This is a genomic window from Mesorhizobium sp. M2A.F.Ca.ET.043.02.1.1 (assembly GCF_003952405.1).
In the GTDB taxonomy this organism is placed as follows: domain Bacteria; phylum Pseudomonadota; class Alphaproteobacteria; order Rhizobiales; family Rhizobiaceae; genus Mesorhizobium.
The window spans coordinates 1,804,331-1,861,117 of sequence record NZ_CP034445.1 but is presented as its reverse complement, the minus strand read 5'-3'; the positions used below and the strand labels follow the sequence as shown (position 1 = coordinate 1,861,117).

The following is a 56,787-nucleotide window of genomic DNA, read 5'->3' as shown; positions in this document are numbered from 1 at the left end:
GAAGATGATGGCCGACAGGATGGCGCTCTGCGGCGTCGCCAGATGCATGATGTTGAGCGCCTGCAGCGGACCGGTGGACTGGCCGGGCGCGACATAGAAGACCGCGAACATCGCCGGGATGATGGCGAAGTACTTGGCCACGTCGTTGGCGATCGAGAAGGTCGTCAGTGAGCCGCGCGTCATCAACAGCGCCTTGCCGATCTCGACGATCTCGATCAGCTTGGTCGGGTCGCTGTCGAGGTCGACCATGTTGCCGGCCTCGCGCGCGGCGACCGTGCCGGTGTTCATGGCGACGCCGACATCGGCCTGGGCGAGCGCCGGCGCGTCATTGGTGCCGTCGCCGCACATCGCGACCAGCTTGCCCTTGGCCTGCTCCTCGCGGATCAGCGACAGCTTGTTCTCAGGCGTCGCCTGGGCAAGGAAGTCGTCGACGCCGGCTTCAGCGGCGATCGCGGCCGCGGTGAGCGGGTTGTCGCCGGTGATCATCACCGTGCGGATGCCCATCTTGCGCAGCTCGGCGAAACGCTCGGCTATGCCGCCCTTGACGATATCCTTGAGGTGGACGACGCCGAGCAGGCGTCCGTCTCGCTCGACAGCCAGCGGCGTGCCGCCGGCTTTGGCGATCTCGTCGGCAACGGCCTGGAGATCGCGGATGGTGTCGCTTGTCGGGCGCGTGCCGTGGGCTGCGACCGTCGCCTGGTTGACGTGATTGAGCACCGCATCGACGGCGCCCTTGCGCACCGACGAGCCGTCGATGTCGACGCCGCTCATGCGGGTCTGCGCGGTGAAGGGCACGAAGGCTGCGTGCAGGGTCGCCATGTCGCGGGCGCGGATGCCGTATTTCTCCTTGGCCAGCACGACGATCGAACGGCCTTCCGGCGTCTCGTCGGCGAGCGAGGCGAGCTGGGCGGCGTCGGCCAGCTCCTGTTCGGTGACGCCCTTGACCGGACGAAACTCGGTCGCCTGGCGGTTGCCGAGCGTGATGGTGCCGGTCTTGTCGAGCAGCAGCGTGTCGACGTCGCCGGCGGCCTCGACGGCGCGGCCGGACATGGCAAGCACGTTGAAGCGCACCAGCCGGTCCATGCCGGCGATGCCGATGGCCGACAGCAATGCGCCGATCGTGGTCGGGATCAGCGTCACGAACAGAGCAACCAGGATCGTCACCGGGATATAGCCGCCCGAATAGGAGGCGAAGCTCGGGATGGTCGCGGTCGCCAGCACGAAGATCAGCGTCATGCCGACGAGCAGGATGTTGAGCGCGATCTCGTTCGGCGTCTTCTGGCGCTCGGCGCCCTCGACCAGCGAGATCATGCGGTCGAGGAAGGTCTGGCCGGAGGCGGCGGAGATGCGCACGCGGATCCAGTCGGAAAGCACCTGGGTGCCGCCGGTGACAGCCGAACGGTCGCCGCCGGATTCGCGGATGACGGGCGCGGATTCGCCGGTGATCGCCGCCTCGTTGACGGAGGCCACGCCTTCGATCACCTCGCCGTCGGACGGGATGATGTCGCCGGCCTCGACCAGCACGACATCGCCGACCTTCAGGCTGGTGCCCGGCACCAGCTTGAATTTCGTGCGGTCGCCATTGCTGAGCAGCTTGGCCTGGGTCTCGGTGCGCGCCTTGCGCAGCGAGTCGGCCTGCGCCTTGCCGCGGCCTTCGGCGACTGCCTCGGCGAAATTCGCGAACAGCACGGTGAACCACAGCCAGATGATGATCTGCAGGGTGAAGCCGAGATCGCCGCCCCCGGCGATGAGATCCTTGACGAACAGAACGGTGGTGAGAGCTGAGACGACGGCGACGACGAACATCACCGGGTTCTTGACCAGCGTGCGCGGATCGAGCTTGCGGAAGGCGCCGCCGATAGCGGGCACCAGGATGCGGGCATCCAGAATGCTCGCGGATTTGGACTGGCTCATTTTTGGGCTCCAGTATCGGTTATGTTGGACGGCGCCGGGCGTTCGGTCTTCGGGAAGAGGTGCGGAAGACCGGAAGCCAGCAGCCACAGCACGAACAGCACGGCCGCCATGCCGAGAAAGGTTGAAAGCGTCGGGAAAGGACGAGGCTTCTCGTCCCTTCCGTTGTCAGGCGCTCCGTCACCGGTCTGGTGACCGTCGTGCCGACGTATGTCGTTGAGGCGTGGCATGGTCATCTCAGAAGGTCTGTCCATGGATCATCGCCAAATGCTCGACGATCGGGCCGACGGCGAGCGACGGGAAGAAGGTGAGGCCGCCGACGATGATGATGACGCCGACCAGCAGGCCGACGAACAGCGTGCCGTCGGTCGGGAAGGTGCCGGCCGAAGCGGGCACGGTCTTCTTCGCCGCCAGCGAGCCGGCAATGGCCAGAGCCGGGATGATGACCAGGAAGCGGCCCATCAGCATGCCGATTGCACCCGTGAGGTTGAACCAGGGTGTGTTGCCGGTGAGGCCGCCGAAGGCCGAGCCGTTGTTCGCGGCTGACGACGTGTAGGCATAGAGCACCTCGGAGAAGCCGTGCGGGCCGCCATTGGCCATCGAGGCCACGGCGCTCGGCAGGACCACGGCGATCGCCGTGAAGATCAGCATGGCCAGCGGCAGGCACAGGATGGCGAGCATTGCCATCTTGACCTCCCTGGCCTCGATCTTCTTGCCGAGATATTCCGGCGTACGGCCGACCATCAGACCGGCGACGAAGACGGCGATGACGACGAACATCAGGATGCCGTAGAAACCGGCGCCGACGCCGCCGACGATGACTTCGCCGAGCTGCATGTTGATGATTGGGATCATGCCGCCGAGCGCGGTGAAACTATCATGCATCGCGTTGACGGCGCCGCAGGAGGCTGAGGTGGTGATGACCGCGAACAAGGCCGACAGGGCGATGCCGAAGCGTGTCTCCTTGCCTTCCATGTTGCCGCCGTCGATGCCGAGCGCATGCACCAGCGGATTGCCGGCGGCCTCGGCCCAATAGCAGACGATGACGCCGGCGATGAACAGCACGCCCATCGAAGCGAGGATCGCCCAGCCCTGGCGCTGGTTGCCGACCATGCGGCCGAAGACGTTGGTGAGGCCGGCGCCGAGCACGAAGATGGTCAGCATCTGGACCATGTTCGAGATCGCGTCCGGATTCTCGAACGGATGCGCGGCATTGGCGTTGAAGAAGCCGCCGCCATTGGTTCCGAGCATCTTGATGGCGACCTGCGAGGCGACCGGTCCGAGCGCGATGGTCTGCTTGGCGCCTTCCAGCGTGGTGGCGTCGACATAAGGCCCAAGCGTCTGCGGAATGCCGAGCCAGACATAGACCAGCGTCAGCACGATACACATCGGCAGGAGCACGTAGAGCGTGCAGCGCGTCAGATCGACCCAGAAATTGCCGATCGACTTGCCCGAGGCACGAGCGAAGCCGCGGATCAGCGCGATCGCGATGGCGATGCCGGTGGCGGCCGAGACGAAATTCTGGACGGTGAAGCCCGCCATCTGCACGAGGTAGGACATCGTGCTTTCGCCGCCGTAATTCTGCCAGTTGGTGTTGGTGACGAAGCTCGCGGCGGTGTTGAAGGCGAGCTGCGGGTCGACCGCGGTCATGCCTGCGGGGTTGTAGGGCAGCACGCCCTGCAGCCGCTGCAGCGCATAAAGAACGAGGAAGCCGGCGAGATTGAAGAGCAGCATGCCTGTCGTGTAGACGGCCCAGTGTTGTTCCTCTCGCTCGTTGGTGCCAGCCAGGCGATAAAGGCCGCGTTCAATCGGAACCAGAACCGGTGAAAGAACAGTGCGATCGCCGTTGAACACGCGGTGCATATAGAAGCCGACCGGCTTAACGAGCGCGACGAGGATGCCGCAATAGAGAAGGATTTGTATCCAGCCGTAGATTGTCATTGTGATGGCTTTCCGTGCCTGGCGCCGGAACGTTCAGAAACGCTCGGGGCGGATGAGGGCGTAGGTGAGATAGGCGAGCAGGAACAAGGTCACCGCGCCGCCGAGAATGTAATCGAGAAGCATGATCCGACCCTTCCGCTTAGATTCTGTCGCAGGCTTTGACGTAGGCTAAGGACAGGGCGAAGAACAAAATCCCGATCCCGAGAACTATCAGGTCCATTGCAGGTCTTCCTTTTCCACTTTGTGTTTGCGGGCTCGCGGTGGCGGGCTCAAAACTGCACGCGGACGCTCGACACCTGGGCGGCAACGGCGATCAAAGCGTTTCTTCGAAGGAGATATGGACCCGATCGCCATAAAGGTTCGAGACGGAGCGGGCGGGAAAGATATAGGAATTTTATAGGGGTTTTGGCCGACCCGGCCTGCAGCTCCGGTTGGCTAATGTGCGTTGGCAGATCCATGCCTTTGGCGGTTGGCGGAGCCGCCTGCCGCGGTCGTCATCCACGGGCGGAGCAAGGAGCGTAGCGACGCGCGCAGACCCGAGGATCCATGCCGTAACTTGGAAGCGCCGCGGCGGTCCAGAATTCTGCACCGTTGCACGCTTCGGTCTCGGTGACGGAATGGATTCTAGGGTCTGCGCGCGTCGCTACGCTCCTTGCTCTGCCCTAGAATGACGAGGTTCAGGGGGCCTTCAGCTCATCACCAGCGTTTACGATGACTACCCCACCAGACATCGATAGCCTTGCCCGACAAGGTGATCGCCTACAGCGCCGGCCGTCGGCCTTTCCACGGAATCTCGCTTTCCAACTGCGTGGACAGCGCCAGCACCGTCGCCTCGTCGCCGTAACGGCCGACGAGCTGCACGCCGATCGGCACGCCGCCCGCCGATTGCCCGAGCGGCAGCGAGATCGCCGGCAGGCCGGAGATGTTGAAGGGGAAGTTGAAGACCGCGTCGCCCCATTTGGCGTTGTAGCTGTCGAGATCGGTCTCCGACATGTCGTAGTAGCCGAGCGGACGCGGCAGCTGAGTCAGTGTCGGGGTGATGAAGATGTCATAGGGGTTGAGGTCGCCGACGATATCGCGGCCGATCAGCCTCAGTTGCTCGACGTCGGAAACATGCTTGATGCCGCTGGTCGCACGGCCGCGCTCGATGACCGCCCAGGTCACCGGCTCGACATCCTTCGGTGTCACGGGGCGGCCGACCAGCGTTTCGAGGAAGCCGAAGGTGGCGGCCGTCTGCACGTTGGTCATGTCGGTGTAGGTTTTCCACGCCGCGTCGGTGTCGAGCGGCATGTCGTGCTCCTCGACGTCGTGGCCGAGACGTTCGAGCGCGGCGACCGTGGAAAGCACCGTCTGCTTGACTTCAGGATCTATCGCGGCGCCGTTCGGCGGCGTGACGGTAAAGCCGATGCGCAATTTCTTTGGGGCACGGGCGGAGAGGTTGAGCCAGCTTTCCGCCGGCGCCGGCGGCGTGTAGGCGTCGCCGGGCAGGGCGCCGGCCACCGCGTCGAGATAGGCGGCGGTGTCGCGCACGGTGCGCGAGCAGCAGAGGAAATAGGCGCCGCCATACCAATAGTCGCCGTAGGGCGCGAGGCTGACGCGACCGCGCGACGGTTTCAGGCCGACAATGCCGCAGCAGGACGCCGGCACGCGGATCGAGCCGGCGCCGTCGCTGGCCTCCGCGATCGGCACCATGCGCGAAGCGATCGCGGCGGCAGCGCCGCCGCTGGAGCCGCCCGGCGTGATGCCTTGCTTCCACGGGTTCTTCGTCGTGCCGTAGAGTTTTGGCTCGGTGGTGATCGACCAGCCGTTCTCCGGCGCGTTGGATTTGCCGACGAGGACGAGCCCGGCGGCCTTGATGCGGCGCACCACCTCGCTGTCGGAATCGGGGACGAAGTCCTTTAGGTAGCGGCAGGAGTTGGTAAGGGGCGCGCCTTTCCAGGACGAGGCGAGCTCCTTGAGCAGATAGGGTACGCCGGCGAAGGGTGCGTTCTTGTCCACCGTCGCCGCCTGGGCGCGCGCCATGTCGTAGAGGCGGTGGATGACCGCATTGAGCGATGGGTTGAGGCGTTCGATCATGGTGATCGCCGCTTCAACGAGCTCAGCCGGCGAAACCTCGCCGCGCTTCACCAGGTCGGCGAGCGCCAGCGCGTCGGATTCGGCATAGGTTTCCAGCAAGCTCTTCGAGATCGCGGCCATGTGTTCCTCCCACTTACAAGTGCCGTCAGTTGCGAACTGGCCCAGACTCACCCTCACCCAGCCTCCGCTTCGCTCGGCTGACCTCTCCCCGGCGGGGAGAGGAGATTGTCAGCGCCGGCGCTTCCCTCTTCTCCCCTCGGGGAGAAGGTGGCCGCGAAGCGGCCGGATGAGGGGGAGTGCCGCGACTTGTGCCAGAGAAGGCTCAGGCCAGCTCGACGGTCCGCTTCTCCGCGATGCTCTGCTCGGCCGCCAGCACGATGCGCAGGCTGTTGACGGCCGCGTCCATCTGCTCGGTCAGATCGAGGTCCTCGCGGATTGCGCGCAGGAAGAAGCCCTGCTCGCGGTCGCAGAGTTCCTGGTGCCCGGGCTCGTCCTCCATGCTGACGATCTCGTCGGGCTTGGCAAAATTCTTGTCGCCGTCGACCTGGGCATAGTGGATCTTCAGCGCGTCGGTCTTGGTGTGGCGGTCGATGTCGGCGGAATCGGACACTTCCTCGGCATCCTTGGCGCTGCTGCCCGACTGGCCGGCGACGATCGAGACCGCGCCCTTCGGGCCGACCACGTCCTTCACGAAATAGGCCGTCTCGCTCATCATCGGGCCCCAGCCGGCCTCGTACCAGCCGACTGAGCCGTCGTCGAAGGTGACGTGCAAATGGCCGTAATTCTGCTTGTCGGCCTCGGCCCAGAGTTTTGCGCCGATGCCGTGCACGCGCACCGGCTTGGCGCCGGTCAGCTGGCACATGACGTCGACATAATGCACGCCGCAGTCGACAATCGGGATCAGCGAGTCGATCAGGTTCTTGTGCCAGTGCCAGGCGGCGCCGCTGCTCTGCTGGTTGAGGTTCAGACGCATCACCAGCGGCTTGCCGAGCGTCTTGCCGACCTCGATGAATTTGATCCAGGACGGGTGTACCCGCAGGATATAGCCCAGCACCAGCTTGCGGTTCTTCGCCCGCGCCGCTGCCACCACCTTTTCGGCGTCCTCGATGTTGGTGGCGAGAGGCTTTTCCATGAAGACATGGCAGTTGGCGGCGATCGCCTTCAGCGCGTATTCGGCGTGCGTGTTAGGCCAGCTGTTGATCGAGACCGCATCCGGCTTCGTCTCCTTCAGCGCCAGGTCGAAATCCTCATAGAGCGGGTAGCCGGCGAGTTCCTTGGGGATCTTCTTGTTGCTTTTGATGTTGCGGCTCATGATGCCGACGATCTCGAAGCCGTCGGAGCGGTGATAGGCGCTGGCATGCGATGCGCCCATATTGCCCAGACCAACCACCAGTATTTTCACCTTGTCGGCCATCGAAGCCTCCCCAATGCTCTTTGAATGGAATGGCGGGCGGCGCCTCCCGCCGCCCGTTGGTCATGGCAGTCGCGTTACTTGACGGCGGAATCGAACAGGTGCGCCTTGATCTTGTCGACGTCGAGGGCGGCAAAGCCTTCCGACAGTTTCACGCCCTCGGCATCGGCCTTGACCTTGGCCTTGTCGAAGTCGTTGGCGGCCGGGATCAGATCGTTGGTGCAGACATCCTCGGCCTTCACCGGCGCGCTGATCTGGCCGATCTTGAGGATCTCGTCGAAGAAGCCCTGCCAGCTCGCCATGTCGTGCGAGCCCCAGCCGCCGCGCTTCTCCATGTCGCCGCGGAAGACGTTGATCTGCTGCAGGATCGAGGTGGTGCCGAGCTCGGGACCGAGGTTCTTGGCCAAGGTCGGGAACTGCTCGAACACGGCTTCGACCGCGGCGCGCGGATTCTGGTAGCCGAATTCGAGGCCCATCGCCCAGCCGCGCAGATACTTCTCCAGGAAGGCCTTCTTATCGGCATCCTCGAGGTCGGCGGCGCGCACGACGAAGGTGTTGGCCGGCAGCTTGGAGTTCTTGACGCCGAGCCAGTACTCGAAGTCGAGTCCCTTGGCGATCCATTCGGCGCGCAAGCCTTCCCAGGAAAGCGCCGCATCGCCCTGGCCGCCGGCCAGCGCGGTGCCCCAGGTCGGCCAGCCGGCCTCGACATATTTCACCTTCTTGATGTCGACGCCCTGGGCCGCCAGCAGCGGATCGACGATCGCCTGCCAGGCGGCGGAGCCGAGCAGAATGGTCTTGCCTTCGAGGTCCTTCAGGTTGTTGGTGCCCTGGCCCTTGCGGAAGGCGAGGCTGAAAGTATCGCGCGCGCCCATGTGGAAGACGGACTTCAGCTTCATGCCGTTTTGAATGGCGAAGGAGAAGACGCCGGGCGAGGGGAAGCCCATGTCGGCCTGGCCGACATCGACGAATTTCACCGTCGCGGTGCCATCCGAAGGGCCGGGCTGCATGTCGGTGGCGAGGTCGCCGAAATAGCCGGCCTTCTTCGCCGACCAGTAGGGATAGTCGTCCAGCACTTCGAGCGTGCCGCGCGGCGAGATCCAGGTGAATTTCTCATAGGCCGCCGCCCGGGCCTTCAGGCCGGACGCGCCGAGCGCGGTGGTGGTCACGACGCCGGCCGCCGTCACCTGCAGGAAGTAGCGGCGGCTGATGCCGGCCGGAGCACTGGAATGGATCGGATTATCGTTGGTCATGGCATTCCCCTTTTGTTGATTGCCCTTATTGATCGCTTGCCTTGCCTCCGCCCGCCTCCCGGGCGTGATTTTTGTCCGTCGGTCAGGTCTCCCAGCTCGCCCATTTCTTGCCGATCAGGAAGAACAGCACGTAGATCAGGATGCCGAGCGTCGACAGGATCAGCACCACCGCGAAGAATTGCGGCATCTGGATCATCGAGGAGTAGGAGGTGAGCCGGTTGCCGAGGCCGAAGCCGCCGCCGACCATCTCGGCGCCGACAGCGGTGAGCAGGCCGAAGATGGCGCCGATCATCAGCCCGACCAGGATCATCGGCAGCGCCATCGGCGCGCGGATCTTCCAGAAGATCTGCAGGGTGCTTGCGCCATAGGAGCGGGCCAGGGCGATCTTGGCGCTGTCGACGCGGCGGAAGCCGGTCGCGGCATTGATCATCACCATCGGGCCGGCAGCCAGAGCGACCGCGATGATGCGCGGCGTGTAGCCGAAGCCGAAGCGCAGGATCAAAAGCGGCACCAGCGCCAGCATCGGTGTGGTGACCAGGATCAGGATGTAGGGCGCCACGATCTTCTCGGCGAAGGGGAACTGCGTGATCATCGCCGCCATCACAAGGCCGACGATGGCGCCGATGGCGAAGCCCGAGACGAGCTCCACCAGCGTGTAGCCGAGATGCGGGGCGATCAGCGGGAACTCGTCGAACAGCGCGTAAACGATCGAGCTCGGCGGCGGCATAATGTATTGCGGCACGTGGAAGATGCGCAGCGCCAGCTCGATGCCGCCGATGATCACCACGGCGACCGCAAGGATCGCTGCCACCTCTGCGCCGGATTTGATGCCGGGGCCGCTGGCGAAGGCCGAAAGATTGGTCAGGCTGACATCCTGGCCGTCTCCCGATTTCGCCTTCGAGAATTCCGGAATGGCGTCGCCCCCGCTCACGGCCTGATCCTAACGATTTCAGCGCTCTTGTGCTCCGGCTGGTCCTGGGCCTGCGGCCTCCGCTCGCCGACAATGTCCATCTTGATCTTGTTGGTGAGGTCGAAGACCTCTTTCGTCGCCATGATCTCCAGCGAGCGCGGGCGCGCGAACGGCACGTCGTAGATCTTGGCGACGCGGCCCGGCCGCGTGGTCAGCACCACGACGCGGTCGGAGAGGAAGATCGCTTCCTCGATCGAGTGGGTGATGAAGACGATGGTCGTCTTGGTGTCGAGCCAGATCTCCTCGACGAGGCGGTTCATCTCCTCGCGGGTGAAGCTGTCGAGCGCGCCGAAGGGCTCGTCCATCAAAAGCACGGAGGGCTTCAATGCCAGGGCGCGAACGATCGCGGCGCGCTGCTGCATGCCGCCGGAAAGCTCGCGCGGGAATTTACCGCCGAAGCCATCGAGCCCGACGCGGTGCAGGAGATGGGCGATCCAGGCGCGGTCGGGCTTCTCGCCCTTGATCTCGAACGGGAAGTTTATGTTGGCGTCGAGATTGCGCCAGGGCAAAAGATTCGCTTCCTGGAAGACGATGCCGATCTCGGGGCGCGGTCCGGTGATTTCCTTGCCGTCGAGCAGGATCGCGCCGGCGGTCAGCCGATGCAGGCCCGACATAGACCACAACAGCGTGGTCTTGCCGCAGCCGGAGGGGCCGACGATCGAAACGATCTCGTTGGGTTGAACATCGAGGCTGCAGCGGTCCAGCGCCAGAAGATCGCCGGAACCTGTCTGATAGACCTTGGTCGCTGCCTGCACGCCGAGCTTCGGCGTTCTTGCGCTTGCCGTACTCATGCTCCCCCTCGGAGACTGCGCGATGAGTTGCCCAAGGCCCCATCTGTCCGCAAAATCAGTCTGTAACTATCCTACTTTACTGTCAAGCAGCGACAGACGGCGGAAGCAATCAGGTTCAATCACATATTATCTAATATGCTGATTTGAAACGATTTTATCGCCTCTTGCGGTGCGTGTTACTTTCCTACATACTCATCGCGGTTGATTGCCTATGGCCAGCGGGCGGATAATCGCGAAGATGACGGATCCAGAAGCGGGCTGGGGAGGACTGGCGAATGACCGAAGCTGACAGCCAGGCATTGCGAATTGCGGACGAAGACGGCGACCGGCACGACCATGTCAGGCGCTTTCCCGATATCATCTCGCAGGTGAAGGACAGCTATGCGGAGCTGCGGCCGGCCGAGCGCCGCGTCGCCGATGTCGTGCTCGACGACGTCAAATATGCGGTCGATGCTTCCAATGCGGCGCTGGCTCAACGTGCCCGGGTCAGCGAGCCGACGGTGACACGGTTCTGCCGCGCCATCGGCTGCGAGGGCGTGCGCGATTTCAAGCTGAAGCTGGCGCAGAGCCTCGTCGTCGGCGCGCTCTATCTCGCCACCAAGCCCCAGCCCGCGAACAGCGACAGCGGCATGCCGTTCTGGAACGCCGTGTTCGGGGAGGCGCGACGCGCGCTGCAGGAGGCGGAGCGGCAGATCGATCCGGGACAGCTGCAGAAGGCGGCGGAACTGATCGCGAAGGCACGGCAGGTGACGGTGTTCGGCCTCGGCGGCAGTTCGTCGGCGCTGGCGCAGGAGACGCAATACCGCCTGTTCCGCTATGGCATCACCATAAGCGCGCAATGCGATCCTTATTTGATGCGCATGACCGCCTCGACGCTGAAGCCGGGCGATTTGGTGATCGCGATCTCGGCCACAGGGCGCACGCGCGAGGTGATCGAGGCGGTGGAGCTCGCCAAGCATTACCGCGCCAACGCGATCTGCGTGACGGCGCCCGACACCGAGCTGACACGGGTCTGCGACGTGCGGCTGACGGTTGCCGTGCCCGAATATCCCGACACGCTGAAGCCGACCGCGTCGCGCTACGCATTCCTGGCGGCCATCGATCTGCTGGCGGTGGCGGCAGCCTACAAGATTGACGGTCCGGCGCGCGAGACGGTGCGCAGGATCAAATACAACGCGCAGATCCATCGGACGGGCAAGGAGATGGAGCCGCTGGGGGATTAGCGACTACCCTTCTCCCTTGTGGGAGAAGGTGGATCGGCGCGTTAGCGCCGAGACGGATGAGGGGTGTTCCAGCGGAGTGAGGCCTTGGCTTTCCCTGGAGCACCCCTCATCCGTCGCCTTCGGCGACACCTTCTCCCACAAGGGGGAGAAGGGGAAGGCGCCGCCGGATTTCGAACTGAAAAAGGGAACGAAGAAAAATGCTCGACATCGCACCATCGCAACAGGCGGCGACCTGGCTCGGCTCATTCGGCCGGGCGCTGGAGGCGGGCGATATCGAGGCGGCGACGAACCTCTTTGCGGAGGATTGCTACTGGCGCGATCTTTTGACCTTCACATGGAACATAAAGACCATGGAGGGGCAGGCCGCGATCCGCGAGATGCTGAAGGCCACGCTGTCGCTGGCGCAGCCATCACATTGGCACCTGACCGGCGAGCCGAGCGTCGACGACGGCATCGTCGAGGCTTGGTTCACATTCGAGACTGGGGTGGCGCGGGGCGAGGGGATCCTGCGGCTCAAGGATGGCCGCTGCCGTACGCTGTTCACGGCGATGAGCGAGCTCAAGGGTTTCGAGGAGCAAAAGGGCCCGGCGCGGCCGCTCGGCATCCGCCACAAGGCCGACCCCAAGCGCGAGACCTGGGCCGAAGCGAGAGCGCGTGAGGCGCGCGATCTCGGCGTGCACGAGCAGCCCTATTGCCTGGTGATCGGCGGCGGGCAGGGCGGCATCATGCTCGGCGCCCGGCTGCGGCAGCTCGGCGTTCCGACGCTCATCATCGAGAAGAATGCGCGCGCCGGCGATTCCTGGCGCAACCGCTACCGCTCGCTCGTGCTGCACGACCCGGTCTGGTATGACCATCTGCCCTACATTCCGTTCCCGGAAAACTGGCCGGTCTTCACGCCCAAGGACAAGATGGGCGACTGGCTGGAAATGTACACGCGCGTCATGGAGCTGAACTATTGGGTGGCCGCCAAATGCATCAGCGCTGCCTATGACGAGGCCGAAAAGGTCTGGACCGTGGTGGTCGACCGCGTCGGCCAGCGCGTCACGCTGAAGCCGAAGCACATCGTCTTCGCCACCGGCGCCTACGGGCCGCCGCGGCGGATCGAATTGCCGGGCGTCGACAGCTTCAAGGGCGAGCTTTTGCATTCCAGCCAGTATCCCACCGGCGAGAAGTTCCGCGGCAAGCGCGTCGCGGTGATCGGTGCTGCAAGCTCCGGCCACGATGTCAGCGTCGACCTGTGGGAAGCAGGCGCCAAGGTCACCATGGTGCAGCGCTCGCCGACGACCGTGGTGAAGTCCGACACGCTGATGGATGTCGGCTTCGAGATCTTTTCCGAGAAGGCGCTGGCGCGCGGCATCACCACCGACAAGGCCGACATGATCGTGGCTTCCACGCCCTTCGCTTTGGTGCCCAAGGGCCAGCGCGCGCTCTATGACGTGATCAGGGCGCGAGACGCGGATTTCTACACGCGTCTCAGCGACAGCGGCTTCGCCATCGATTTCGGCGAAGACGAGACCGGGCTCTTGATGAAGGCCTATCGCACCGGCTCGGGCTATTACATCGATGTCGGCGCCTGCGAGCTGATCCTGAACGGCGAGATCAAAGTCAAAAGCGGCGTCGGCATCAAGTCGCTGACGCCGAACGGCATCCTGTTCGAGGACGGCAGCGAATTGGAAGTCGATGCGATCGTCTGCTGCACCGGTTATCAGTCGATGAACGAGACGGTTGCCGCTATCGTGTCACGCGAGGTCGCCGACAAGGTCGGTCCGTGCTGGGGCCTCGGCTCCGGCGTGAAGGGCGACCCCGGTCCCTGGCAGGGCGAGTTGCGCAACATGTGGAAGCCGACGGCGCAGGAGGCGCTGTGGTTCCACGGTGGCAATCTGGCGCTGTCGCGCTTCTATTCGAAATATGTGGCGCTGCAGCTGAAGGCGCGGATGGAAGGAATTGCGACGCCTGTTTATGGCGAGCCGAGTAATTCGCGAACCTAGCGTTTGTTATCCTGGGGCGGTGCGACGCGAGGCGGTACGTAGACCCTAGAACGACGATTTTGAGGGGCCAAGATGCCTGGCCGCCACATCCACATGCGTGTGATGCGCATGCGCTTCGAAGCGTTCGGTCTCGTCGTGGTCGGGCGCTTCGTTTGGCCACCATTTGCCGCCGATGGCAATGCCGTTGGACACCAGGCGCTGGTCCGCGATCAATGATGCCCCGACAGCATCGACGAAGGTGAAGCGGCCGGGCTGGAGCCGCAGCACCGCGACGTCGCCGATGCCGCCGACCTTCAGCGCACCGAGCTCGGGTCGGGCGATCGCCTGCGCGGGATTCACCGTCGCGGCGCGCAGCACCTCGACCAGCGGCATGCCGAGCGCCATGAGCTTCGACATGCAGACCAGCATGTCGAAGGCCGGGCCGTCGACGCAGTAGAGGTGAACGTCGCTCGATATGACGTCGGGCGCGAGACCCTCGGCGAGCATCGCCTTCGCCACCTCGAAGTCGAAGGAGCCCATGCCGTGGCCGATGTCGAAGATGACGCCGCGCTCGCGCGCGAGCCGCATGTCGGGCCGCACCGTGCCCGAGGCGAAGACCGGGGCGTTGGGGAATGGCCGGAAGCAGTGGGTGAGGATGTCGCCGCGGCGCAGCCTGGGCAGCACTTCCGAACGGCCCGGCGGCGGTTCGTCGATATGCGCCATCAGCGGCAAGCCGACCTTGTCAGCGGCTTCGAGCGCGAGATCGACCGGGGCGATGCCGCTGGTACCGCCGGCATGCTTGCCGGAGCGGACTTTCACGCCGACGACGAGATCGGTGTGCTCGCGCACCGCGGCCACCGTCTCGCGCGGCTCGCAGAGCCTGAGGTCGCTGCATTCGCCGACCGATACGGTCTTGGCGAAGCCGAATATGCCGGCAAAGGAAATGTTGACGTAAGCGAGGATGCGGACCTTCGAGCGCTCGATGACATGGCGGCGAAAGCCGAGGAAATTGCCGGCGCCGGCGCTGCCGGCATCGACGAAGGTGGTGGTGCCGCTCTTGGCGGCCAGCCGGTCGGCATCGACACCGAGCGAGGTGCCGCCCCAATAGACATGGCTGTGCAGGTCGACGAGGCCGGGCGTGACGATGCAGTCCCTGGCGTCGACCACCTGCGCGGCATGTTCGGCATCGATGGCGGCCTCGATCGCGGCGACGCGGCCATCGGCAATGGCGACGTCGCGCTGCGCGTCCAGGCCCGATGCGGGATCGATCACGCGCCCGCCCTTGATCAGGAGATCGAACTGCATCGGTACCTCCGGTTTTGTAGCGCGATCAGACCGGCCGGTAGGCGACGGCCTCGACCTCGATCTTGATGTCGATCATCAGGCGCGACTCGACCGTGGTGCGCGCCGGCGGGTCGTTTGGGAAATGCTTCGCATAGACGGTGTTGAAGGTGCCGAAATCGCGCGCGTCCTCCAGCCAGACGGTGGTCTTGACCACATCGTCCATGCCGCAGCCGGCCAGCGCAAGCGCCGCCTTGACGTTCTGCAGCACCTGCTCGGTCTGCTCGGCGATGCCGCCCTTCACCACCAGCCCGTCGCTGCCCACCGGCACCTGGCCGGAGACATAGACGAAATCGCCGGCGCGCACGGCGGGCGAGAGCGGGACATGCGATTTTCCAAAGCATTGCTTGGGCAAGTGAGTCTCCTCTTGGCGTTTGAGCGTAACCGGTCGCATAGCCGTCTACGCCTGTCGGCACGATCCTCATAGAGGCAATGTCGGAAAGCAACATTTTTTCGAAATCCATGTTGCTTTATTACAGAAGCCTGAGCATCTTGCGCTTCACGCCATTTTCGACGGCCGCGCGACATGAGGGGAGATCCAGCATGACCTTCGATAAGAACCCCTTCCCGGAAGGCGATGCCGACCGCCACGCGCTTTGGGAAATGCTGGTGCGGCGCGATATCGATGCCTTCCTCGGCCAAGACTGGTCGATGGTCGAGGACGATTTTATCGCCGAGAGCTTCTTCGGCATGCACGCGCATTTCCTCAGCAATGCCGACGCTTGGCGGCTGCAGTTCCCAAGGCTCGAAGTCTATCGTGACGAATGGCTGCGTCAGGCCAAGGAAACTGCGGCGACGAAATTCGCCGAACCGCTGCGCGAGGCGCTGTTTCGCGTCACCAACATGCGCGACATCGATGTCGACGGTGATCGCGCGGTGCTGCACAAGAAGTTCGATGGTTCCGTCGCCAAGGCCGATGGCGGCGTCGACCGGCTGAAATGGCAGACGCTCTATTTCTGCCGCAAGGTGGGCGGCCGCTGGAAGATCGCCGGCTTCGTCGGTTACATGCCGCATCCGCTGGGCTAAAGCGTGCCGTGAGGCCGGCCTGCAAACGGCGGGTTCCCGCGCTTCCGGTGCTCACATACGCAGGCAAACGCTTCAGAGCCTATGACAGCCGCGGCAACCGCTCATCGGGCGAGCGGTGGTCGAACACGACCCCCATGGTCTTACCAACGGCGGCCATCACGATCAGCTCGACCAGATGGTCATCGCTGTCCTCGCACGATGGATCGGCATGGCGTATGGCCACGAGCATGGCGCGTGTGGAAACGGTGTCGCCGGCGCGAAACTTCGAAAGGGCAGACGAAACAAGGTCTTGCACCGTCGGATCCATGACGGGCACTTCCGCAGCGACGTTCATTGGCCTCCTCCTGCCATGAACCCTCCCTGGAAAGATGATACGCCAATGGCTGGATTGCGCCAGCGAAATGGTGGTCCGACCAGTGCCGATGGCGACAGCCTGCCGCCATCCGCCGTGTAGGGACGAGCTCACGCTCGCGCATGGGGGCGAGCCGACGCTCGCCCATGGGGACGAGCACGCTCGCCCTTAGATGTGGAACACCGCCCGGCGGTGCGCGGCCATGCTCGACGTGCCCAGCTTCGGTTGATAAGCCCGCTTGCGCGCATGGAGGCGTTCTGAGTCGAAATATGACGGTTGCAATCGAGATGGGGCAGACGAGCGCAGGCGCGCCGGCGGCCCTCGACCTTGAGGAATTGCTGGCGACCCGCCTGCTGGTGCAGGGCAATTCGGGTTCCGGCAAGTCGCATCTGCTGCGCCGGCTGCTCGAACAGAGCGCGCCCTGGGTGCAGCAGACCATCATCGACCCCGAAGGCGATTTCGTGTCGCTGGGTGAACGCTTTGGACATCTGGTGATCGACGCCGAGGAGCATACCGAGCGCGGTCTGCAGGCGGCGGGCGAGCGCGCGCGCATCCACCGCGTCTCGACGGTGCTCAATCTCGAGGGGCTCGACGCCGAGAACCAGATGCGGCGCGCAGCGGCTTTCCTCGGCGGTCTGTTCGAGGTCGCGCGCGACCACTGGTACCCGATGCTGGTGGTCGTCGACGAGGCGCAGCTCTTCGCGCCCGCCGCCGCCGGCGAGGTTTCGGACGAGGCGCGCAAGCTCTCGCTCGGCGCCATGACCAATCTGATGTGCCGCGGCCGCAAGCGCGGGCTGGCCGGCATCATCGCCACGCAGCGGCTAGCGAAGCTCGCCAAGAACGTCGCGGCGGAAGCCTCCAACTTCCTGATGGGCCGCACTTTCCTCGACATCGACATGGCGCGCGCGGCCGACCTGCTCGGCATGGAGCGGCGCCAGGCCGAAGCCTTCCGCGACCTGGAGCGCGGGCATTTCATGGCGCTTGGGCCCGCTTTGTCGCGCCGCCCGCTCGGCGTGCGCATCGGCCAGACCGAGACCAGCCCGCGCAACGGCACGCCGCGGCTGATGCCGCTGCCGGAAGCGGCGTTGGAGGATGCGCGCTCGATCATCCTTGCCGCGCCGCCGCCGGAGACGGTCAGGCCGCAGCGCCGGCCTTCGCCGGATCTCCTCGACCAGCTGATGGCAGCCAAGGCCGCGCCGCTGGAGATACGCCCTGAGCCGGCCGAGCCGCAGCCCAGCGCCGAGGACCTGGCCGAACGGCGCGAGCGCATGGACCGCATCCTGCGCGCCATTCTGGCCGAGCCCGATGCGGGTTTCCGCGTCATCGGCGTGCTCTATCAGGAGTTCGTGGTCCGCTGCCGCATCGAAGGGCTTGCCTCGGTGGTGCCCGATCTTCCGGAATTCCGCCGCATGCTGACCAGGGCGCGTGCCGGCGTCGGCTCCGACATGGCCGAGGACGATGCCTGGCGGGACGTCTCCGTGCGCGCCTCGCTGCTGCCCGAGGACATGCAGGGCGTGTTCATGATGATCGCCCGCGCCGCCAAAGAGGGCTGGCCTTGCCCGAGCGACGCGGCGATTGCGCGGGCCTACGGCTCGCATTCGCTGCGGCGGGCGCGGCGGCTGCTCGATTATATCGAGGAGCAGGGCCTCATTGTCTGCCAGGTCGACGGCACAGGGCGACGCACTGTGACGCTGGTCGAGCTCGCCTGGGCGACGGCGCCGGGCGATCCCAATGCCGCAGAGCAGGACAGCTCGGCGGCGTGATTACGGCTGCAACTCGATCGTGCGGACATCGCGGAGCGGCGGCGCGCGATGGGTAGAGACGACGACGATCCTATCGCTGAAGCGGGCGAGCAGTCGCTCGAGGATACGCTCTCCTTGTGCCTCGTCGAGGTGTTCGGTCGGTTCGTCAAGCAGCATAACGGGTCGGGATGACAGCCAGGCGCGCGCGAGGTTGATACGCTGGGCTTCGCCGAGCGAGAACCTGTCCTGCCTGACCCAGCTGTCCAGCCCGCCCGCGTCGCGGATGCGGCCGTCCATCTCGACGGCTTCCAGCGCCCGCCAGAGTACGGCATCCGGAGCATCGCCGGCAAAGAGATTGGCGCGGACGGTGTCCTCGAGCACGACCGCGTCGTGCAGGACGAGGGATACGAGCGCCCGCCGCTCGCCTGCCGACAGGATGCGGTCGTCGGTGGCGAAGGCATCGTCGCCGATCCAGCCGGCGATCTGCTTGAGCAGGCTCGTCTTGCCCGAGCCGCTTGCGCCGACGAGCAGTGTCGGCTGGCCCCGCGCGAGGAGCAGAGAGATGGGCGTTCCGATCGACCGGCCGTCGGGCGCACGGCGGTGCAGGCCGCCATGAAGCAGCAGGCCGGGCTTGATGTCATCCAGGGCGAATTCGCGCCTGCCGGCGGCGGTGCCGCGTGTCCATTGGCCGATTTCGGCGCGAGCCGCGTTGCGGCGGAGCACGGCAACCAGCATGCGCGATGCGCCATTCATGGTTTCGCCCAGCGCCAGCCAGGAGAAGGCGAGCAGCATCGGCGCGAGAAGCTCCGTGCCTTGTCTGCCCGCATACCAGGCAGCCGCCATCACACTGACGCCGGCAACCGGACCGAAAGCCGCGCCGATCATGTCCAGCATGGCCTGCAGCCGGCGAAGGGCAAGCTGCGCGGCGTCGGCGCGAGAGAGCGCGGCAAGGGCCTCAGTGCATTCGCGGTTCCAGGCGCCCTCCGCCTTCAGGGGTACCGCTGACGCCATGGCCGCGCCAAGCCGGCTCGCGCCCCCGCGGCGCAGCGACCTGGTCTCACGCCATGCCATGGCGCCAGCTCTGGCCACCCGGTTCCCCGCGAACAGGATGGCAAGCAGCAAGACTATGATGGGCAGGAGGGACAAAGGCGCCAGCACTGCCGAGCCGGCAACCAGGACCGCGAGGCCGCAGGCAAGCGTCAGAGCCGGCAGGCCGGCGCGCAGCCTGGCGAAGTCGAGGTCCTCGACATCGTCCAGATAGTCGGCAAGGCGCGAATCGTCGCCCAGCTGCCATCCGGCCCGGCGCACCGCCGGCGCCGCCGCCATCGCGGCGAACAGCTCGACGCGACGCGATATCTGATCGGTGAGCGCGGCCTTGTGGCCGGTCAGGCGCTCGCCATAGCGGGCGGCGGTGCGGCCAACCGCGAACAGCCTGATGAAAGCCGCGGGGGTGTGAAAGTTGAAAGTGAAAGCGGTGGCGGAAAGGCCGGCGATCGCCACCGAGCCGAGCAGCCAGGCGGACACGCCGCCCAGCAATATGGCGCAGGCCAGCGCGGTGAAGGCGAAGCCCGTCGCCAGCCGCCACGACTTCCGGTTCGATGACTGAAACGCTGTGCTCATGCCGCCACCTCGACGGTATCGTCACGGGTGAGATCCACAACCAGGTCGGCGGCGGCGGCAAGCTCCCGGTCATGCGTCGCCACAACGACCAGCCGCGCCTCTGAAATCCCGATCAGCATGCGCCGCACGGCCTCGGCGGTCGCGCGGTCGAGTTTTGCCGTCGGCTCGTCGGCCAGCACGGTCCGTCCGAAAAGTTGCGCGCGGGCGATGGCGATGCGAAGCCGCTGGCCGCCCGAAAGATTGGCGCCGCCCTTGTCCAGCCTTGCATCGAGACCGCCCGGCAGCAGGGCGTCGTCGAGCAGCCCGATCGCGCGCGCGGCATTTTCCAGCCGGCTCCGATCCAGCGCGCCGCCATTCCACGAAATAGCCTCCGACAACGTTCCTTCGGGCACGTAGGCATCCGTCGAAACCCAGGCGATCTCCCCAGCGGCCAGCGGACGGGTTCCCGGCGTCGGCATGGCGCCCGGCTCGAGCCCGGCGAGACGGCGCAGAAGCTTCGATTTGCCCGATCCGCTCGGACCGACGATGGCGACGAGGCCATGTGCAGGCAATGTCAGGCGCAACCGGTCGAGCACCGGCAAGGTCGTCGACGCGATCGGTTCGGCGCCGAGCAGCCGGTCCAGCGCGGTGGCAGCCGCCAACCCTTCCGCCTTGGCATGGTACTGCTCCGAGAAGCGGCGGAATGGTGCGAAATATTCCGGCGCGATCATCAGGATGAACAGGCTCTGCCAGAGCTCGAGATTGGAGAAGCCGGGGATCGTCGCAAGCTTCAGGTGCCCCAGGCCGAGGAGGATGGCGAGGATCGCAATCGAGAGCGAGGCGAAGAAGTCGATGATCCCGGCATTGGCAAAGGCTATACGCAGCAGACCGATCGTCTCGCCCGCGTAGCCCTCCAGGCGATGGCCGAGTTTTGCCTCCTCGCTTGCCGTCGCGTGGTTGGCAAGAATTGTGGGCAGCGTGCGGACGCGGTCGGCGAACTGGCCCGCCAGCCGGCCGAAGGCACACTCCTGGGCGTCGGCGCGCCGGCGGATCGCATTGCCCACCAGCGCGAAGAACAGGATCATGACCGGCGTCAGGCAGATGACCAGCAGCGCGGCCTGCCAGGAGACGAAGCAAAGCGCGATGGCAGCGAGCAATGGCCCGGCCGCCATCATGGCCGTGGCGGCACGATGGCCCACCACCAGTGCGGCGATCGCCTCCGGATGGCGCTGCATCGAGACGATCAAGGCCCCTGTCGAGAGCGACTGCAGCTGCCGCGCCGGCATCTTGCCCAGTCGCTCGCTCGCGAGCGCCCGCAGTCGCGTCGACATGGCGTTTTCCGCGGAAGCCTGCATCCTTTCGGCGGCGAATCCGGCGAGGCATGTGGCCGCGAGCAGCGCGATCATCCCGGCGACGAGCCATGGATCGACCGTCTCGCCCATCACGAGCCGGCCGGCGGCCATCGCCGCCGTCGCGGCGAAGCCGAGCCTGAGCACGGTGCGGACCGCCTGCAAGGCGAGAAGACCGCGCAATCCACGCCTTGCCAATCCCTCGGCGGCGGAAAGCGACTGAAAGGTACCGGGCGTCGCGGCGGCGGAATCAGGAACCGGTGCGGGAACGACCTGCGTTTTCATGGCCCGCTTCTCGCACAGGCGAGGAGGACATGAGTTGATTCAGGTCAAGTCCCCAGCATTCGTGTCGCGCTATGAGGCGATGTCCAGAAAGGATGCTCCATGTCCGACTTTCTTCCTCGGCGTCGCGACGGTAATCGCCACGGTGGGCTGGCGATGTTCCCGATCCTGTTGCCGTCGAGCAGCAACCCGCCTTGAGCCCGGGCGTGACGGAGGAAGCTGTCATGACGAGCGCCGAGCCGGAGCCGCTGCACAGCCCGGCAGATATGCGGCGGGCGCATATGCAGAAGCTCGCGCTCTGCCACATGCTCGAAGGCATCGCCGACGACCTGCCGTCGCGCGTCGATCGGCTCCAGTGCCTGGCCGTGGCGGCCGACCTCTTGCCGCTGCTGCGCGAGTGCCAACGCTTCGAGGAAGAGGTCGTCTTCCCTGCCTTCGTGCGGCAGACGGGCGAGGAAGACACTGTCGCGCGACTGAAGCTCGAGCACCTGGAGGATGAAAGCGCGGCGGCGGATCTCAGCGAGGCGCTGCTGGCCTATGGCCACGGGCGGCAGATCGAAAATCCCGAGGCGTTCGGCTATATGCTGCGCGCCTTCTTCGAATCGTTGCGCCGCCACATTGCCTTTGAGCGCGACCACGTGCTGCCGAAGGTTCTCCGCAATCAGTAAGTATTTGTCTTTACGCAATTCCGGACGGAAAACCGCTATGCACTTTTCCTGGAATTGCTCTAAACGAACGCCCCGGGGATCAGTCTCCGGCCCGCGCGGCCAGGCGCCCGATGTCGTCGACGATGACGTAGCGGTTGTTTTCGACGCGGATGACGCCCTCGCCCCGCAGCCGGGTGATCTGCCGGCTTACCGTCTCGACGGTGAGACCCAGGAAATCCGCGATCTCCGCGCGCGACAACGGCAGATCGAAAGCGGCGCCGCGCCGCTCCGGCCCGGCGGCGGGGTCGATGTTGCGCGCGATCATCAGAAGGAAGCTCGATATCTTCTCGGAGGCCGTCTTGCGGCCGAGCGCCACCATCCAGTCGCGCGCCTGGTCAAGCTCGCGCAGCTTCTGTTCGAGCAGGCGATGCTCAAGGTTGGGCTGCTCCTTTATCATGCGCTCCAGCGCCTGGCGCGGGAACGAGCATAGTTCGACGTCTGTCGCCGCCTCGGCGCTGAGAGTGCTCTCGCTCTGGAACGGCCTGCCGAGGAAATCGGGAGCGAATTGCAGGCCGACAATCTGCTGGCGGCCGTCGGAAAGCGTCTTGGTCAGCTTCACGACGCCTGAAAGCACGTTCGAGAAACGCTCGACGCTCCTGGAATCGCCGACCAGTTCCTTGCCGGCCTCGGCCTTGTGCCGCTTCGTCGATTTGGCAAGATCGACGAGCTGCCCGGCGTTGAGCGCGCCACATATGCCACGATGCCGCGCCTCGCATGAAACGCAGAGTACCGGGACGCCTGTCGTGTGAATATCTTCGCGCACGATGGAACATCTATAGTGTTCCCGCCCTTCACCGGCAACGCAGGCCGAAACGCGAAAGCGTCGCAGCCCGTGCCTCGAGGATCGGATGGAAACCAATCCGTCGATCGCCGCATTGCACAATTGCGGGCCGCCTGCACAATAGGCGCATGTCCACCGGTTCGTTGACCATCCTTGTTATCGACGAGAACCGCATCCGCGCCTCGATCATCGAGGCCGGGTTGCGGGACGCAGGCCATCGCCATGTCACGGTGATCCATGACGTGGCCGGCATTGCCCGGCGCATCGCCGAGATCGAGCCGGACGTCATCGTCATCGATCTGGAAAATCCCAACCGCGACATGCTGGAGAACATGTTCCAGCTGTCGCGCGCGGTGAAGCGGCCGATCGCCATGTTCGTCGACCGCTCCGACCAGGCCTCGATCGAGGCTGCGGTCGATGCGGGCGTGTCCGCCTATGTCGTCGACGGGCTGAAGAAGGAACGCATCAAGCCGATCCTCGACATGGCGATCAGCCGCTTCAACGCCTTCTCGCGCATGGCGCGCGAATTGGAGGAGGCGCGCAGCGAGCTGGAGAACCGCAAGGTCATCGACCGGGCCAAGGGCATATTGATGAAGTCGCGGGGCTTGAGCGAGGAGGCTGCCTACACGCTTCTGCGCAAGACCGCCATGAACCAGAACCGCAAGATCGCCGAGATCGCCCAGAGCCTGGTGACCGCGGCGGGCTTGCTGGGACCGCTGGAGGGCGAATGAGCATGGCGCACGAAATCACCGCCGGCTTCATGCCGCTCTTCGACAGCGCCGTTCTGGTCGTGGCCGGCGAGATGGGCTTTGCCGCCCGCGAGGGCATCGAGCTCAAGCTGCAGCGTGAGACCTCCTGGGCCAACATCCGCGACCGCATCGCCATCGGCCATTTCGACGTCGCCCATATGCTGGGGCCGATGCCGCTCGCCTGCAGCCTCGGCCTCACGCCGCTTGCCTCGGAGACCATCGTGCCCTTCTCGCTCGGGCTCGGCGGCAACTGCATCACCGTGTCCAACGCGGTTTGGGACGGCATGGCGACGCAAGGTGCCGCGCCCGACCTCGATCCGGCGCGGGCGGGGTCGGCGCTTGGCGCTCTGATCCGCGAGCGGGCGGGTGCCGGCCGCGAGCCGCTGCGCTTCGCCGTCGTGCATCCGCATTCCGGGCATAATTACGAGCTGCGCTACTGGCTGGCCGCCTGCGGCATCGATCCCGACCGCGACATCGAGATCGTCATCGTGCCGCCGCCCTTCATGGCCGATGCGCTGGCTGCCGGCCGCATCGACGGCTATTGCGTCGGCGAGCCTTGGAACAGCGCCGCTGTCGCGGCCGGAACCGGCCGCATCGTCACCGTCAAGGCGCTGCTCTGGCGCAACAGTCCGGAAAAGGTGATCGGCGCGCGTAAGGTGTGGGCCGAGGAGAACCCGGAGGCGCTTGCAGCACTTCTCAGGGCGTTGCATCACGCCGCCCGCTGGTGCCAGGACCCGGCGAACCGCGGCGAACTGGCCGCGCTGATGGCGAAGCCGGCCTTCCTTGGGCAGCCGGAGGCAATCCAGATGCCGGCGCTCACTGGACGCCTTCAACTTGGCGGCGGCGTGGAGCGGCGCGTCGAGGATTTCTTCCTGCCCTTCGACAAGGCGGCGAACTTCCCCTGGAAAAGCCATGCGCTGTGGTTCTACACGCAGATGGTGCGCTGGGGGCAATTGCCGCACACACCGCAGAACCTCGCCATCGCCCGCGACTGCTATCGGCCCGACCTCTACCGCTCGGCGCTGAAGCCGCTCGGCGTGGCGCTGCCCGGCGCCAATGCCAAGGTCGAGGGCGCGCTGAAGGTTGCGACGCCAGTCGGCTCGGCGGGGGCGAGCCTGGTGCTTGGTCCCGACGGATTTTTCGACGGCCAGATCTTCGATCCGGACCGGATCGACGCCTACATTGCCGGCCAGAAACGCGCCTGATCATTCGCGCGCCAGTCTTGTGCGATGCACAAAATTTGTGCGGCATGTCCATGCCATTGATCAATGTTTGACCGCGTTGCAGCTTGGCTCCGCCGCAGGCCCATTGTGCAGCATGCTGATTTTAAATGAAATTCTGATCTCTCGTAAAACTGGCACGCTTCGTGCTTTGAAATAGACCGAGCCCCTCGTGGGCAACAGAACAGGCGTCCAATGGCGGGCGCCACAGGCAAAGCTGCCGCTCAGGTCACCACGCGAATCCCGGATGTACGGACGCGAGGGGGCCTGGACGGCAGCTTTTTTCGTTTTGGACCGGAGATGACGATGACCAGACGGATCGGACCCTCGCTCAAGGATTTCACCCGCCGCGATGTCCTGGCGAGCAGCGCGCTGACGGCGGTGCTGTTCGTTGCCGCGCTGTTCTTGTTTCCCGCCAGCCACGAAGCCGAGGGCAACGGTTCGCATGTGACCGCGCAAGCCCCGGCGCGCTGACCGATGCCGCACGCCTGATCAACACCACACGCGGCGCCTGCCGCCGCAAACCGGAGCCAACCATGACCGCAAACCTCCCAGCCGCGCAAAGCCAGGACAGTGCTCCCCGGCAGGCGCTCGTCATGTCCACCATCGCCTTCACCGTCTGCTTCGCGGTGTGGACGATCTTTTCCATCATCGGCGTGCGCATCAAGCAGGAGCTCGGGCTGAACGAGACCGAGTTCGGCCTGCTGGTCGGCACGCCGATCCTGACCGGATCGCTGGTGCGCATGGTGCTCGGCGTCTGGACCGACCGCTATGGCGGCCGCCTGGTCTACACGCTCACCATGCTCGCGGCGGCGGTCGCGACCTTCCTGCTCGCTTTCGCCCACACCTATCAGCAGATGCTGCTTGCCGCCCTCGGCGTCGGTCTCGCTGGCGGCTCCTTCGCCGTCGGCGTCGCCTATGTGTCGCGCTTCTTCCCCGCCGGCAGACAAGGCACGGCGCTCGGCATTTTCGGCGTCGGCAATGTCGGTGCGGCGGTCACCAAGTTCCTGGCGCCGCTCGTGCTGCTTGCCTGGGGCTGGCAGTCGGTGGCGCTGATCTGGGCCGCGGCGCTGGTCGTCATGGCGATCGTCTTCTGGTTCACTACCAACGAAGATCCTGTCATCCGCGAACGCCGTGCCGGCAAGGCGGCGCCGACGAGGAGCTTCTGGCAGGAATTCGCGCCGCTGAAGAACCTGCAGGTCTGGCGCTTCGCCTTTTACTATTTCTTCGCCTTCGGCGCGTTCGTGGCGCTGTCGCTCTGGCTGCCGCGCTACCTGATCGGCGTCTACGGCTTCGGCATCGCCACCGCCGGCATGATCGGCGCCGCCTATTCGATCCCCGCAAGCATCTTCCGCGCCTATGGCGGCGTGTTGTCCGACCGCGTCGGTGCCCGCACCGTGCTCTATTGGACCTTCAGCGTTTCTGCCGTCGCGACCCTCGTTCTGTCTCTCCCCTCGGCAGATTACGTGGTGCGCGGCATCAGCGGGCCGATCCCGTTCCACTTCGAGATCGGCCCGCTCGCCTTCATCGCCATAGCCTCCGTGCTCGGCTTCTTCATGAGCCTCGGCAAGGCCGCCGTCTACAAGCATATCCCTGCCTATTATCCGCAGAGCGTCGGCGCGGTCGGCGGCGTCGTCGGCATGATCGGCGGCCTCGGCGGCTTCATCCTGCCGATCGCCTTCGGCGTGCTGAACGACCTCACCGGCGTCTGGTCGAGCTGCTTCATGCTGCTCTTCGTGATCGTCTTGTCCTGCCTGGTCTGGATGCACTTCAGCATCCGCCGCATGGAGCGCCGGGCGGCCGTCAAGACACTGTCCCTTTCCTATGCCGCCGAATAACCGGAGAGCGACATGAGCGAAAAACTTGTCATCATCGGCAACGGCATGGCGCCCGGCAGGATGCTGGAGCACCTGCTGGAAGCGGCGCCCGACCGCTACGCTGTCACCATCTTCAACGCCGAGCCGCGCGTGAATTACGACCGCATCATGCTGTCGCCGGTCCTGTCGGGCGAGAAGGCGTTCGAGGAAATCGTCATCCATGGCGACGGCTGGTACATCAAGCACGACATCACCCTCTACAAGGGCCACCGGATCGTCGTCATCGACCGCGAGGCCAAGACCGTCACCTCGGACCACGGCGTGACCGAGAGCTACGACCGGCTGGTCATCGCCACCGGCTCGGTGCCCTTCATCATTCCGGTGCCGGGCAAGGACTTGCCCGGCGTGCTCAGCTATCGCGACGTCGACGACGTCAACGCCATGCTGCTTGCGGCGCAGTCGCGCGCCAAGGCGGTCGTCATCGGCGGCGGCCTGCTCGGGTTGGAAGCCGCTGCCGGGCTCAAGGAACGCGGCATGGACGTCACCGTGCTGCACGTCATGCCGACGCTGATGGAGCGCCAGCTCGACCCGGCCGCCGGCTATCTGCTGCAGAAGGCCGTCGAGGCGCGCGGCATCAAGGTCATGACCAAGGCCAACACCAAGGCCATTGTCGGCGACGGCAAGGTTGAGGGTGTCGAGCTGATGGACGGCACGATCATCCCGGCGACGCTGGTGGTGATGGCGGTCGGCATCCGCCCGAGCACCGCTCTGGCCAAGGAGGCCGGGCTCGAGGTCAATCGCGGCATAGTCGTCGACGACCGCATGCGGACCTCCGATCCTGCCATCATGGCGCTCGGCGAATGCGCCGAGGTCGGCGGCCACGTCTACGGACTGGTCGCCCCGCTCTACGAGATGGCGCGGGTCGCTGCGGCCGCGCTGGCGGACAGCGAGGACAGGCGCTTCGTCCATTCCGACACGCCGACCAAGCTCAAGGTCACCGGCATCGACCTCTATTCGCTGGGCGACTTCGCCGATGGCGAGGACCGCGAGGAGATCATCCTGCGCGACGCATCCGCTGGCATCTACAAGCGCCTCGTGCTGCAGGACAACCGCATCATCGGCACGGTGCTGTTCGGCGAGACGGGTGACGGCGCCTGGTTCAACGACCTCAAGAAGAAGGCGACAGATATCTCCGAGATGCGCGACACGCTGATCTTCGGCCAGGCGTTCCAGGGAGGCGTTTCCTCGGACCCTTTGGCGGCCGTTGCGGCACTGGCGGATGATGCGGAAATCTGCGGCTGCAACGGCGTCTGCAAGGGCAAGATCACCGGCGCGATCTCGGCCAAGGGGCTGACCGGCCTCGACGATGTGCGCGCGCATACGAAAGCTTCGGCCTCCTGCGGCTCGTGCACGGGTCTGGTCGAACAGCTGCTGAAGCTGACGCTCGGCGAAGCGTACAATCCGGCGGCGGTGCAGCCCATGTGCAGCTGCACGAGCCTCGGTCATGACGATGTGCGGCGCCTGATCAAGGCGAAGGGCCTGAAGACAATTCCGGCCGTCATGCAGGAGCTTGAATGGAAGACCTCCTGCGGCTGCGCCAAATGCCGTCCGGCGCTGAACTATTATCTGGTCTGCGACTGGCCCGACCAATATGCCGACGACTACCAGTCGCGCTTCATCAACGAGCGCGTGCACGCCAACATCCAGAAGGACGGCACCTATTCGGTGGTGCCGCGCATGTGGGGCGGGGTGACCAGCGCAAACGAATTGCGCGCCATTGCCGATGTCGTCGACAAGTTCGAGATCCCGATGGTCAAGGTGACCGGCGGCCAGCGTATCGACATGCTGGGTATCCGCAAGGAAGACCTGCCGGCGGTGTGGTCCGATCTCGGCAAGGCCGGCTTCGTCTCCGGCCATGCCTATGCCAAGGGTCTGCGCACGGTGAAGACCTGCGTCGGTACCGACTGGTGCCGTTTCGGCACGCAGGATTCGACCGGGCTCGGCATCCGCATCGAGAAATTCATGTGGGGCTCGTGGACGCCGGCCAAGGTGAAGATGGCGGTATCGGGATGCCCGCGCAACTGCGCGGAGGCGACCTGCAAGGATGTCGGCGTGGTCTGTGTCGACTCCGGCTACGAGATCCATTTCGCGGGCGCTGCTGGCCTCGACATCAAGGGCACGGAAGTGCTCGGGCTGGTGAAGACCGAGGACGAGGCGCTGGAGGTGATCGTGGCGCTCGTCCAGATGTATCGCGAGCAGGCGCGCTATCTCGAGCGCATCTACAAATGGGCGAAGCGCATCGGCACCGCCGAGATCAAAAAACAGATCCTGGATGATGGCGAGAAGCGCAAAGCCTATTACGAGCGCTTCGTCTTCAGCCAGAAATTCGCCCAGGTCGATCCATGGTCCGAGCGCGTCTCCGGCAAGGACAAGCATGAGTTCCGGCCGATGGCTTCGGTCGGGTACGCGGAGGCGGCGGAATGAGTCGACAGGAAAGAGACCGCATGAACTGGATCGCCATCGGCTCCATCGCCGACATTCCGCCGCGTGGCGCGCGCTGCGTTGCAACGCCGCAAGGCAAGATCGCGGTCTTCCGCACGGCGGACGACCAGGTCTTTGCGATCGACGACCACTGCCCGCACAGGGGCGGGCCGCTCAGCCAAGGCATCGTCCACGGCGCGGCGGTGACCTGCCCGTTGCACAATTGGGTGATCTCGCTGGGGACCGGCAAGGCGCTCGGCGCCGACGAGGGCGCGGTGCGAACGATCCCGGTGAGGGTCGAGGGCGAAATGCTCTTCATCGCGCTCGAAGCGCTGGCCTCAAAAGCGGCCTGAGGCATGGAGGAAGCGCGCGAGGTGAGGACCACCTGCCCCTATTGCGGGGTGGGCTGCGGCGTGCTGGCCAAGGTCGCCGCGGACGGTACGACGACCGTCCGCGGCGATCCCGAGCACCCGGCCAATTTCGGCCGGCTCTGCTCCAAGGGTTCCGCCCTCGCCGAGACACTCGGCCTCGAAGGCCGTCTGCTTCAGCCGGAGATCGGCGGCAGGCAGGCCGGTTGGGACGAAGCGCTCGACCTCGTGGCCGAAAAATTCTCGCGGGCGATCGCCGAGCATGGGCCGGATTCGGTCGCCTTCTATGTGTCCGGCCAATTGCTCACCGAGGACTATTACGTCGCCAACAAGCTGATGAAGGGTTTTGTCGGTTCGGCCAATATCGACACCAATTCGCGGCTTTGCATGGCGTCGTCCGTCGCCGGTCACCGCCGCGCCTTTGGCGAGGACATCGTTCCCGGCGTCTATGAGGATTTCGAGCACGCCGATCTCATCGTGCTCACCGGCTCCAACACCGCATGGTGTCATCCGGTGCTCTACCAGCGCATGCTCACCGCGCGCAGAGAGCGTGGGACGAAAATCGTCGTCATCGATCCGCGCCGCACCGCCACGGCCGACGAGTGCGACCTGCATCTGGCGCTGGACCCTGGCACGGACGTGCTGTTGTTCAACGGATTGCTCGCGTATCTCGTCCAGAGCGGGAAGAGCGATACCGATTTCATCCGCGACAACACGTCGGGCTTCGACGCCGCGGCCGCGCTGGCCAGCGCCGATGCGCCGTCGATCGCACGTATTGCGAAGGGCTGCGGATTGGCGGCCGCCGATGTCCAGGCCTTCTACGATCTCTTCGCCGACACTGACCGGACCGTCACCGTCTACAGCCAGGGTGTGAACCAGTCGGCGCATGGAACCGACAAGGTCAACGCCATCATCAATTGCCATCTCGCCACCGGCCGCATCGGCAAGCCCGGCATGGGACCGTTCTCGGTCACCGGGCAGCCGAACGCCATGGGCGGCCGCGAGGTGGGTGGCCTGGCCAATCAGCTCGCCGCGCATATGGACTTCGCGGATGAAGCCAACATCGATCGTGTCTCCCGCTTCTGGAAGGCGCCCGACATCGCCCGCCGCGTCGGCCTGAAGGCGGTGGACATGTTCCAGGCGGTCGCCGACGGCCGCATCAAGGCGCTGTGGGTCATGGGCACCAATCCGGCGGTCTCCATGCCGGATGCTTCACGCGTGCGTGCCGCGCTCGCTAAATGCGATTTCGTCGTCGTTTCGGATGTCACCCGCACCGACACCACGCGCTGTGCCGACGTTCTGCTGCCGGCCGCTGGTTGGGGCGAGAAGGACGGCACGGTCACCAATTCGGAGCGGCGTATCTCGCGCCAGCGACCGTTCCTGCCGCCGGCGGGCGAGGCGAGAGCCGACTGGCGCATCGTCTGCGATGTCGCCGCCCGCATGGGCTTTGGCGATGCCTTCGCCTTCCGGGCGCCGGCCGAGATTTTCCGCGAGCATGCGGCGCTCTCCGCCTTCGAGAACGGGGGCGAGCGCCTGTTCGATCTCGGCGGCTTTGCTGATCTTACCGATGAAGACTATTCAACCTTCGCGCCGCGTCTTTGGCCCACGTCGGATCGAGGCGAGCACCAGACGAGATTGTTTGGCGACGGTCGTTTTCCGACGCCCGACGGCCGCGCGCGCTTCGTGGCGGTGCGGCAGGAGGCAACGGCCTTCAGCGTCGATGCCGACTATCCACTTGCCCTGAACACCGGCCGGGTTCGCGATCAGTGGCACACCATGACGCGCACCGGGAATGTGCCGCGTTTGATGGCTAACGTGCCGGAGCCGGCGGTCGATCTTCATCCGGCCGATGCGGCCGCGCGACACCTAAAGGATGGCGACCTCGCCCAGCTTTCAACCCGCTTCGGCTTCGTTCGGGCGAGAGTACGCGTGGCCGACTCGCAGCGGCGTGGCCATGCTTTCCTGCCCATGCACTGGAGCGGACAGTTCGCGGCCAGGGCCGCGGCCGGTCTGCTGTCCTCGCCGGTCACCGATCCGCATTCCGGCCAACCGGAGCTCAAGCATGTTCCAGTCAGGATCGTGCGGGAAGAGACCGGCTGGGCCGGCGTGCTCATCACACGCCGTGATCTGCGGCCGACAGGTTTCGTCCACTGGAGCCGGCATGCGGTCGATGGCGGCTGGGTCTATGAACTGACTGGAACCGAGCCGCCGGACCAGGGGATCCTCCTGGCGCGCAAGCTGCTGGGCGTCAAACGGCGGGACCAGTTGCTCGAATACACCGATCGCCGCGGGCTCGCCTATCGCGCGGCGGCCATCGACGATGGCGGCGCCATGGCCGAGGCCTTGCTGGTCGCCGCTCCAGACCAACTGCCGGCGCGCGACTGGCTGGTGTCCCTGCTCGCCACGCGCCAGAAGCTGTCGACAACAGATCGCCATGCGCTTCTATCCGGCCGCTCGCCCGTGCCCATGCCTGCCATTGGGCGGGTCGTGTGCGCATGCTTCCATGTCGGCGCCAACCAAATCGCGTCCGCGGTCGCCACCGGATGCGACAGCCTCGAAGCGATCGGTTCGATGCTACGCGCCGGCACCAATTGCGGCTCCTGCCGCTCCGAGATCCGGGCGATCATCGGCGCCCGCCAGGTGCAAGCGGCGGAGTGAGCCGTGCGCCGGCGCTACCGGTCTTCGACGATCCGCAGATAGGCCGCCGTCACGAACAGCACGATGAAGCCGAACAGGATGCGGCGGCCGCCTTCGGGCATCTGCAGAATGGTGAGCAGCGTCGTCAGCACGGTCAGGATCAGCGCGCCGATGATGGTGCCGGTATAGCCGCCGCGACCGCCGAAGATCGAGGTGCCGCCGATGACGGCGGCGGCCACCGAAGGCAGCACCAGCGGCTCGGCGAGCGACAGCGAAGGCGCCTTGATCAGGCCGATATAGAGCAGGCCGGTGATGCCGGCGAGCAGGCTGGAAAGGACGTAGAGCGCCGTGATCACCTGCCAGTAGCGGACGCCGGACAGGCGCGCGGCGCGCTCATTGTCGCCGACGGAATAGAGCAGGCGGCCGAAGCCGGTACGGTTCAGCATGAAGACGATCAGCACGGCCACCGGCACGAACAGGAGAAGCGCATTGGGAAAACCGTAGGTGAGGCCGGTGCCCAGCCAGTTGAGGAAATCCGGGATTTTCGCGCCCGACGCGATCACGGTGCGCTGGTAGACCTGCAGGAAGCCGGTGCCGATCAGGCTGGTGCCGAGCGTCATGATCAGCGGATGCACCCGGAACACGCCGACGCCGATGCCGTTGACGAGGCCGATCAGCACGGCGGGCAGCATGGCCAGCAGGAAAGCCACAGCCGGATCCTGGTTGACGATCTGGGTGGCCATGATGAAGGCGCTCATCGTCGCCACCGTGCCGACGGAAAGGTCGATGCCGCCGGTCAGCATGGTCATGGTCTGGCAGCCGGCGAGGATCGCCAGCGGAATGGCGAACTTCGCCGTGTTGGCGAGCCAGCGCTCGTTGACGATGCCGGGGCGCAGGATCTGCAGGATCACCACGAGAATGATCAAGAGGATGATCAAAGGGATCAGCGGCCGGTCCGCCATGAAGCGCTTCAGGCGGCGGCCGAACGAGACGGGCCGGGGCATGGTCGCGATGTCGGTCATGGCGTTGCTCCTGCCGGACGGCTCCGCATGGTGATGAAGGCGCCGAACATCACGACCGCGACCATGATCAAACCTTCGATGATGGCGGTGACGTTCGGATCGATGGCCAGAAGCGTCAGGTCGGTGCGCACCAGCCGCAGCACGAAGACGGCGATGATCGGCCCGAGCAGGCCGCCCTTGCCGCCGCCGAGCGCGACGCCGCCCAGCACCACCGCGGCGACGCTGGCGAGCAGATAAGGCCCGGGTATCGGCGCGCCGATGCCGGTGCTGATGGTGAGCGACAGGCCGCCGAGCGCCGCAAACAGACCGGAGAGCGCATAGGCGATGATCCTGGTGCGGGCCACCGGCACGCCGCTGCGAAAGGCAGCGAGCTCGTTGCTGCCGATGGCGTAGATGGAGAGGCCGAGGCGCGAGCGCCTGAGCGGAATCCACACGATGCAGAGACAGACGACGAGCAGCACCAGCGCCTTCGGGACCCAGGCGTCGGCCCAATCGGGCAGACCGGGGACCGGCACCGTGCCGATGACGCTGGCCTTCAGCCATTCGGCGGCCGCGCCTCCGGGAGCGCCGAGCACGAGGAGCGCCGCGCCCTGCAGCACGAACAGCATGGCAAGCGTGACGACGATGTCGGGCACCCGGGTGACGACAATGAGGATACCGTTCAGCGCGCCGAGGACCAGCCCCATGGCCAGCACGAAGGGCACGACGAAGAGCGCATATTCCTCGCTGGCGCCGTTCATCATCGAGGCTGCGGTGACGCTGGTCAGCGCCATCATGGCGGCGACCGAAAGGTCGATGCCGCCGGCGATGACGACGACGGTCTGAGCGGCGACGGCGAAGGCGTAAGGCAGGACCGCCCGCGCCAGCGAGCCGAAGTCGCCGCTGCCATAGCCGGGCTGGATCAGCTTGGTGACGACGAAGAGGAAGATCAGCAGGGCAAAGAGGCCGGCGACCCAGCCCTGGTTGCGGAGGAAGCGGCTCATGGCGCGACCTCCGCATCGGAAGCGGGTTTGACCTCGGCAAGGATGCCGACATCGGCCCTGGCGCCGCGCGGCAGGCCGTAAGCTGCGCGCATCAATGCCGCTTCATCGGCCTCTTCCACCGGGAAGGTGTCGACGACACGGCCGCCGAAGATCACGATGACACGGTCGCAGACGCGCTGCACCTCCTCCATTTCGGATGTGTAGAACAGCACCGACTTGCCCTGGCCGGCGAGCTCGCGCAGCAGCTTGTAGATTTCCTGCTTGGTGCCGACATCGATGCCGCGCGTCGGGTCGAAGCAGAGGATGGTGCGGGCGTTGGCCGCGATCCAGCGGGCGATGGTTACCTTCTGCTGGTTGCCGCCGGAAAGGCGCTGCACCTCGCCCTGGGCGCGGGTGTCGATCTGCAATCTGCCGATGGCGCCGGAAATCACAAACTCCTCGCGCCGCATGCGGATCGGCCCCCATTTGCGCAGCCCGGCGCTGAAGGGCAGCGCGATGTTCTCGCGCACCGAACGCTGCATGGCCAAGGCCTCGGTGCGGTCGCCGGGCACATAGGCGATGCCGGCCTGGATGGCGTCGCTCGGATGCGAGAATTTCACCGGCGCGCCGTCGACGTCGATCGTGCCGCCGGTCGGGCGGATCGAGCCGGCAAGCGCTGCGAAGAGCTCGTCCTGGCCCTGGCCCTCGAGCGCGAAGACGCCGACGACCTCGCCATTGGCGAGATCGAAGGAGACATCGTTGAGCTTGGTGCCGAGCTGCAGGTTGCGGACGGACAGGCGCGGACGGCCGCCGGCCGCAACCGCCACATCATTCGCCGCTCGCGCGGCGACGCGCGTCTTCTCGATGCGGGTGCCGAGCATCATCTCGACTATTCCTTCCTCGACGCCCGGCTCGATGTCGACGACGCCGACAGTGGAGCCGTCGCGCAGCACGGTGGCGCGGTCGCAGAGCGCGGAGATCTCGACGAAACGGTGCGAGATGAAGATGACCGAGCGGCCGGCGTCACCCTGGCGGCGCACGACTTCCAGCACTTTCTCGGCGAGGTTCGCCGGCAGCGCCGCGGTCATCTCGTCGAGCAGCAGCACGTCGGGCTCGACGGCCAGAGCGCGCGCCAGGTCGAGCACGCGCAGGATGGCCAGAGGGATATGGCGGGCCGTCTCGCGGATGTCGAGGTCGGGAATGCCGAGCTCGCGCACCCATGCGCGGAAGGGCTCGACCGGCGTGCCGGTGAGCCTGAGATTGGAGAGGACGTCGAGATCCGGAATCAGCGACGGTTCCTGATAGACCGGCAGCAGCCCGGCGCGGCGGGCGGCCGCGGGGGAGCGGACATCGAGCTGCTGGCCGCGGATCAGGATGCGCCCTGCATCCGCCTTTATCGCCCCGGTCAGGATCTTCACCAGCGTCGACTTGCCGGCGCCGTTGGCGCCCATCAGCGCGTGGACCTCACCCGGCAGCACGGACAGCGAAGCGTTGCGTAGCGCGGCAACCGCGCCGTAATTCTTAGCCACGCCGGTGGCGTCGAGGAGAGGGCTGGTGGTCAAAGCGTTCTCGATCTGGAGCGTTTCACCGTTTCACGGAAACGGCGAACCGCTCTATCCTTTTGTTTTTACGCAATTCCGGACGGAAAACCGCTCACACTTTTCCTGGAATTGCTCGAAGGCTCAAACTATGCGTGCCAGATCAAATGGCAAGGACGCCAGACCTTGGTCCGGCGCCCTGCGCTTGCGTTCGGATCAGGCCCTTACTCGCCCGGGCCCTTGCAGGCCACGATCTGGTCCTTGGTGTAGGTCGTCCAGTCCGGGATGGAGATCGAGACCGGCCATTCGGGGCTGAGCGAGGGGTCGACGACGCTCTTCAGCTTGGCCTTGCCTTCCTCGGTGGCGTTCTCCCAGAGCTGCGGCTCGACCAGGACGGTCTGCTGCGCCGGCTTCTTGCCGTCGAGGATCTGCAGCGCGAGCGTCACGCCCGCGCCGCCGATCGAGCCGGGATTGGTGACGGCCGCGCCGACCAGGTCCTTGACCGAGCTCAACTGGCCGACGAAGCCGGCATTGTCGGCGCCCACGACCGGCACCATCGGCGCCTGCTGCTCGACCAGCGCGTCGACGATTACGTTGTCGATGCCGGAGGTCCAGATGCCGTTGATCGGCGTGCCGGTGGCGAGGAAGGACAGGATCTGCTGCTTGGCCTGGTCCTGCTGCCAGCCGGTGAAGACTTCCTGCGCGACCTTCACATCGGGGAATTCGGCGAGTGCCTTCTTGAAACCTTTGTCGCGGTCAGAGTCGGCCGAAGCGCCGGCGGCGCCGCGCATATAGAACACCTCGCCCTTGCCGCCCATCTGCTGGAACAGCCACTTGGCGCCGAGATAGGCATACTGTTCCTGGTTGTTGGAGATGATGTAGGCGGACGGTTCGGTCACCGCCTGGTCGACAGCGACGACGACGATGCCGGCCTTGGTGGCTTCCTCGAGGCCTGCCTTGATGCCGGCCGGATCGGCCGGGTTGACGACGATGGCGTCGACCTTGGCGCTGATCAGGTTGCGGATGTCCTCGAGCTGGCCGGCGGCGTCGGTGTTGCGGTGAGCGATGTTGAGCTTCGCCACTTCACCGGAAGCGAGCGCCTGCGCCTTCATCGCGCAGATCATCTCCTCGCGCCAGCCATTGCCCTGCACTGTGTTGGAAATGCCGATCGTGTATTTGCCGGCGGCGGCCGAGGCGCCTACCGAGGCGAGCAAGGCGGCGCCGGCAAGTAGCGAGGCCACGGTCAGATGTCTTTTCATGTCAGTACTCCTCCACATTGATCTTTTCAGTTCGGTCGATTGTTCAGCTCAGTTCCAGGGCGCCGACATGGTCGGCGCCAAGCTTTTCGTCATTTGACGAAGGGGTGCAGCACGTCGCGGGCAAGCAGGAAGCCGCGCTTGACCTTTTCATCCGTCCCCTCGAAGCGCCGGTCCTCATGCTCGATGATGACCGGGCCGTCATATCCGGCCCGGTAGAGGCCCGAAAAAATCCTGCTCCAGTCGATGTCCCCAAGCCCCGGCATGCGCGGCACCTGCCAGCCTATGCCAGCCGAGAGGATTCCGCGCTCGTACAAACCATCATGATCAATCATCAGGTCCTTGGCATGCACGTGCAGCATGTTCTTGCCGAACTCGCGGATGAAGCGCTCCTTGTCGATCATCTGCCAGACGAGATGCGAGGGGTCGAAATTCATGCCGACATCGCCGCCCCAGGCTTCGAGGATGCGGCGCCAGACGTAAGGCGAGTAGGCGATGTTGTGCCCGCCCGGCCATTCGTCATAGCTGAAGATCATCGGGCAATTCTCGAAAGCGAGTTTCACACCGTGTTCGCGGGCGTGGGCGATGATCGCCGGCCAGACCTTTTGCGCGTCCTCCCAATTGGCGTCGACAGTCTTCGAGGCGTCGCCGCCGCAGAAGGTGTTGACCAGCGAGACCCCCATGCGGCTCGCCAGCACGATCACCTTCTTCAGGTGACCGATCACCGCCTCGCGATGCGCCCGGTCGGGATGGAGCGGGTTGGGATAGAAGCCGAGGCCCGAGATGGCCAGGCCCTTGCCGGCAAGCCCGGCGGCAATATCCTTGGCTTCAGCGGCCGAGATGTCCACATCGATATGGCTGGTGCCGGCATAGCGGCGGCTGGCCCCGGAAGTCTTCGGCCAGCAGGCGATTTCCAGCGCCTCGAAACCGGCCGAACGCGCCCAATCGGCGACGTCGCCGAGAGCAGTATCCGGAAATGGTGCCGTGAGCAGTCCAAGTTTCATGATGCCTCCCAATACCAAACTATGCAGATCGAGCCGGCTGGTTCAATGGCGCCTCTGTTGGCCCAGAGCAGACTTGTCTGACGAAGCCCATCGGATCGTTCGAGAGCAGGCCGTCGAGGCCGGCGACGACATGCGCGCGGAAAGTCGCGTTGGCGGCCAAGGACGGGTCGAAGATAGCGTCGATTGCCAAGATCGCGTCGGCGAGCAGTTTGCTGTCCGAACCAACGCGGTCGGCGATCGCCGCGATCCTGCCGGCGAAGGGGTCGGACACCTGCCAGGCGCGGCCGAAGCGCGCCGATGCCTTGATCAGATAGGCCATCCAGCCTGCCACGGGAACCGAAAGAAGCTCGATGCTCCCACCCTTCACCAGGCGGTCGCGGATCGGGTTGAGCAGGCGCTGCACGATCTTCTGCGAGCCGTCGGTGGCGATCTGGTGATTGCGGTGGCGAATCGCCGAGTTGGTGAGGCGCGACAGGCTCTGCTCGACATAGGCCGCCGGCGCAATGCCGGAGACCGGCATCAGCGTCGGCAGTGTTTCCTCGGTCAGCATGCGGCGGACGAAGCCTGCCAGAAGCGGGTTGGCTATCGCCTCGAACGTATGTTCGAAACCGCCCAAAACCCCGAGATAGCTGAGCGTCGTCTGGGCGCCGTTCAGCACCCGCATCTTGAGATGCTCGAACGGCGTGACATCGTCGACGAAGGCCGCGCCGACAAGGTCCCAGCGCGGCACGCGTCCGGCGAAGCGGTTCTCGATCACCCATTGGCGGAAACGCTCGCCGACCACGAGGGCGCTGTCATGGTAGCCATAGCGCTGCTCGACCGTATCGATATCGGCCGCGGTCGTCGCCGGCGCGATGCGGTCGACCATGGCCGAAGGGAAGGCGACATTGGCTTCGATCCAGTCCGCCAGCTTGCCGCCGCGCCGCTCTGCGAACGCACGCACGACATTGCCAAGAATGGTGCCGTTGGTGGGGATGTTGTCGCAGGACAGCAGCGTCACCGGGCGGCCATGCGTGGCTATGCGCAGTTCCAGCGCCTGTGCCAGGATGCCGGGCACGCTGCGTGGCGCTTCCGGATTGGCGAGATCGTGCGCGACATCGGGATGCTCAAGGTCGAGCGCGCCGCTCGACGGGATGTGGCAATAGCCTTTCTCGGTCACCGTCATGGTGACCATCTCGATCTCGCGCGAGGCGAGCACGTCCAGCGCCGGCGCGGCATTGTCCTGGCTGTCGACGACGCGCATGATGCTGCCGATGACGCGCGCCTCGACCTCGTCGTTCTGGCGGATCAGCCGCGTGTAGAGACCGTCCTGCCGCCCCAGCGTGTCGGCAAGAAGGGGCGGGCGGATGTTGATGCCGATCAGTCCCCAGCGGCCGAAATCCTTCGCCAGAAGGTCGTCGGTGTATTCGGCCTGGTGGCAGCGGTGGAAGGCGCCGACGCCGAGATGGGCGATGCCAGGCTTGAGTGCTGCGCGATCGTAAGCCGGCTTGCGGACTTCGGATGGCAAGCGGCCGAGCAGGGCAGGGCTGAGGCTTTCGGGCGATGACGCGCTCACCGGTTGGCTCCGATCACCCATTGCTCCTGGTCGACCAGCGTGCCGGTCATCGGACCGGCGGCGTCGGAGAGCAGGAACACGGCAAGATTGGCTATGTCGGTCACGGAGAACAGCCGGCCGAAGGGCTGCGTCGCATTGGCGGCGTCGAGCCAGCCCGAACCCTGGCCGAGCGTGTCGGCCTGCATGATCCGTTCGGCCGGAGTGTCGGTCCAGCCGACATTGATGCCGTTGACGCGGATGCTGTCGAAGCGGTGGGCGTTGGCGGCGTTCTTGGTCAGCGTCGCCAGAGCGCCCTTGGTGGCGGAATAGACGGCAAGCTCCGGCGTGCCGCAATGCGCGTTGATCGACAGGATGTTGACGATAGCGCCGCCCTGTCCGCGCTTCTTCATGTCGGCGATCGCCGCCTGCATGAGGAAGAAGGGCGCGCGGGCGTTGACCGCAAACAGCGACGCCCAATCGTCGAGCGTGGCGTCGGTGAAGGACGCGCGATCGGTGAGGCCGGCGGCGTTGACGAGACCGTCGATGCGGCCGAAGCGTTCAATGCAGGCCCCGGCCAACCGCGCCGGGGCCTCGGGATCGCCAAGATCGGCCGCAGCGAAGGCGGCAGCAGCGCCCATGGCCGTGAGCTCGGCGGCGACAGCATCGCCGCGCTTCTGGTCCCGGCCGGTGATCAGCAGGCCGGCGGCGCCGGAGCGCGCAAGCGTCTCGGCGGTCGCGCGGCCGATGCCTTGCGTCGCGCCGGTGACCAGCACCACCTTGCCGTCGAGACGAACCTCCATTCCTCCTCCCGGAACAAAGTTTCCATTTTTACAAATATGGAACGATAATTCCCGTTCGTCAATCGTGCTAGGGCGGTTCACCGTTCCATGGAACCGGTGAACCGCTCTATCTCCTTGTCTTTCGCAATTCCGGACGGAAAACCGCTGACACTTTTCCTGGAATTGCTCTTGTCAATCTGTCCGGCGCGCGACGACGCCATGGACCAGGGCCATGCCGACCGCGAGCGAGGCGGCTAGCGAACGGAAGCCGCCAAAATCCTGCTCGACCACTTCCAGCCAGGTGTCGGAGAGTTTTGCCAGCGGCGAAAATGTGCTGTCGGTGATGGCGAGGATGCGCGCCTTGCGCTCATGCGCGACGGCGACGAGGTCGGGCGTGATCGAATTGTAGGGGCTGAAGGAGACGGCGAGCACCGCATCGCGCGGCGTGATGCAGCCGACCTGGTCCAGCGCGGTCGAGCCGACATTGTCGACCAGCACATTGCGCACGCCCTGCTGCGACAGCGTCAGCGACAGATAGGTGGTGACGGGAAAGGCGCGCTTGCTGCCGATGACATAGATCAGATCGGCCGCCGCCAGATGATCGATCATCGTCTCGAAAGCGGCGATATCGAAATCAGCGCCGATGCGGCCGAGCGAGGCCTGGCAGGCGCCGACCATGCCGTTGAGGAAATGCAGGTCGGCATTCGGCTCCTCGGCCCTGTCCGGGCTGCCTTGCGCATCCGGCCAGGAGCCCTTCATGCGATCCTTGAACAGGAGCTGGAAATCGGAAAAGCCGGAATAGCCGAAGATCTGGGCGAAGCGCACCAGGGTCGAGGGCTGCACGCCGGCCTGCTCCGCCACTTGCGCGATCGTGCCCAACGCAACCTCGCTCGGATGCTGCCAGAGGAAGATCGCCACCTGGCGAAGCCGTTTCGGGAAATGCACGGTGCCTGACGAAAGCACTGCACGCAGCTCTTCATAGGTTTGCGGCTTGGTGTAGCCAAGTGCTGCCAGTGATCGGCTCCTCTTCCTCGCTGCCGTCTCCAGGCTGTGCGAGGACGGCTCGTCGGCCGCCCTGCCGCGGCCGCTCATAGGTTATGCCTCATCGTGACCCCAACCATCGGATGCATTATCCGATCCCTGCCCACCGGATGCGGTCCGTCACCTGGACCGAGGTAAAAAAGCTAACGCGGTACAATCGTTTTACAAAACAAAAAATAGAAATATCATTCGAAAACAATCGTCGCCGGTCACAACATCCGCACCGACCGGCATATCGAACCTTGGGGAGGATAATCGCAATCATGGTCTATGCAACCGCCGATGGTACGTCGCGTCAACGCCTGCGGGTCGGCATGGTCGGAGGCGGCCGCAACGCCTTCATCGGCGCCGTGCATCGCCTGGCCATGCGGCTTGACGACCAGATCGCGCTGGTCGCGGGCGCGCTGTCCTCGGATCCGGAGAATGCCGCGGCCTCCGCCGTCGAGATTGGCATCGCGCCGGAGCGCAGCTATGCCGACTACCATGCCATGGCCAAGGCCGAAGCGGCACGGCCGGACGGCATCGAGGCGGTGGTCATCGTCACGCCCAACCATCTGCACGCACCGATCGCGACGGCCTTCCTCGAGGCCGGCATAGATGTCATCTGCGACAAGCCGCTTTCGACGACGCTTGGCGAGGCCGAAGCCCTGGTGGCGCTGACGAAAGCGAAGCAGCGCCGATTTGTCGTCACGCTCAACAACACGGGCTATGCCATGGTGCGCCAGGCGCGCGAAATGGTGGCGGCGGGCGAGCTCGGCCGCATCGTGTCGGTGCACGGCGCCTATATCCAGGACTGGCTGACCAAGCCGATCGACGCCGAGGGCCAGAAGCAGGCCGAATGGCGTACCGATCCGGCGCGCGCGGGCCAGTCTGCCGTGCTTGCCGATATCGGCGTGCATGCCTTCAACCTGGCAAGCTTCGTTTCCGGTTTCGAGGCGGAGGCGGTTTCGGCCGACCTCTTCACCGCCGTGCCCGGACGGCGGCTCGACGATAACGCGCATGTGCTGATGCGCTGGACAGGTGGGGCGCGCGGCACGATCCTCGCCAGCCAGACCTCGCCCGGGCATTACAACGACCTCTCGGTGCGCATCTATGGGGAGAAGGCCGGGCTCGAATGGTCTGGATCGCGCCCAGAGGAACTGCGTTTCTCGCCCTATGGCGAGGAGACGCGCACGATGATGCGCGGCGGCCATGGATCGACGGCGGAAGCGAGGCGCGTTTCGCGCATGCCGGCAGCGCACCCGGAAGGCTACATCGAGGCCTTCGCCAATTTCTACCGCGACGCCACCGACATCATCCGCGCGCATCGTTCTGGTAGCGCGGTCGATGCCGTGCGGGCAGCGCAGGTGCCCGATGTGGTCGACGGCGCGCGCGGCGTGAAGTTCGTCGCAGCGGCCGTGGAGTCGAACGCGGCTGGAGGTGCTTGGACGACTGCGAAATTTGAGTGAGGGCAATCGCACTCTTGACGGCTTGCCAAACTCAGCCTCCGATGGCCGCAAACGCAGTTTGATAAAGCCGCCTCGGCGAACCATGAAGCGCGCGCAGATCGAAGAGCAGAACCGTTACCTCCTGCGGCGCCAGCGCGAATTCCGCCAGGCCGCCGATGTCGTCACGCAGTCCTGGATGGCGTTCCCCGAGATCGAGGCGATCGCTGTCATCGGCTCGGTGGCGAAACCGCTCTGGAAGGAGATTCCGAGGTTCAGCGACTTCCGCCGCGCGGGTATCGAAGTTTGGCATGAATGCAGCGACCTCGACCTGGCTGTCTGGGTCGACTCGCAACACCGGCTTGGCGAGTTGCGCCGTAAGGGAGCCGCGGCGCTGCGGCAGGCGTTCGAGGCCGGGCTTGGCATCAGTGTCGCCGACCATCAACTCGACGTTTTCCTGTTCGAGCCCGGCAGCGACCACTACCTTGGCCGGCTTTGCTCCTTCAACCGCTGTCCGAAGGGAAATCGGGATTGTCTGGTTCCCGGCTGCGGGGCGATACCCTTCAACAAGCGCATCGCGGATTTCCGGCCCTACGCCGATTTGTTGGAGCCGGGCACATATTCTACCCTCTACCAGCGCGATCGCGGTTTACTGCGTTCAGCGCTTGAATTGCCGAACGTCGATGAGGCTGGCTAAGCGACTCCCGCAAACTAGCCCTTGATCGCGAGGTGCGTCCGGCGCGCCTCCCGTGAGCCGGTCAAGGTCGGGGCCGCCTGGGCGTGGAATGCTTGGGCGGCGCGTCATTCTCATCGGGATTGGGGATCGGCGCCTCATCGGGAAGCCGATCCGGATCCGGCTCGCGCATCGGCTTGGGTTCCGGGATGGGCGGAGGCGTGGGCACCGGCGTTGGAGACGGGTCCGGATTGGGGAGAATGGCCATCGCTTTTTCCTTCCGCTCGGCGCCTTGGCAGGCTCTGCGCGATCCCGACAAGCGGGATGTCCTGCCCGACCTGAAATGAGGCGATCGCCGCATTCAGACGGTTTCGTCAGGAGCGATCGGCGGCGCAAGCTGGCAGAACGGCCGCGCCAGCGGATGGTTCCCACACGATCGCGCCGCGAGATTGCGACAGGTGACGATCAAATGATTCCGCGGGTCCGTTTCGGCCCTTGCCGGCGTTGGGCGGCGCCTTAGTTCCCAGTGTGGGCGGGTGATCATCTGTCGATACAGGAGACGGCCGTGAAGCACCAAACCCTTGACCAAATCAACGCCGTTGCCGACGTTCACGCCGAAGCACCGGCTCTCATCGCCAATCGGGGCCAGCGCCTTGAGCGCTGGGCGCAACTTCTCGAACAAAGCCCCAGCCGCCGCCTCACGGCGTTGGCGGGTACCGAATACGCTCCACCCGACGTGCGTGAAAGAATGCGCACCGACGGATCGGCGATCACCGTCGCATTCGAAGATCCGATCTTCCGTGCGCAGGGACTGCAGGATGACACCTACGGCGAAGCCAAGCGCTTCTTCGAGATGAGCGACTGGCAACTGCATGAGGTTGTCTGCCATTGCCATGTCGGCGCCAACATGCCGGCAGGCTGGGCGGCATCGCGCGTGCGCGCGGCGGTCTCTCCGGGTGCAGGCATCCTTGCGTGGCTGAGAGCTGTGTTCATGCACTAGGCGTGCACCTGCGCACCGGGGCGTTGGTTCGAGATCTTGATAGGAGTAACGGAGACCTGGCGAGTTCTCCGCCCTCCTTGCGTTAGCGGTCGATCTCGCCGAAGACGATGTCGAGCGAACCGATGATCGCCGCGACATCCGCCACCATGTGCCCGCGAGACAGAAAATCCATCGCCTGCAGATGGGCGAAGGATGGCGCCCGTATCTTGCAGCGATAGGGAATGTTGCCGCCGTCGGAGACGAGATAGACGCCGAACTCGCCCTTCGGCGCCTCAACCGCGGCGTAGACCTCGCCACGCGGCACGCGGTGGCCTTCGGTATAAAGCTTGAAATGATGGATGGTCGCTTCCATGGAGCGCTTCATGATGGCGCGCGGCGGCGGCGTGATCTTCTGATTGGCCACCGCGACTGGACCCTGGCCATCGGCTGAGCGCAGCTTCTGCAGGCACTGCCGCATGATGCGCACCGACTGGCGCATCTCTTCCATGCGTACCAGATAGCGGTCGTAGCAGTCGCCGTTCTTGCCGACCGGGATATCGAACTCCATCTCGGGATAGCATTCATAGGGCTGTGCCTTGCGCAGGTCCCAGGCGGCGCCCGAGCCACGCACCATGGGCCCGGAGAAACCCAAGGCCCATGCGTCATCGAGCGAGATCGCGCCGACATCGACGTTGCGCTGCTTGAAGATGCGGTTGTCGGTGAGCAGGCCTTCGAGATTGTCGCAGACCTTCAGGAACGGATCGCAGAAATTCCAGATGTCGTCGAGCAGCTCTCCCGGCAGATCCTGGTGCACGCCGCCGACGCGGAAATAATTGGCGTGCATGCGGGCGCCGGACGCGCGTTCATAAAACACCATCAGCTTCTCGCGCTCGGCGAAGCCCCAGAGCGGCGGGGTCAGGGCGCCGATATCCATGGCTTGCGTGGTGACGTTGAGAAGATGCGACAGCAGCCGCCCGATCTCGCAGAACAATACGCGGATGAGTTGCCCGCGTCGCGGAACCGATATTTCCAGCAGCTTTTCGGCGGCAAGGCAGAAGGCATGCTCCTGGTTCATCGGCGCGACATAGTCGAGCCGGTCGAAATAGGGCAGCGCCTGCAGGTAGTTCTTGTATTCGATCAGCTTCTCGGTGCCGCGATGGAGCAGGCCGATATGCGGGTCGGCGCGTTCGACGATCTCGCCGTCCAATTCAAGCACCAGCCGCAGCACGCCATGCGCGGACGGGTGCTGCGGCCCGAAATTCAGGGTGAAGTTGCGGACTGCGGCTTCGGTCATGGCGACCTCCGCAAGATTGAGGATCGAAGGCGACTGTGGCCGTTCGGCCGGGTCATGCCTCTAAAGCGCGTCGCGATCTTTCAGGTTCGCTCCCTGCGCTTTAGGTTCTTGATTCTGCGCATGTCCTTTGTCCCGAAACCGGTTCCCACTTTCGGGAGACATGCTTTAGGTCAGGCCGTCGTCTGGATGACCAGCGTCAGCGTGCCGTCACCGTCGATGTTGGCTGCGACGACCTGCGAGGAATTCAGTCCGTTCGCATGCAGGACCGACGTCGCCTCGGGCGAGGCATCGACCGAGTTCTGCAGCTTGGCCAGCTCCTTGGCCGTCGTCCTGGTGACTATGGCCTCCGCCTGCGCCTTCACTTCCGAAGGCAGGTCCTCCATCGCCACCACGATGATGTTGGTGACGTTCTGGGCGGCATGGTCCTGGCCGGGCTGCGGCTGGCCGGGCTGCGGCTGGTCTGGAATGGGTTCTTGAGCAGGAGGCGGGGCTTGCGGCGGCTGCGGATCGGCGCGTTGAGCAGAAGCGGGCTGCGCCAATGCCATTGCCGACAGCGTCAGGACCATGGTCAAGGTGCGCATCGTCTTTCCTTTCGATCTCGAAATCTGACGACACAACCCCCGGGGCCGGGTGATGGTTCCAGGAAAGCCGCGACAGCGGCGACTTAGAGCAATTCCAGGAAGAGTGTGAGCGGTTTTGCGGCCGGAATTGCTTCAAAAACAAAGATAGAGCGGTTCGTGTTTCCGTGAAACGGTGAAATGCTCTAAGAGACGCGCATCGTCCGGAAGGTGACGGAGTAGCGGTGTTGCGCGACAGGCGGGATGGAGTGTTCCCACTCGTTTCGCGACGGGCCGGCCATGAGATAGACCGACCTGGGCTCGACGTCGATCGTTTCACGGTCCCATGCCGCGCCGCTCTTGCGGCGCAGCCGGAAACTGCAGGGCGCCAGCAGGGAGACGCCGGCGACCAGCTCGAAATGCAGGCTTGTCGCGATGCCAGCCTATGCCGGCGCCCGGGCGATATTCGTTGATGAGCAGCTGCGCGAATTCGCTCGCCGGGATGCCCGCGAATTCGGCGACCTTGGCGCGCAGCGGCAGCAGGAAGTCCGGAATGGGCGGCGCTTCGAGCACCTGGCGACGCTCATAGTCATAGCGCAGGCCGAAGCCGACGACCTGCCTGTTGGCTGGATGGCCGTGAAAATCGAACGGCTTGAAAGGCAGGCCGCGGATATGGCCGACCAGTGCGTGCTCTTCGTCACGGGTGATCAGTTCCGGCTTGTAGGAGAAGCCTTCGGGGAGGTTTGCGGGCAGCGCGGGCGCACCAAAGAGATCGCCCTGGCGGGCGCTCTCCCTGGTCGGGCGTTTGGCTGATGACATGCGGCTCAGATAGGCGATCGGAGCACGTGTGCAAGGCCGCTCACGGCCCGCGGAACCTGGAAGATGCGTGAAGGGTTAGGATGGAAGCAGGATGCCGGCCATGCCTTCCACCGCAATCCAGAACATTCACTACGATCCGTCGCGGCGAGTCCTTTCGGTATGGTTCGTTCCGAGCGGCGACCGCTACGACTATGAGGATGTGGAACCCGAGATCTACATGGCCTTCAAGGCAGCTTTCTCAAAAGGCCAATTCTTCAACGAGTTCGTGCGCGATCGCTTCAGATACCGCCTCGTTGGACGTGGGCGCCGGCATTGAGTGCCAGGGCGCCGCGTCTTGACGCCGCGGCGTCGTCAGCCCGTCTTGGGCGCGACGATGCACATCACGTGCTCGGCGATCGCCAGGCTGGCAGTCAGGCCGGGGCTTTCGATGCCGAACAAATTGACGAGGCCGTCGATGCCGTGCGTTGCGGCATCCTGGATGACGAAATCGCTGTTGGCGTCGCCTGGGCCTGAGAGCTTCGGCCGGATGCCGCTATAGCCCGCCTGCAGGCTGCCATCGGGCAGATCGGGCCAGTATTTGCGGATTGCGGCATAGAAGCGCTCACCGCGCGCCGGATCGACGCGATAGTCGATCGTGTCCGTCCACTCGACGTCCGGTCCGAAGCGTGCGGCGCCTGCAAGATCGAGCGTAAGATGGACGCCGAGCCCGCCGGGCTCAGGCACGGGATAAATAAGATGTGAAAAGGGTGCGCGCCCGGCAACCGAGAAATAATTGCCCTTGGCGTAGCGAAGCGCCGGCAGGAATTGCCGACCAAATCCTTCGAGCGAGCCTGCCAAGGCGACGGCGCCCAGGCCGGCCGCATTGATAAGGCGCGGCGCGGCGATCTCGAACTGCTCGCCGCTCGCCGCGTCCATCGTCCGCACCACGATCCTGCCCGGCTCGACGCGGCCCGAGACGATGCGGGTGTTGAGCGACAGCGTCGCGCCGTTGTCCTCGGCGTCGCCGAGCAGGCCGAGCATGAGCGCGTGGCTGTCGATGATGCCAGTGGACGGCGAAAGCAGCGCCATGGTGCAGTGAAGCGCCGGCTCCAGGGCTTGCGCTTCGGCGGCGGAGACGAAGCGCAAATCGTCGACGCCGCAGGCAGCGGCACCAGCCTGGATCGTGGCGAGCACGGGGTCCTGGGCCTCGTCGCTCGCGACGATCAGCTTGCCTGCGCGGCGATGCGGGATCGCGCGTTCCGCACAGTATCGATACAGCATGTTGCGGCCAGCGACGCAGAGCCGGGCCTTCAGCGACCCTTGCGGATAATAGATCCCGGCATGGATGACTTCCGAATTGCGCGAACTCGTCTCGGTGCCGATGGCATCCGCGGCTTCGAGGACAAGCGTGTCGAGACCTTTGGCGGCCAATGCGCGCGCGACCGCCAGACCAATCACGCCTGCGCCCGCGATAATGCAGTCGACTTGTTCCATGTGCTAACCCTGCTGCGCCATCAGTTCCGCGACTGTCGCGGCTTGTTGGCGCTATCGATAACCGGCTTGGCGGCTCTTGCGACCAGCCTTCGCGATGAGGCATCAGCCGTGACAATGCAACGCGGAACTTTCGGATTTCTCAACGAGGAAGCTCGTCCTATTTCCGCTTTGGACCCCAAGACAGGACCCCACCATGATGGACGCCAGACCGAATTCCCCCGAAGCCCGCGATATCCGCTACCACATGCACGGCTACACCAACGCGCGCAAGCACCAGGAAACCGGTCCGCTGGTGATCGAAAAGGGCGACGGCGTCTATGTCGAGGACATTGCCGGCAATCGCTACATCGAGGCGATGGCGGGCTTGTGGAGCGTCGCCGTCGGTTTCTCGGAAAAGCGGCTGGTCGAAGCGGCGACAAGACAGATGTCGAAGCTGCCCTTTTACCACGACTTCGGCTCGAAGGCGCACGCGCCGCTGATCGACCTGGCCGAGAAGCTGGTGCAGATGGCGCCGGCGCCGATGAGCAAGGCCTATTTCACCAATTCCGGTTCCGAGGCCAACGATACCGCGATCAAGATGATCTGGTACCGCTCGAACGCGCTCGGACAGCCGGCGCGCAAGAAGATCATCAGCCGCAAGCGCGGCTATCATGGCGTCACCATCGCCTCGGCGAGCCTGACCGGCCTGCCGAACAACCATCTCTCCTTCGATCTGCCGATCGCCAACATCCTGCACACGTCGACGCCGCATCACTGGCGCGACGCGGAGCCCGGCGAAAGCGAGGAACAGTTTTCCGCCCGGCTCGCCGACGAGCTGGAAAAGCTCATCCTCGCCGAGGGGCCTGAAACGATCGCCGCCTTCATCGGCGAGCCGATCATGGGCGCCGGCGGCGTCGTCGTCCCGCCCGCCGGCTACTGGGAAAGGATCCAGGCGGTGCTGTCGAAATACGACATCCTGCTGGTGGCCGACGAGGTGATTTGCGGTTTCGGCCGCACCGGCGAAATGTTCGGCTCGCAGACCTTCGGCATCAAGCCAGACATCATGGTGCTGTCCAAGCAGATCTCGTCCTCCTATCTGCCGATCTCGGCGCTGCTCATCAACAACAAGGTGTTCGAGCCGATCGCCGACGAGAGCAACCGCATCGGAACTTTCGGTCACGGCTTCACCGGCGGCGGTCATCCGGTCGCCGCGGCGGTCGCGCTGGAGAACATCAAGCTGATCGAGGAGCGCGACCTCGTCGGCAATGTGCGCAAGGTCGGCGCGCATCTGCAGGCAAGGCTGCGCAAGCTTGCCTCGCATCCGCTGGTGGGCGAGGTGCGCGGCGTCGGCCTCATCGCCGCGGTCGAGCTCGTGGCCGACAAGGCGACGAAGGCGCCCTGGGGCAAGCCGGCGGTGCTCGGCGCGCTGGTCAACGGCTTCCTGCAGCAGAATGGCGTGATCTCGCGCAACATGGGCGATGCCATCGCCTTCTGTCCGCCGCTGATCATCACCGAGACCCAGGTCGACGCGCTGGTCGATGCGTTCGAGCGTTCGCTCGCCGCCGCCCTGCCGCAGATTAATCCGCAGGGCTGAAGAGAGGATGGCGCCCGATGTCTTGCGTCCTTTTCCCCTGCTGATCGGCAAGCTGCCTATGCGCGTCTCGCCGTCGGTATCCATAATCTGTTCGATCCATGGAAAAATTGTTCGGCGGCGAGCCCTCCAAGGGTCGACGGTTCCTTCTAAGACGGGTCGGAGTCTATAAAAATATAGACATTGGACCCTGGTCGTCGACATACCGAGAAAGTGCCACAGCATGCCCAATCCAACCGTTGTCGGTTTCTCCGGAAATTTCACCCGGCCGTCGAAGACGCGCGGCTTCGTCGAGCACGTCGTCAGGGATATCGCGGTCCGCAACAATCTGTCGGCGAGCACCTATGACATCGAGGATGTCGGCGCCTCGCTCGGCAGCGCCAAATGGGCGCGAGATCTCGATCAAAAGGGCCGCGACGTCCTCGACAAGGTCGTCAATGCCGATGTGCTGGTGGTCGGATCACCGACCTACAAGGGCAGCTATACGGGCCTGTTCAAGCACTTCTTCGACCTGCTCGACCCAGCCGCGCTCAGGGGCAAGCCGGTGCTGCTGCTTGCCACCGGCGGCGGCGAGCGGCACGCGCTGATCGTCGAGCACCAGCTTCGGCCGCTGTTCGGCTTCTTCGAGGCGCTTGCCTTGCCGACGGGGGTTTACGCGACGGACAAGGATTTCGCCGATGGCGTTCTCGTGTCCGAAGCGATCCGCAAACGCGCCGCGCAGGCGGTCGAGGAGGCGGGTTATGCGCTGTTGCGCCGCGCTGGCGGTCAGCGGGTTGCGGCCGAATAGCCGAGGCCCTCTGGCCGGGGACGTTTCCCGACGGGTGAGGCATGGCCGATACGCCATCGGGCCAGCCGGCAGGCGATACGATTATCGCGCCGGTTTCAAGCGTAGCCGAGATGTCGGTCGGAATCGGACGGCTGATATTGCCGGTTGCAATACCGCGAGACGCTCCTTGGACTGGGCTCGCTTAAGAACAAATCTATATCCCCGACCAGTTCGATGCGCCTCAATCGCGACTTAAAGCGCGTCGCGATCCTTCGGATTCGCTCCATGCGCTTTGGTCTTTGATTTGCGCATGTCTTTATCCCGAAGCCAGTTCCCACTTTCGGGAGACATGCTTCAGTTCCATCGCGATAGTCGGAAGCGGCTGATATCCGCGAGGAAATCAAACGCTTACCTACATTAGGGCTTGCTGGTATAAGAGGGTTTCGTCAAGGCTGGTTTGTCCACGTCGAAAATTTCAGCTGAGACACTGTCGACATTTGACGATTTGGTGCGCCGAGTAAGATCCGAGGCATAAGCGAGGACCATCATGAAGTCTGCGCGGCGTATCGAGACTTCTGTCATCGCACACCCTCAACCAGGTCCTGCCTGAGGTGGCGCAGCGGATCGGCGAACGCCTCGGTCTCTCCGACGAAATCCGGCGCAACCTTGGACAGATCTACGAGCGCTGGGACGGCAAGGGCCTGCCGCGTGGACTGAGCGGCGAGGAGGTTCCGCCCGCCGTGCGCCTGATCACACTGGCGCAGGATGCGATCGCGCTCAGCGATGCCGTCGGCATCGACGGGATGGCCGAGACCATCGGCAGTCGTGCCGACGGCCCGTACGAGGCCGATCTGGCGCGGCTCGTCTCGGCCAACGCCGCGATGCTGATGCGGGGTATCGGCGCTACGATCGACCGCGAGACAATTCTAGCGCTGGAGCCGGATCCGCCCGTGACGCTGGACGAAGGGGCTTGCGACGAGGCGTTCCTCGCCATCGCCGACATGATCGACATGCGCATGCCATTTACGCAGGGCCATTCGCGGATGGTGTCGGAGCTGGCCGCGGGCGCCGGAGCAAGGATCGGTCTGCCCGCCGCCGATGTTCGCGCGCTGCGCTGGTCGGGCTGCATCCATGACATCGGAGAGCTCGCAGTGCCTGTGGCGACCTGGATGCGCAACGGTCCGCTGTCGGTGCGCGAGCGCGACGCGGCGGAACTGCATGCCTATTACGGCGAGCGGGCTCTGGCTTCCTTCGGCCATGACGGCGATGCGATGGGGGCGCTCGTGCTGCGTCATCACGAACGCCTGGATGGTTCGGGATATCACCGCAAGGTCGGCGGCTCCGACCTCTCCCCGGCGGCGAGGATATTGGCCGCTGCCGAAGCCTTCCAAACGTCACGCGAGGAACGTGCGCACCGCAAGGCGCTGTCCAGCGAAGCGGCGGCGGCACAGCTGCGCGCGGCTGTTCGTGACGGCTGTATCTGCCCCGACGCCGCCGAAGCCGTGTTGTCATTCGCCGGGCAGCAGTCGCGCCGGGCCTTGCCGCAGGCGTTGGCCGGCATGACGCCGCGCGAAATCGAGGTGCTGCGCCTGATCGCCGCCGGGCTTACGGCGAAGGAAGTGGCTCGGAAGCTGGATATCTCGCCCAAGACCGCAGACCATCACATCCAGGCTGTCTATGGCAAGATCGGCGTGGGCACCCGTGGCGCGGCCGCGCTCTATGCGGTCGAGCACGGCCTTGTCCGGCCGGGTGAAATGCCGGCATAGGGAATTCACCCCATGTGCGCCCGCTGCGAGGCGCGCATCGTGATCCTGTCGACGGACCAATGGGGGCCGCGACCGACAGGAGGAAATCCGATGCTTCTCGCAACGACCAAGGTGGCCGACGTCGACCACTTCATCCGCATCTTTTCAACCAAGGGCGCCGACAAGCGCCGGCTGCACGGCTCGAACGGCGCAACCGTGTTCCGCGACCCGAGCGAACCGGACCGCGTCTGGGCGATCTTCGACTGGGACGCCGAGGGCTGGAAGAATTTCGTGTCGGATCCGGAGGTGCCGGCGATCCTTCAGGAAGCCGGCCATGTCGGCAAGCCGCAGGCGGCATTGCTGCTCGGCCACTACGAGGCCTGAGGTCCGCGCCGTGCGTCGCCTGCCGTCGGCGGCGGCGCGTCCGGCAAAATCCAGAACACGAAACCCGTGATCGGAGATTTCAAATGGATCCGAAACCCATCAAGATCGGCCTCATCGCCGAACTGACAGGCCCATTGTCTTTCATGGGCATCGCAAACGCGAACCTCACCACGATGCTCGTCGACGATGTCAATGCCACAGGCGGCCTGCTCGGCCGGCCGGTGGAACTCGTCATCGAGGATGGCGAGACCACCGACAGTGTCGCCAAGGCAAAGGCCGCGAAACTGGTCGATGCCGAGAAGGTCGATGTGGTCGTCGGCGGTATCTACAGTTCGACCCGCCTGGCCATCAAAAGCGAGGCGGTCACGCGGGGCAGGACGCTCTACATCTATACGAGCAGTATGAGGGACAGGAAAATGATCCCCTGATCTTCTGCACGGGCCCCGTGCCAGCGCAGCAGGTCGATCCGCTGATCCCATGGCTGATGAAGAGCACCGGAGCGAAGCGGTTCTATCTGCCGTCGGCTGACTACATCTGGCCGCATCTGCTCAACAAGGCCGCCAGTCGGGCGGTGCACGCCAATGGCGGCGAGATCGTCGGCGAGGAGTATTTCCCGCTCGACACCGTCGATTTCCGACGTACGGTGCAGCAGATCATGGCAAGCGGCACGGACGTGATTTTCAACACCATTGTCCCGCCGGGCCTGACGCCATTCCTCGAAGAACTGCACAAGGCCGGTTTCGGCAAACGCGGCGGCAGAATCGTCTGCACTTACTTCGACGAGAACTTCTTCAATCTGGTGCCGTCCGAGCAGATCGAGGGCCTCTACAGCTGCCTCGATTACTATCAGGAACAAGACGAACCGTTCGGCCGCGCGCTCTTGCGCCGCTATAGCGAGCGGTTCCCAGGCGGCGCCACCTTGACCGCGGGCAGCGGGTGCACCGGACATTACCGGGCAATCAAGATGTGGGAAGCTGCGGTAAAGGAAGCAGGCAGTGTCGAGCGAGATGCGGTTATACAGGCGCTCGATCACGTGCGGATCGGCGAAGGCCCGGGCGGTCCGGCCGAGATGGTTCCCGGACAACACCATGTTCGCATGAACATGGACATCCCGCAGGCACAGAGCGGTCGATTCCGGATCGTCAAGAATCTGGGTCCGATCGATCCCGACGAGCAAGTGCTCAGCGGCTTCCAATTCAGGAACGCAGGGTGACTTGAAGCGCCGATCGCTGATGCTTCTGGCGGGGGCAGCCGCATGATGCCCTCGCTATCTCCGTCGCACTGACAAGCTGGTCGGACCTGACTGCCCTGCATGTCGCGGCTGGCGACCTTATTTCCCGCCGCTCTCTCTCATCCGCGCGATGATCTCGGCCATCAGCGCAAGGTCGCGCCGTGAGTCCGCCAGGTCGGTGAGCGGCTTGGTGCCCTCCATGATGTGGCGATGGAATGTCTCCAGCTCGTTGGAGAAGGCATCGCCATAGAGCGGTCCGAAGGCCTTCGTCACTGGGCCGAGCGGCCCGGCCTCCGTCACCTCCAGGCGCGTCGGCAGGCTGCGGATATAGGGCGTGTCGTAGATGATCCGTACCCGTTTGGTGTTGGAGCGAACCTCGATCATGGCATCGAACAGGCCGAGATCGTCGACCACCGCGTCATAGAGGCAGGCGAAGTGGCCGTAATCGAAGGTGACGCTGGTGTTGGCGCCGCCATTGGTGTGGTGCGCCGCCACCACCCGCCGCGGCTCGCCAATCAAGCCACGCATGGCCGAGATGTGGTGCGAGGAGAGCGCGGTCAGGCCTCGATAGGCGCGCACGAGCTCGGCCGAGGCGTCTTTTCCGACCACCTCGCGGATCAGCGCGTCGCGCTCCTCGGCACCGCGCGAAAGGATCGCCGGGTCGATGTCCCGCGGATAGAGGATGTTCTGGCTGTTCTTCAGGAAATGCCGGCCTTCCGAGATCAGGTCGAAAATGCGCACGTGGGTGATGTCTTCGTGCGCCGGCAACTCGTCTCGCGCCGCCAGATAGGCCGGCGCGTAGCGGCGCATGTAGCCGACGAAGATCGTCTTTTCGTAGTCCTTGCTCAGCGCCATCAGCTCGTCGATCTCGCGCACCGTCAGACAGGCGGGCTTTTCGAGCAGGACATGCTTGTTGGCTGTAATCGCGGCGCGGACGAAGCGGCTGTGCGTGTCGTCCGATGAGAGCACGAAGACCGCGTCGATATCCGGCGAATTGATCAGCGCCTCGGCGCTTTCATAGGCCTTGGCGGTTGGGTATTGCGAGGTGATGAGTTTCACCAGGCTCGGTGAAACGTCATGGGCGCCGGCGATGACCCAGCGGTCGCGCTGGTCGGCCAACACCGGCAGATGGATCGATTGCGCGACCTCTCCAAGACCCACAAGCCCGACACGGATCAGCGCCACGGCGAACTCCTTCGCTAGTTTGTTTCAAATTCCATGCGCGGCGCGGCTGTCACGCCGCGCCGGTCACCAGCGCCACGAGCTCGTTGCCGGTGGTTTCGGACGAGCGCACCGTCGCCACCATCTTGCCGGCACGCATCACCCAGATCTGGTCGGAGAGCCGTCGCACCTGATCAAAATTGTGGCTGATCAGGATGACGCTTACGCCTTGCTCGCGCAGCTTGCGGATAAGGGCCTCGACATTTGCCGTTTCCTGCACGCCAAGCGCCGCCGTCGGCTCGTCCATAACCACCAGCTTGGCGCCCGACCCCGCCGCGCGGCAGATCGAGATCGCCTGCCTCTGGCCGCCCGAGAGACGCCGGACGCGCTGGGTCACGGACGGCACGTTGATCGACAGCCGTGACAGCATGGCGCGCGCCTGGTCTTTCATCGCCTTGCGGTCGAGCAGGGCGAACGGGCCGATGCGGCGCACGATCTCACGGTTGAGGAAAAGGTTCTGCGCCACCGTCAATTCGTCGATCAGCGCCAGGTTCTGGTGCACGGTCTCGATGCCCGATTTGCGCGCCTCGTCCGGATTGGAGAACGGGTGCTGGCGGCCGTCGAAATAGATCGTGCCGCCGTCGGGCACATGCACGCCGACCAGGCAACGGATGAGCGTCGACTTGCCGGCGCCATTGTCGCCGATCACCGCGGTGACCTCACCTCGCCGGGCTTGAAACCCGACATCGGTGAAGGCGCGGATGCCGCCGAAATGCTTGCTCAGTCCCTGGCAGGCGAGGATCGCCTCGGAAGGCGCGATGTGATTGACGGTGCTCATTTCTGATATCGCATGATCAGCGCCGCCAGGACCACGATCACGCCCACGGCAAGTGGTTGATAGAAGGCCGAGACGCTGAGCAGCGTCAGCCCGTTGACGAGGGCCGTCAGCATCAGCGCGCCGATCGCCGGTCCCAGGATGCTGGCGCGGCCGCCGAACAGGCTGACGCCGCCCAGCACCACGGCCGCCACGGAGTTCAGGAGCAGGCTTGTGTTGATCTGCGGCTCGGCCGAGCCGATGCGCGCCACCAGAAGGATCGACGCGATGCCGGCGCAGAAGCCGGAGATCGTATAGGCGGCGATCTTGACCCGGTTCGTGCGAATGCCGAGCGCGTTGGCGCTCTCTGCCTGGCCGCCGGTGGCAAGCAGATGCACGCCGAACCGCGTGTGGTAGAGCGCAACATGCGCGACAAGGACGGCCGCGATCGCCACCCAGACCGGATAGCCGAACGGCCCGAGATAGCCTGACGCGAGCTTGAGCAGGAACGTCGAGCCCACCATGGTCGGCTCGCCGCCTGACAGGATGAGGCCAAGACCAGTGATGCCGGAGAGCGTGCCGAGCGTCACGACGAAATCGGGAATACGCCCGGCGGTGATCAGCACGCCGTTGATGAAGCCGATGGCGCTGGTGGCGAGCGCCGCGAGCACGCAGGCGGCGAAGATGTCGAGACCCGCCGCATTGACCAGGCCGAGGATGACCGCGCCGAGCATGACGGAGGCTGCGAGCGAGAGGTCAATGCCGGACGT

General features: G+C 65.0%; 51 protein-coding genes and 1 pseudogene (2 of these 52 only partly in view). 22 read left to right on the top strand and 30 right to left on the bottom strand.

All coding sequences use genetic code 11. The features are described 5' to 3' along the window. The 9 genes from kdpB to EJ068_RS08735 form a co-directional block, all read right to left on the bottom strand. Window positions 1-1,914: the 5' portion of a potassium-transporting ATPase subunit KdpB gene (gene kdpB / locus EJ068_RS08775; RefSeq protein WP_128315065.1), read on the bottom strand. It extends 180 nt beyond the left edge of the window; the window shows 1,914 of its 2,094 coding nt (coding positions 1-1,914); it begins with the start codon at window positions 1,912-1,914; its stop codon lies off the left edge, out of view. Then, a complete protein-coding gene (locus tag EJ068_RS08770) occupies window positions 1,911-2,147 on the bottom strand; it encodes a hypothetical protein (protein WP_245463382.1) in 237 nt (78 codons plus the stop codon). Before EJ068_RS08770 ends, kdpB begins: the two co-directional genes overlap by 4 nt. Window position 2,148: 1 nt before the next feature. Further along, on the bottom strand, window positions 2,149-3,852 hold the full coding sequence (kdpA, locus tag EJ068_RS08765) for a potassium-transporting ATPase subunit KdpA (protein WP_127249494.1): 1,704 nt from the start codon (window positions 3,850-3,852) through the stop codon (window positions 2,149-2,151). A gap of 33 nt (window positions 3,853-3,885) precedes the next feature. Continuing rightward, on the bottom strand, window positions 3,886-3,975 hold the full coding sequence (locus EJ068_RS08760; RefSeq protein WP_040990279.1) for a K(+)-transporting ATPase subunit F: 90 nt from the start codon (window positions 3,973-3,975) through the stop codon (window positions 3,886-3,888). Between the two features lie 636 nt (window positions 3,976-4,611). Next, entirely contained in the window at window positions 4,612-6,048 is a 1,437-nt protein-coding gene (locus EJ068_RS08755; protein WP_127249493.1) for an amidase, read from the bottom strand. Window positions 6,049-6,250: 202 nt separating this feature from the next. Further along, window positions 6,251-7,342, bottom strand: a complete 1,092-nt coding sequence (locus EJ068_RS08750; protein WP_127249492.1) for a Gfo/Idh/MocA family oxidoreductase — start codon at window positions 7,340-7,342, stop codon at window positions 6,251-6,253. Window positions 7,343-7,416: 74 nt separating this feature from the next. Continuing rightward, window positions 7,417-8,589, bottom strand: coding sequence for an ABC transporter substrate-binding protein (locus EJ068_RS08745; RefSeq protein ID WP_127249491.1), 1,173 nt, complete (start codon window positions 8,587-8,589; stop codon window positions 7,417-7,419). A gap of 82 nt (window positions 8,590-8,671) precedes the next feature. Next, the gene (locus EJ068_RS08740) at window positions 8,672-9,520 is read right to left on the bottom strand and encodes an ABC transporter permease (protein ID WP_127249490.1); all 849 of its coding nucleotides are present in this window, start codon (window positions 9,518-9,520) and stop codon (window positions 8,672-8,674) included. After that, entirely contained in the window at window positions 9,517-10,350 is an 834-nt protein-coding gene (locus tag EJ068_RS08735) for an ABC transporter ATP-binding protein (protein WP_127249489.1), read from the bottom strand. The genes EJ068_RS08740 and EJ068_RS08735 overlap by 4 nt, the downstream gene beginning before the upstream one ends. A 275-nt stretch (window positions 10,351-10,625) precedes the next feature. Here EJ068_RS08735 and EJ068_RS08730 point away from each other — a divergent pair, with 275 nt between their 5' ends. Together EJ068_RS08730 and EJ068_RS08725 are read left to right on the top strand one after the other, a co-directional pair. Next, window positions 10,626-11,573: a MurR/RpiR family transcriptional regulator gene (locus EJ068_RS08730; protein WP_127249488.1), complete on the top strand. Its 948-nt coding sequence runs from the start codon at window positions 10,626-10,628 to the stop codon at window positions 11,571-11,573. Window positions 11,574-11,770: 197 nt separating this feature from the next. Then, window positions 11,771-13,561, top strand: a complete 1,791-nt coding sequence (locus EJ068_RS08725) for an NAD(P)/FAD-dependent oxidoreductase (protein ID WP_127249487.1) — start codon at window positions 11,771-11,773, stop codon at window positions 13,559-13,561. 45 nt (window positions 13,562-13,606) lie between these two features. Here the strand turns inward: EJ068_RS08725 and EJ068_RS08720 are convergent, their stop codons facing one another. Beyond that, window positions 13,607-14,845 carry an amidohydrolase/deacetylase family metallohydrolase gene (locus EJ068_RS08720; protein ID WP_129554516.1) on the bottom strand — a complete coding sequence of 413 codons (1,239 nt, stop codon included), beginning with the start codon at window positions 14,843-14,845 and terminating at the stop codon, window positions 13,607-13,609. Window positions 14,846-14,870: 25 nt separating this feature from the next. After that, window positions 14,871-15,275: a RidA family protein gene (locus tag EJ068_RS08715; RefSeq protein ID WP_189439036.1), complete on the bottom strand. Its 405-nt coding sequence runs from the start codon at window positions 15,273-15,275 to the stop codon at window positions 14,871-14,873. A 149-nt stretch (window positions 15,276-15,424) separates the two neighbouring features. Here EJ068_RS08715 and EJ068_RS08710 point away from each other — a divergent pair, with 149 nt between their 5' ends. Next, on the top strand, window positions 15,425-15,907 hold the full coding sequence (locus EJ068_RS08710) for a hypothetical protein (protein ID WP_127249485.1): 483 nt from the start codon (window positions 15,425-15,427) through the stop codon (window positions 15,905-15,907). A gap of 79 nt (window positions 15,908-15,986) precedes the next feature. On the opposite strand, the gene EJ068_RS08705 is transcribed toward EJ068_RS08710, so the two are convergent. Further along, window positions 15,987-16,241, bottom strand: coding sequence for a hypothetical protein (locus EJ068_RS08705; RefSeq protein ID WP_127249484.1), 255 nt, complete (start codon window positions 16,239-16,241; stop codon window positions 15,987-15,989). A 287-nt stretch (window positions 16,242-16,528) separates the two neighbouring features. Here EJ068_RS08705 and EJ068_RS08700 point away from each other — a divergent pair, with 287 nt between their 5' ends. After that, window positions 16,529-18,022, top strand: a complete 1,494-nt coding sequence (locus EJ068_RS08700; protein ID WP_127249483.1) for an ATP-binding protein — start codon at window positions 16,529-16,531, stop codon at window positions 18,020-18,022. Here EJ068_RS08700 and EJ068_RS08695 read toward each other — a convergent pair whose 3' ends face one another. Then, entirely contained in the window at window positions 18,023-19,621 is a 1,599-nt protein-coding gene (locus tag EJ068_RS08695; protein ID WP_127249482.1) for an ATP-binding cassette domain-containing protein, read from the bottom strand. After that, window positions 19,618-21,234 carry an ATP-binding cassette domain-containing protein gene (locus EJ068_RS08690; protein ID WP_127249481.1) on the bottom strand — a complete coding sequence of 539 codons (1,617 nt, stop codon included), beginning with the start codon at window positions 21,232-21,234 and terminating at the stop codon, window positions 19,618-19,620. Before EJ068_RS08690 ends, EJ068_RS08695 begins: the two co-directional genes overlap by 4 nt. 278 nt (window positions 21,235-21,512) lie before the next feature. On the opposite strand from EJ068_RS08690, the gene EJ068_RS08685 reads away from it, so the two are divergent. Continuing rightward, window positions 21,513-21,899 (top strand): hemerythrin domain-containing protein, encoded by a 387-nt coding sequence (locus tag EJ068_RS08685; protein ID WP_245463381.1) that lies wholly within the window; start codon window positions 21,513-21,515, stop codon window positions 21,897-21,899. Between the two features lie 79 nt (window positions 21,900-21,978). Here EJ068_RS08685 and EJ068_RS08680 read toward each other — a convergent pair whose 3' ends face one another. Next, complete coding sequence (locus tag EJ068_RS08680; RefSeq protein ID WP_348527704.1) at window positions 21,979-22,701, bottom strand: Crp/Fnr family transcriptional regulator; 723 nt, start codon at window positions 22,699-22,701, stop codon at window positions 21,979-21,981. A 146-nt stretch (window positions 22,702-22,847) separates the two neighbouring features. Between EJ068_RS08680 and EJ068_RS08675 the strand changes: the two genes are divergently transcribed. The 7 genes from EJ068_RS08675 to EJ068_RS08650 all read left to right on the top strand — a co-directional run bounded on the left by EJ068_RS08675 (window position 22,848) and on the right by EJ068_RS08650 (window position 32,012). Then, entirely contained in the window at window positions 22,848-23,450 is a 603-nt protein-coding gene (locus tag EJ068_RS08675) for an ANTAR domain-containing response regulator (protein ID WP_042638220.1), read from the top strand. Beyond that, window positions 23,447-24,673: a CmpA/NrtA family ABC transporter substrate-binding protein gene (locus EJ068_RS08670; protein ID WP_127249480.1), complete on the top strand. Its 1,227-nt coding sequence runs from the start codon at window positions 23,447-23,449 to the stop codon at window positions 24,671-24,673. The genes EJ068_RS08675 and EJ068_RS08670 overlap by 4 nt, the downstream gene beginning before the upstream one ends. Before the next feature lie 321 nt (window positions 24,674-24,994). After that, window positions 24,995-25,162 carry a hypothetical protein gene (locus tag EJ068_RS32535; protein ID WP_189342353.1) on the top strand — a complete coding sequence of 56 codons (168 nt, stop codon included), beginning with the start codon at window positions 24,995-24,997 and terminating at the stop codon, window positions 25,160-25,162. Between the two features lie 62 nt (window positions 25,163-25,224). Further along, a complete protein-coding gene (locus EJ068_RS08665; RefSeq protein WP_127249479.1) occupies window positions 25,225-26,526 on the top strand; it encodes a nitrate/nitrite transporter in 1,302 nt (433 codons plus the stop codon). 12 nt (window positions 26,527-26,538) lie between these two features. Continuing rightward, window positions 26,539-28,989, top strand: coding sequence for a nitrite reductase large subunit NirB (gene nirB / locus EJ068_RS08660; protein ID WP_127249478.1), 2,451 nt, complete (start codon window positions 26,539-26,541; stop codon window positions 28,987-28,989). Between the two features lie 20 nt (window positions 28,990-29,009). Then, the gene (gene nirD, locus EJ068_RS08655; protein WP_127249477.1) at window positions 29,010-29,339 is read left to right on the top strand and encodes a nitrite reductase small subunit NirD; all 330 of its coding nucleotides are present in this window, start codon (window positions 29,010-29,012) and stop codon (window positions 29,337-29,339) included. 3 nt (window positions 29,340-29,342) lie between these two features. Then, complete coding sequence (locus EJ068_RS08650) at window positions 29,343-32,012, top strand: nitrate reductase (RefSeq protein WP_127249476.1); 2,670 nt, start codon at window positions 29,343-29,345, stop codon at window positions 32,010-32,012. Window positions 32,013-32,026: 14 nt separating this feature from the next. Here the strand turns inward: EJ068_RS08650 and EJ068_RS08645 are convergent, their stop codons facing one another. From EJ068_RS08645 to EJ068_RS08610, 8 genes are all read right to left on the bottom strand, one after another. After that, complete coding sequence (locus tag EJ068_RS08645; protein ID WP_128315454.1) at window positions 32,027-33,013, bottom strand: ABC transporter permease; 987 nt, start codon at window positions 33,011-33,013, stop codon at window positions 32,027-32,029. Beyond that, window positions 33,010-33,996 (bottom strand): ABC transporter permease, encoded by a 987-nt coding sequence (locus EJ068_RS08640; protein ID WP_127249474.1) that lies wholly within the window; start codon window positions 33,994-33,996, stop codon window positions 33,010-33,012. The genes EJ068_RS08645 and EJ068_RS08640 overlap by 4 nt, the downstream gene beginning before the upstream one ends. After that, the gene (locus tag EJ068_RS08635) at window positions 33,993-35,537 is read right to left on the bottom strand and encodes a sugar ABC transporter ATP-binding protein (protein WP_127249473.1); all 1,545 of its coding nucleotides are present in this window, start codon (window positions 35,535-35,537) and stop codon (window positions 33,993-33,995) included. The genes EJ068_RS08640 and EJ068_RS08635 overlap by 4 nt, the downstream gene beginning before the upstream one ends. 200 nt (window positions 35,538-35,737) lie before the next feature. Further along, window positions 35,738-36,772, bottom strand: coding sequence for an ABC transporter substrate-binding protein (locus EJ068_RS08630; protein ID WP_126081249.1), 1,035 nt, complete (start codon window positions 36,770-36,772; stop codon window positions 35,738-35,740). Window positions 36,773-36,861: 89 nt separating this feature from the next. Then, window positions 36,862-37,773, bottom strand: coding sequence for a sugar phosphate isomerase/epimerase (locus tag EJ068_RS08625; RefSeq protein ID WP_127249472.1), 912 nt, complete (start codon window positions 37,771-37,773; stop codon window positions 36,862-36,864). Between the two features lie 19 nt (window positions 37,774-37,792). Beyond that, window positions 37,793-39,328: a mannitol dehydrogenase family protein gene (locus EJ068_RS08620; protein WP_245463380.1), complete on the bottom strand. Its 1,536-nt coding sequence runs from the start codon at window positions 39,326-39,328 to the stop codon at window positions 37,793-37,795. After that, window positions 39,325-40,107 (bottom strand): SDR family oxidoreductase, encoded by a 783-nt coding sequence (locus EJ068_RS08615; protein WP_127385982.1) that lies wholly within the window; start codon window positions 40,105-40,107, stop codon window positions 39,325-39,327. Before EJ068_RS08615 ends, EJ068_RS08620 begins: the two co-directional genes overlap by 4 nt. Before the next feature lie 171 nt (window positions 40,108-40,278). Continuing rightward, a complete protein-coding gene (locus EJ068_RS08610) occupies window positions 40,279-41,178 on the bottom strand; it encodes a MurR/RpiR family transcriptional regulator (RefSeq protein WP_127253775.1) in 900 nt (299 codons plus the stop codon). A 212-nt stretch (window positions 41,179-41,390) separates the two neighbouring features. Between EJ068_RS08610 and EJ068_RS08605 the strand changes: the two genes are divergently transcribed. The 3 genes from EJ068_RS08605 to EJ068_RS08590 all read left to right on the top strand — a co-directional run bounded on the left by EJ068_RS08605 (window position 41,391) and on the right by EJ068_RS08590 (window position 44,224). Further along, the gene (locus tag EJ068_RS08605) at window positions 41,391-42,575 is read left to right on the top strand and encodes a Gfo/Idh/MocA family oxidoreductase (RefSeq protein ID WP_129554515.1); all 1,185 of its coding nucleotides are present in this window, start codon (window positions 41,391-41,393) and stop codon (window positions 42,573-42,575) included. Window positions 42,576-42,657: 82 nt separating this feature from the next. Then, a complete protein-coding gene (locus tag EJ068_RS08600; protein WP_127253777.1) occupies window positions 42,658-43,248 on the top strand; it encodes a hypothetical protein in 591 nt (196 codons plus the stop codon). Window positions 43,249-43,789: 541 nt separating this feature from the next. Beyond that, window positions 43,790-44,224 (top strand): hypothetical protein, encoded by a 435-nt coding sequence (locus tag EJ068_RS08590; RefSeq protein WP_127385981.1) that lies wholly within the window; start codon window positions 43,790-43,792, stop codon window positions 44,222-44,224. Window positions 44,225-44,306: 82 nt separating this feature from the next. On the opposite strand, the gene EJ068_RS08585 is transcribed toward EJ068_RS08590, so the two are convergent. The 3 genes and pseudogenes from EJ068_RS08585 to EJ068_RS08575 all read right to left on the bottom strand — a co-directional run bounded on the left by EJ068_RS08585 (window position 44,307) and on the right by EJ068_RS08575 (window position 46,873). Continuing rightward, a complete protein-coding gene (locus EJ068_RS08585) occupies window positions 44,307-45,497 on the bottom strand; it encodes an NADH-quinone oxidoreductase subunit D (RefSeq protein ID WP_127249164.1) in 1,191 nt (396 codons plus the stop codon). A gap of 170 nt (window positions 45,498-45,667) precedes the next feature. Further along, window positions 45,668-46,078 carry a hypothetical protein gene (locus tag EJ068_RS08580; protein WP_127249165.1) on the bottom strand — a complete coding sequence of 137 codons (411 nt, stop codon included), beginning with the start codon at window positions 46,076-46,078 and terminating at the stop codon, window positions 45,668-45,670. A 182-nt stretch (window positions 46,079-46,260) separates the two neighbouring features. After that, window positions 46,261-46,873 (bottom strand): annotated as a pseudogene (locus EJ068_RS08575) (alpha-ketoglutarate-dependent dioxygenase AlkB). A 100-nt stretch (window positions 46,874-46,973) separates the two neighbouring features. Here EJ068_RS08575 and EJ068_RS08570 point away from each other — a divergent pair. Next, window positions 46,974-47,189 carry a KTSC domain-containing protein gene (locus EJ068_RS08570; protein WP_126064441.1) on the top strand — a complete coding sequence of 72 codons (216 nt, stop codon included), beginning with the start codon at window positions 46,974-46,976 and terminating at the stop codon, window positions 47,187-47,189. A 35-nt stretch (window positions 47,190-47,224) separates the two neighbouring features. Here the strand turns inward: EJ068_RS08570 and EJ068_RS08565 are convergent, their stop codons facing one another. Continuing rightward, window positions 47,225-48,346, bottom strand: a complete 1,122-nt coding sequence (locus EJ068_RS08565; RefSeq protein WP_127249167.1) for an NAD(P)/FAD-dependent oxidoreductase — start codon at window positions 48,344-48,346, stop codon at window positions 47,225-47,227. 196 nt (window positions 48,347-48,542) lie between these two features. Between EJ068_RS08565 and EJ068_RS08560 the strand changes: the two genes are divergently transcribed. From EJ068_RS08560 to EJ068_RS08540, 6 genes are all read left to right on the top strand, one after another. Then, window positions 48,543-49,919, top strand: a complete 1,377-nt coding sequence (locus tag EJ068_RS08560) for an aspartate aminotransferase family protein (protein WP_129554993.1) — start codon at window positions 48,543-48,545, stop codon at window positions 49,917-49,919. Window positions 49,920-50,139: 220 nt separating this feature from the next. After that, complete coding sequence (msuE, locus tag EJ068_RS08555) at window positions 50,140-50,703, top strand: FMN reductase (RefSeq protein ID WP_127249168.1); 564 nt, start codon at window positions 50,140-50,142, stop codon at window positions 50,701-50,703. 590 nt (window positions 50,704-51,293) lie between these two features. After that, a complete protein-coding gene (locus tag EJ068_RS08550) occupies window positions 51,294-52,448 on the top strand; it encodes an HD domain-containing phosphohydrolase (RefSeq protein WP_245463379.1) in 1,155 nt (384 codons plus the stop codon). 90 nt (window positions 52,449-52,538) lie between these two features. Next, window positions 52,539-52,811, top strand: a complete 273-nt coding sequence (locus EJ068_RS08545; protein ID WP_027024197.1) for a hypothetical protein — start codon at window positions 52,539-52,541, stop codon at window positions 52,809-52,811. Between the two features lie 83 nt (window positions 52,812-52,894). Continuing rightward, window positions 52,895-53,239 carry an ABC transporter substrate-binding protein gene (locus tag EJ068_RS33160; protein ID WP_245463378.1) on the top strand — a complete coding sequence of 115 codons (345 nt, stop codon included), beginning with the start codon at window positions 52,895-52,897 and terminating at the stop codon, window positions 53,237-53,239. After that, complete coding sequence (locus EJ068_RS08540) at window positions 53,236-54,024, top strand: ABC transporter substrate-binding protein (protein ID WP_245483987.1); 789 nt, start codon at window positions 53,236-53,238, stop codon at window positions 54,022-54,024. Before EJ068_RS33160 ends, EJ068_RS08540 begins: the two co-directional genes overlap by 4 nt. A gap of 117 nt (window positions 54,025-54,141) precedes the next feature. On the opposite strand, the gene EJ068_RS08535 is transcribed toward EJ068_RS08540, so the two are convergent. The 3 genes in view from EJ068_RS08535 to EJ068_RS08525 are tightly spaced (at most 49 nt apart) and all read right to left on the bottom strand, a layout consistent with a single transcriptional unit that may run on beyond the window. Beyond that, window positions 54,142-55,227: a Gfo/Idh/MocA family oxidoreductase gene (locus EJ068_RS08535; RefSeq protein ID WP_127249169.1), complete on the bottom strand. Its 1,086-nt coding sequence runs from the start codon at window positions 55,225-55,227 to the stop codon at window positions 54,142-54,144. A gap of 49 nt (window positions 55,228-55,276) precedes the next feature. Next, window positions 55,277-56,041, bottom strand: coding sequence for an ATP-binding cassette domain-containing protein (locus EJ068_RS08530; protein ID WP_127249170.1), 765 nt, complete (start codon window positions 56,039-56,041; stop codon window positions 55,277-55,279). After that, window positions 56,038-56,787: the 3' portion of an ABC transporter permease gene (locus EJ068_RS08525; protein ID WP_127249171.1), read on the bottom strand. The gene runs 255 nt beyond the window's last position; only the last 750 of its 1,005 coding nucleotides appear in the window; its start codon lies beyond the right edge, outside the window; it ends in the stop codon at window positions 56,038-56,040. The genes EJ068_RS08530 and EJ068_RS08525 overlap by 4 nt, the downstream gene beginning before the upstream one ends.

Excerpts from the sequence above, each read along its gene's own strand:
- EJ068_RS08770 (WP_245463382.1), bottom strand. The coding sequence starts at position 2,147 with ATGACCATGCCACGCCTCAACGACATACGTCGGCACGACGGTCACCAG.
- kdpA (WP_127249494.1), bottom strand. The coding sequence starts at position 3,852 with ATGACAATCTACGGCTGGATACAAATCCTTCTCTATTGCGGCATCCTC.
- EJ068_RS08760 (WP_040990279.1), bottom strand. The coding sequence starts at position 3,975 with ATGCTTCTCGATTACATTCTCGGCGGCGCGGTGACCTTGTTCCTGCTC.
- EJ068_RS08755 (WP_127249493.1), bottom strand. The coding sequence starts at position 6,048 with ATGGCCGCGATCTCGAAGAGCTTGCTGGAAACCTATGCCGAATCCGAC.
- EJ068_RS08750 (WP_127249492.1), bottom strand. The coding sequence starts at position 7,342 with ATGGCCGACAAGGTGAAAATACTGGTGGTTGGTCTGGGCAATATGGGC.
- EJ068_RS08745 (WP_127249491.1), bottom strand. The coding sequence starts at position 8,589 with ATGACCAACGATAATCCGATCCATTCCAGTGCTCCGGCCGGCATCAGC.
- EJ068_RS08735 (WP_127249489.1), bottom strand. The coding sequence starts at position 10,350 with ATGAGTACGGCAAGCGCAAGAACGCCGAAGCTCGGCGTGCAGGCAGCG.
- EJ068_RS08730 (WP_127249488.1), top strand. The coding sequence starts at position 10,626 with ATGACCGAAGCTGACAGCCAGGCATTGCGAATTGCGGACGAAGACGGC.
- EJ068_RS08725 (WP_127249487.1), top strand. The coding sequence starts at position 11,771 with ATGCTCGACATCGCACCATCGCAACAGGCGGCGACCTGGCTCGGCTCA.
- EJ068_RS08720 (WP_129554516.1), bottom strand. The coding sequence starts at position 14,845 with ATGCAGTTCGATCTCCTGATCAAGGGCGGGCGCGTGATCGATCCCGCA.
- EJ068_RS08715 (WP_189439036.1), bottom strand. The coding sequence starts at position 15,275 with ATGCGACCGGTTACGCTCAAACGCCAAGAGGAGACTCACTTGCCCAAG.
- EJ068_RS08710 (WP_127249485.1), top strand. The coding sequence starts at position 15,425 with ATGACCTTCGATAAGAACCCCTTCCCGGAAGGCGATGCCGACCGCCAC.
- EJ068_RS08705 (WP_127249484.1), bottom strand. The coding sequence starts at position 16,241 with ATGAACGTCGCTGCGGAAGTGCCCGTCATGGATCCGACGGTGCAAGAC.
- EJ068_RS08700 (WP_127249483.1), top strand. The coding sequence starts at position 16,529 with ATGACGGTTGCAATCGAGATGGGGCAGACGAGCGCAGGCGCGCCGGCG.
- EJ068_RS08695 (WP_127249482.1), bottom strand. The coding sequence starts at position 19,621 with ATGAGCACAGCGTTTCAGTCATCGAACCGGAAGTCGTGGCGGCTGGCG.
- EJ068_RS08690 (WP_127249481.1), bottom strand. The coding sequence starts at position 21,234 with ATGAAAACGCAGGTCGTTCCCGCACCGGTTCCTGATTCCGCCGCCGCG.
- EJ068_RS08685 (WP_245463381.1), top strand. The coding sequence starts at position 21,513 with ATGCAGAAGCTCGCGCTCTGCCACATGCTCGAAGGCATCGCCGACGAC.
- EJ068_RS08675 (WP_042638220.1), top strand. The coding sequence starts at position 22,848 with ATGTCCACCGGTTCGTTGACCATCCTTGTTATCGACGAGAACCGCATC.
- EJ068_RS08670 (WP_127249480.1), top strand. The coding sequence starts at position 23,447 with ATGAGCATGGCGCACGAAATCACCGCCGGCTTCATGCCGCTCTTCGAC.
- EJ068_RS32535 (WP_189342353.1), top strand. The coding sequence starts at position 24,995 with ATGACCAGACGGATCGGACCCTCGCTCAAGGATTTCACCCGCCGCGAT.
- EJ068_RS08665 (WP_127249479.1), top strand. The coding sequence starts at position 25,225 with ATGACCGCAAACCTCCCAGCCGCGCAAAGCCAGGACAGTGCTCCCCGG.
- nirB (WP_127249478.1), top strand. The coding sequence starts at position 26,539 with ATGAGCGAAAAACTTGTCATCATCGGCAACGGCATGGCGCCCGGCAGG.
- nirD (WP_127249477.1), top strand. The coding sequence starts at position 29,010 with ATGAACTGGATCGCCATCGGCTCCATCGCCGACATTCCGCCGCGTGGC.
- EJ068_RS08650 (WP_127249476.1), top strand. The coding sequence starts at position 29,343 with ATGGAGGAAGCGCGCGAGGTGAGGACCACCTGCCCCTATTGCGGGGTG.
- EJ068_RS08645 (WP_128315454.1), bottom strand. The coding sequence starts at position 33,013 with ATGACCGACATCGCGACCATGCCCCGGCCCGTCTCGTTCGGCCGCCGC.
- EJ068_RS08640 (WP_127249474.1), bottom strand. The coding sequence starts at position 33,996 with ATGAGCCGCTTCCTCCGCAACCAGGGCTGGGTCGCCGGCCTCTTTGCC.
- EJ068_RS08630 (WP_126081249.1), bottom strand. The coding sequence starts at position 36,772 with ATGAAAAGACATCTGACCGTGGCCTCGCTACTTGCCGGCGCCGCCTTG.
- EJ068_RS08625 (WP_127249472.1), bottom strand. The coding sequence starts at position 37,773 with ATGAAACTTGGACTGCTCACGGCACCATTTCCGGATACTGCTCTCGGC.
- EJ068_RS08615 (WP_127385982.1), bottom strand. The coding sequence starts at position 40,107 with ATGGAGGTTCGTCTCGACGGCAAGGTGGTGCTGGTCACCGGCGCGACG.
- EJ068_RS08610 (WP_127253775.1), bottom strand. The coding sequence starts at position 41,178 with ATGAGCGGCCGCGGCAGGGCGGCCGACGAGCCGTCCTCGCACAGCCTG.
- EJ068_RS08605 (WP_129554515.1), top strand. The coding sequence starts at position 41,391 with ATGGTCTATGCAACCGCCGATGGTACGTCGCGTCAACGCCTGCGGGTC.
- EJ068_RS08600 (WP_127253777.1), top strand. The coding sequence starts at position 42,658 with ATGAAGCGCGCGCAGATCGAAGAGCAGAACCGTTACCTCCTGCGGCGC.
- EJ068_RS08585 (WP_127249164.1), bottom strand. The coding sequence starts at position 45,497 with ATGACCGAAGCCGCAGTCCGCAACTTCACCCTGAATTTCGGGCCGCAG.
- EJ068_RS08580 (WP_127249165.1), bottom strand. The coding sequence starts at position 46,078 with ATGCGCACCTTGACCATGGTCCTGACGCTGTCGGCAATGGCATTGGCG.
- EJ068_RS08570 (WP_126064441.1), top strand. The coding sequence starts at position 46,974 with ATGCCTTCCACCGCAATCCAGAACATTCACTACGATCCGTCGCGGCGA.
- EJ068_RS08565 (WP_127249167.1), bottom strand. The coding sequence starts at position 48,346 with ATGGAACAAGTCGACTGCATTATCGCGGGCGCAGGCGTGATTGGTCTG.
- EJ068_RS08560 (WP_129554993.1), top strand. The coding sequence starts at position 48,543 with ATGGACGCCAGACCGAATTCCCCCGAAGCCCGCGATATCCGCTACCAC.
- msuE (WP_127249168.1), top strand. The coding sequence starts at position 50,140 with ATGCCCAATCCAACCGTTGTCGGTTTCTCCGGAAATTTCACCCGGCCG.
- EJ068_RS08545 (WP_027024197.1), top strand. The coding sequence starts at position 52,539 with ATGCTTCTCGCAACGACCAAGGTGGCCGACGTCGACCACTTCATCCGC.
- EJ068_RS33160 (WP_245463378.1), top strand. The coding sequence starts at position 52,895 with ATGGATCCGAAACCCATCAAGATCGGCCTCATCGCCGAACTGACAGGC.
- EJ068_RS08530 (WP_127249170.1), bottom strand. The coding sequence starts at position 56,041 with ATGAGCACCGTCAATCACATCGCGCCTTCCGAGGCGATCCTCGCCTGC.